Annotated in this window: 51 protein-coding genes (2 of these 51 running past the window's edge); 41 read left to right on the top strand and 10 right to left on the bottom strand. The window is 70.7% G+C overall.

Annotation, left to right across the window (positions count from 1 at the left end; translation table 11 throughout):
• Both purB and BM342_RS00785 read right to left on the bottom strand, forming a co-directional pair.
• On the bottom strand, positions 1-488 hold the 5' portion of the coding sequence (gene purB, locus BM342_RS00790; RefSeq protein ID WP_092963618.1) for an adenylosuccinate lyase. 892 nt of this gene lie to the left of the window's left edge; 488 of the gene's 1,380 nt are visible here — the first part of the coding sequence; the start codon lies at positions 486-488; its stop codon lies off the left edge, out of view.
• Entirely contained in the window at positions 485-1,012 is a 528-nt protein-coding gene (locus BM342_RS00785) for a low molecular weight protein-tyrosine-phosphatase (protein WP_092963616.1), read from the bottom strand. The genes purB and BM342_RS00785 overlap by 4 nt, the downstream gene beginning before the upstream one ends.
• A 91-nt stretch (positions 1,013-1,103) precedes the next feature.
• Here BM342_RS00785 and BM342_RS00780 point away from each other — a divergent pair, with 91 nt between their 5' ends.
• The 3 genes from BM342_RS00780 to BM342_RS00770 all read left to right on the top strand — a co-directional run bounded on the left by BM342_RS00780 (position 1,104) and on the right by BM342_RS00770 (position 3,962).
• Positions 1,104-2,024: an aminoglycoside phosphotransferase family protein gene (locus tag BM342_RS00780; protein WP_092963614.1), complete on the top strand. Its 921-nt coding sequence runs from the start codon at positions 1,104-1,106 to the stop codon at positions 2,022-2,024.
• 91 nt (positions 2,025-2,115) lie between these two features.
• A complete protein-coding gene (locus BM342_RS00775; protein WP_092963611.1) occupies positions 2,116-2,460 on the top strand; it encodes a hypothetical protein in 345 nt (114 codons plus the stop codon).
• Positions 2,457-3,962 carry a hypothetical protein gene (locus BM342_RS00770; protein ID WP_092963609.1) on the top strand — a complete coding sequence of 502 codons (1,506 nt, stop codon included), beginning with the start codon at positions 2,457-2,459 and terminating at the stop codon, positions 3,960-3,962. The genes BM342_RS00775 and BM342_RS00770 overlap by 4 nt, the downstream gene beginning before the upstream one ends.
• A 45-nt stretch (positions 3,963-4,007) precedes the next feature.
• Here the strand turns inward: BM342_RS00770 and BM342_RS00765 are convergent, their stop codons facing one another.
• Entirely contained in the window at positions 4,008-4,391 is a 384-nt protein-coding gene (locus tag BM342_RS00765; protein WP_092963608.1) for a phage holin family protein, read from the bottom strand.
• Positions 4,392-4,451: 60 nt separating this feature from the next.
• Here BM342_RS00765 and BM342_RS00760 point away from each other — a divergent pair, with 60 nt between their 5' ends.
• The 4 genes from BM342_RS00760 (at position 4,452) to BM342_RS00745 (ending at position 9,326) form a co-directional block, all read left to right on the top strand.
• Positions 4,452-5,555 carry a histidinol-phosphate transaminase gene (locus tag BM342_RS00760; RefSeq protein ID WP_369823145.1) on the top strand — a complete coding sequence of 368 codons (1,104 nt, stop codon included), beginning with the start codon at positions 4,452-4,454 and terminating at the stop codon, positions 5,553-5,555.
• A gap of 17 nt (positions 5,556-5,572) precedes the next feature.
• A complete protein-coding gene (locus BM342_RS00755) occupies positions 5,573-6,706 on the top strand; it encodes a thiamine pyrophosphate-dependent dehydrogenase E1 component subunit alpha (protein WP_092966327.1) in 1,134 nt (377 codons plus the stop codon).
• Between the two features lie 146 nt (positions 6,707-6,852).
• Positions 6,853-7,812, top strand: coding sequence for an alpha-ketoacid dehydrogenase subunit beta (locus BM342_RS00750; RefSeq protein ID WP_255368738.1), 960 nt, complete (start codon positions 6,853-6,855; stop codon positions 7,810-7,812).
• 59 nt (positions 7,813-7,871) lie between these two features.
• The gene (locus BM342_RS00745) at positions 7,872-9,326 is read left to right on the top strand and encodes a dihydrolipoamide acetyltransferase family protein (protein WP_092963604.1); all 1,455 of its coding nucleotides are present in this window, start codon (positions 7,872-7,874) and stop codon (positions 9,324-9,326) included.
• Between the two features lie 90 nt (positions 9,327-9,416).
• Here the strand turns inward: BM342_RS00745 and BM342_RS00740 are convergent, their stop codons facing one another.
• Entirely contained in the window at positions 9,417-9,911 is a 495-nt protein-coding gene (locus BM342_RS00740) for a GNAT family N-acetyltransferase (protein ID WP_177232002.1), read from the bottom strand.
• A gap of 118 nt (positions 9,912-10,029) precedes the next feature.
• Between BM342_RS00740 and BM342_RS00735 the strand changes: the two genes are divergently transcribed.
• The 10 genes from BM342_RS00735 (at position 10,030) to BM342_RS00690 (ending at position 20,132) form a co-directional block, all read left to right on the top strand.
• Positions 10,030-11,100 carry a metal ABC transporter substrate-binding protein gene (locus BM342_RS00735; protein WP_177232001.1) on the top strand — a complete coding sequence of 357 codons (1,071 nt, stop codon included), beginning with the start codon at positions 10,030-10,032 and terminating at the stop codon, positions 11,098-11,100.
• Between the two features lie 4 nt (positions 11,101-11,104).
• The gene (locus BM342_RS00730) at positions 11,105-11,932 is read left to right on the top strand and encodes a metal ABC transporter ATP-binding protein (protein ID WP_092963598.1); all 828 of its coding nucleotides are present in this window, start codon (positions 11,105-11,107) and stop codon (positions 11,930-11,932) included.
• A gap of 46 nt (positions 11,933-11,978) precedes the next feature.
• Positions 11,979-12,932, top strand: a complete 954-nt coding sequence (locus BM342_RS00725) for a metal ABC transporter permease (protein WP_092963596.1) — start codon at positions 11,979-11,981, stop codon at positions 12,930-12,932.
• A complete protein-coding gene (locus BM342_RS00720) occupies positions 12,929-13,771 on the top strand; it encodes a metal ABC transporter permease (protein WP_092963594.1) in 843 nt (280 codons plus the stop codon). Before BM342_RS00725 ends, BM342_RS00720 begins: the two co-directional genes overlap by 4 nt.
• Positions 13,768-14,172, top strand: coding sequence for a Fur family transcriptional regulator (locus tag BM342_RS00715; protein WP_092963592.1), 405 nt, complete (start codon positions 13,768-13,770; stop codon positions 14,170-14,172). Before BM342_RS00720 ends, BM342_RS00715 begins: the two co-directional genes overlap by 4 nt.
• A gap of 205 nt (positions 14,173-14,377) precedes the next feature.
• On the top strand, positions 14,378-15,748 hold the full coding sequence (locus BM342_RS00710) for a glutamate decarboxylase (RefSeq protein WP_092963590.1): 1,371 nt from the start codon (positions 14,378-14,380) through the stop codon (positions 15,746-15,748).
• A gap of 22 nt (positions 15,749-15,770) precedes the next feature.
• Positions 15,771-16,418, top strand: coding sequence for a hypothetical protein (locus BM342_RS00705; RefSeq protein WP_255368442.1), 648 nt, complete (start codon positions 15,771-15,773; stop codon positions 16,416-16,418).
• Between the two features lie 337 nt (positions 16,419-16,755).
• Positions 16,756-18,210: a quaternary amine ABC transporter ATP-binding protein gene (locus tag BM342_RS00700; RefSeq protein ID WP_092963588.1), complete on the top strand. Its 1,455-nt coding sequence runs from the start codon at positions 16,756-16,758 to the stop codon at positions 18,208-18,210.
• Positions 18,207-19,130 carry an ABC transporter permease gene (locus tag BM342_RS00695; protein WP_092963586.1) on the top strand — a complete coding sequence of 308 codons (924 nt, stop codon included), beginning with the start codon at positions 18,207-18,209 and terminating at the stop codon, positions 19,128-19,130. The genes BM342_RS00700 and BM342_RS00695 overlap by 4 nt, the downstream gene beginning before the upstream one ends.
• Positions 19,131-19,235: 105 nt before the next feature.
• The gene (locus tag BM342_RS00690) at positions 19,236-20,132 is read left to right on the top strand and encodes a glycine betaine ABC transporter substrate-binding protein (RefSeq protein ID WP_092963584.1); all 897 of its coding nucleotides are present in this window, start codon (positions 19,236-19,238) and stop codon (positions 20,130-20,132) included.
• 52 nt (positions 20,133-20,184) lie between these two features.
• On the opposite strand, the gene BM342_RS00685 is transcribed toward BM342_RS00690, so the two are convergent.
• Complete coding sequence (locus BM342_RS00685) at positions 20,185-21,156, bottom strand: FAD-dependent oxidoreductase (protein ID WP_218154874.1); 972 nt, start codon at positions 21,154-21,156, stop codon at positions 20,185-20,187.
• 280 nt (positions 21,157-21,436) lie between these two features.
• Between BM342_RS00685 and rpmB the strand changes: the two genes are divergently transcribed.
• From rpmB to BM342_RS00660, 5 genes are all read left to right on the top strand, one after another.
• Positions 21,437-21,673, top strand: coding sequence for a 50S ribosomal protein L28 (gene rpmB, locus BM342_RS00680; RefSeq protein WP_092963580.1), 237 nt, complete (start codon positions 21,437-21,439; stop codon positions 21,671-21,673).
• Entirely contained in the window at positions 21,673-21,840 is a 168-nt protein-coding gene (rpmG, locus tag BM342_RS00675; RefSeq protein ID WP_067880809.1) for a 50S ribosomal protein L33, read from the top strand. The genes rpmB and rpmG overlap by 1 nt, the downstream gene beginning before the upstream one ends.
• Positions 21,841-21,842: 2 nt before the next feature.
• A complete protein-coding gene (gene rpsN / locus BM342_RS00670; RefSeq protein ID WP_055853966.1) occupies positions 21,843-22,148 on the top strand; it encodes a 30S ribosomal protein S14 in 306 nt (101 codons plus the stop codon).
• A 314-nt stretch (positions 22,149-22,462) separates the two neighbouring features.
• Positions 22,463-22,750 carry an HU family DNA-binding protein gene (locus BM342_RS00665; protein ID WP_056007305.1) on the top strand — a complete coding sequence of 96 codons (288 nt, stop codon included), beginning with the start codon at positions 22,463-22,465 and terminating at the stop codon, positions 22,748-22,750.
• Between the two features lie 157 nt (positions 22,751-22,907).
• Entirely contained in the window at positions 22,908-24,902 is a 1,995-nt protein-coding gene (locus BM342_RS00660) for a bifunctional copper resistance protein CopD/cytochrome c oxidase assembly protein (protein ID WP_218154873.1), read from the top strand.
• Positions 24,903-24,923: 21 nt separating this feature from the next.
• On the opposite strand, the gene BM342_RS00655 is transcribed toward BM342_RS00660, so the two are convergent.
• Positions 24,924-25,979: a hypothetical protein gene (locus BM342_RS00655; protein ID WP_143109713.1), complete on the bottom strand. Its 1,056-nt coding sequence runs from the start codon at positions 25,977-25,979 to the stop codon at positions 24,924-24,926.
• Positions 25,980-26,225: 246 nt separating this feature from the next.
• Here BM342_RS00655 and BM342_RS00650 point away from each other — a divergent pair, with 246 nt between their 5' ends.
• The 5 genes from BM342_RS00650 to arfB all read left to right on the top strand — a co-directional run bounded on the left by BM342_RS00650 (position 26,226) and on the right by arfB (position 32,047).
• Positions 26,226-27,527 (top strand): ATP-dependent DNA helicase, encoded by a 1,302-nt coding sequence (locus tag BM342_RS00650; protein WP_092963574.1) that lies wholly within the window; start codon positions 26,226-26,228, stop codon positions 27,525-27,527.
• A gap of 107 nt (positions 27,528-27,634) precedes the next feature.
• Positions 27,635-28,870 carry a serine hydrolase domain-containing protein gene (locus BM342_RS00645; RefSeq protein ID WP_177232000.1) on the top strand — a complete coding sequence of 412 codons (1,236 nt, stop codon included), beginning with the start codon at positions 27,635-27,637 and terminating at the stop codon, positions 28,868-28,870.
• A 133-nt stretch (positions 28,871-29,003) separates the two neighbouring features.
• The gene (locus BM342_RS00640) at positions 29,004-29,249 is read left to right on the top strand and encodes a heavy-metal-associated domain-containing protein (protein ID WP_092963570.1); all 246 of its coding nucleotides are present in this window, start codon (positions 29,004-29,006) and stop codon (positions 29,247-29,249) included.
• Positions 29,246-31,507 carry a heavy metal translocating P-type ATPase gene (locus BM342_RS00635; protein ID WP_092963568.1) on the top strand — a complete coding sequence of 754 codons (2,262 nt, stop codon included), beginning with the start codon at positions 29,246-29,248 and terminating at the stop codon, positions 31,505-31,507. Before BM342_RS00640 ends, BM342_RS00635 begins: the two co-directional genes overlap by 4 nt.
• A gap of 102 nt (positions 31,508-31,609) precedes the next feature.
• Positions 31,610-32,047 carry an alternative ribosome rescue aminoacyl-tRNA hydrolase ArfB gene (arfB, locus tag BM342_RS00630; RefSeq protein WP_092963566.1) on the top strand — a complete coding sequence of 146 codons (438 nt, stop codon included), beginning with the start codon at positions 31,610-31,612 and terminating at the stop codon, positions 32,045-32,047.
• A 99-nt stretch (positions 32,048-32,146) separates the two neighbouring features.
• On the opposite strand, the gene BM342_RS00625 is transcribed toward arfB, so the two are convergent.
• Positions 32,147-33,151, bottom strand: a complete 1,005-nt coding sequence (locus BM342_RS00625) for a LacI family DNA-binding transcriptional regulator (protein WP_092963564.1) — start codon at positions 33,149-33,151, stop codon at positions 32,147-32,149.
• Positions 33,152-33,387: 236 nt separating this feature from the next.
• On the opposite strand from BM342_RS00625, the gene BM342_RS00620 reads away from it, so the two are divergent.
• The 5 genes from BM342_RS00620 to BM342_RS00600 all read left to right on the top strand — a co-directional run bounded on the left by BM342_RS00620 (position 33,388) and on the right by BM342_RS00600 (position 40,457).
• Positions 33,388-34,704 (top strand): ABC transporter substrate-binding protein, encoded by a 1,317-nt coding sequence (locus BM342_RS00620; RefSeq protein ID WP_255368441.1) that lies wholly within the window; start codon positions 33,388-33,390, stop codon positions 34,702-34,704.
• Positions 34,705-34,804: 100 nt separating this feature from the next.
• On the top strand, positions 34,805-35,689 hold the full coding sequence (locus tag BM342_RS00615) for a carbohydrate ABC transporter permease (RefSeq protein ID WP_092963560.1): 885 nt from the start codon (positions 34,805-34,807) through the stop codon (positions 35,687-35,689).
• Positions 35,690-35,692: 3 nt separating this feature from the next.
• Complete coding sequence (locus BM342_RS00610; RefSeq protein ID WP_255368440.1) at positions 35,693-36,607, top strand: carbohydrate ABC transporter permease; 915 nt, start codon at positions 35,693-35,695, stop codon at positions 36,605-36,607.
• Positions 36,604-39,366 carry an alpha-L-rhamnosidase gene (locus tag BM342_RS00605; RefSeq protein ID WP_255368439.1) on the top strand — a complete coding sequence of 921 codons (2,763 nt, stop codon included), beginning with the start codon at positions 36,604-36,606 and terminating at the stop codon, positions 39,364-39,366. Before BM342_RS00610 ends, BM342_RS00605 begins: the two co-directional genes overlap by 4 nt.
• A gap of 29 nt (positions 39,367-39,395) precedes the next feature.
• Entirely contained in the window at positions 39,396-40,457 is a 1,062-nt protein-coding gene (locus BM342_RS00600; RefSeq protein ID WP_255368438.1) for a family 43 glycosylhydrolase, read from the top strand.
• A 73-nt stretch (positions 40,458-40,530) separates the two neighbouring features.
• Here the strand turns inward: BM342_RS00600 and BM342_RS00595 are convergent, their stop codons facing one another.
• Positions 40,531-42,696: a heavy metal translocating P-type ATPase gene (locus BM342_RS00595; protein ID WP_092963556.1), complete on the bottom strand. Its 2,166-nt coding sequence runs from the start codon at positions 42,694-42,696 to the stop codon at positions 40,531-40,533.
• A 106-nt stretch (positions 42,697-42,802) separates the two neighbouring features.
• On the opposite strand from BM342_RS00595, the gene BM342_RS00590 reads away from it, so the two are divergent.
• The 8 genes from BM342_RS00590 to BM342_RS00555 all read left to right on the top strand — a co-directional run bounded on the left by BM342_RS00590 (position 42,803) and on the right by BM342_RS00555 (position 55,698).
• Positions 42,803-43,228 (top strand): Fur family transcriptional regulator, encoded by a 426-nt coding sequence (locus BM342_RS00590; protein WP_092963554.1) that lies wholly within the window; start codon positions 42,803-42,805, stop codon positions 43,226-43,228.
• Positions 43,229-43,349: 121 nt separating this feature from the next.
• Entirely contained in the window at positions 43,350-44,846 is a 1,497-nt protein-coding gene (locus tag BM342_RS00585) for a catalase (protein WP_092963552.1), read from the top strand.
• A 118-nt stretch (positions 44,847-44,964) separates the two neighbouring features.
• On the top strand, positions 44,965-45,972 hold the full coding sequence (locus BM342_RS00580; protein ID WP_092963550.1) for a LacI family DNA-binding transcriptional regulator: 1,008 nt from the start codon (positions 44,965-44,967) through the stop codon (positions 45,970-45,972).
• 234 nt (positions 45,973-46,206) lie between these two features.
• Positions 46,207-47,424, top strand: a complete 1,218-nt coding sequence (locus tag BM342_RS00575; protein ID WP_092966319.1) for a sugar ABC transporter substrate-binding protein — start codon at positions 46,207-46,209, stop codon at positions 47,422-47,424.
• 133 nt (positions 47,425-47,557) lie between these two features.
• Positions 47,558-49,183 (top strand): ABC transporter permease subunit, encoded by a 1,626-nt coding sequence (locus tag BM342_RS00570; RefSeq protein ID WP_092963548.1) that lies wholly within the window; start codon positions 47,558-47,560, stop codon positions 49,181-49,183.
• A gap of 1 nt (position 49,184) precedes the next feature.
• Positions 49,185-50,135 carry a sugar ABC transporter permease gene (locus BM342_RS00565; protein ID WP_092963546.1) on the top strand — a complete coding sequence of 317 codons (951 nt, stop codon included), beginning with the start codon at positions 49,185-49,187 and terminating at the stop codon, positions 50,133-50,135.
• 128 nt (positions 50,136-50,263) lie between these two features.
• The gene (locus BM342_RS00560) at positions 50,264-52,690 is read left to right on the top strand and encodes a glycoside hydrolase family 31 protein (RefSeq protein WP_092963544.1); all 2,427 of its coding nucleotides are present in this window, start codon (positions 50,264-50,266) and stop codon (positions 52,688-52,690) included.
• An 89-nt stretch (positions 52,691-52,779) separates the two neighbouring features.
• The gene (locus BM342_RS00555) at positions 52,780-55,698 is read left to right on the top strand and encodes a glycosyl hydrolase family 28-related protein (RefSeq protein WP_092963542.1); all 2,919 of its coding nucleotides are present in this window, start codon (positions 52,780-52,782) and stop codon (positions 55,696-55,698) included.
• A 79-nt stretch (positions 55,699-55,777) separates the two neighbouring features.
• Here BM342_RS00555 and BM342_RS00550 read toward each other — a convergent pair whose 3' ends face one another.
• Both BM342_RS00550 and BM342_RS00545 read right to left on the bottom strand, forming a co-directional pair.
• A complete protein-coding gene (locus BM342_RS00550; RefSeq protein WP_255368437.1) occupies positions 55,778-56,149 on the bottom strand; it encodes a DUF2200 domain-containing protein in 372 nt (123 codons plus the stop codon).
• Positions 56,150-56,158: 9 nt separating this feature from the next.
• The gene (locus tag BM342_RS00545; protein WP_092963540.1) at positions 56,159-57,079 is read right to left on the bottom strand and encodes a LysR family transcriptional regulator; all 921 of its coding nucleotides are present in this window, start codon (positions 57,077-57,079) and stop codon (positions 56,159-56,161) included.
• Between the two features lie 148 nt (positions 57,080-57,227).
• On the opposite strand from BM342_RS00545, the gene BM342_RS00540 reads away from it, so the two are divergent.
• A protein-coding gene (locus tag BM342_RS00540; protein ID WP_177231999.1) for a tyramine oxidase subunit B crosses the window boundary here: on the top strand, positions 57,228-57,671 show its 5' end (the start). The gene runs 711 nt beyond the window's last position; the window shows 444 of its 1,155 coding nt (coding positions 1-444); it begins with the start codon at positions 57,228-57,230; its stop codon lies off the right edge, out of view.

The following is a 57,671-nucleotide window of genomic DNA, read 5'->3' as shown; positions in this document are numbered from 1 at the left end:
GCGTCGTCGCGGTGCGCGACGGCGAGCTCGGCGATCGCCGCGATGACGGCACGGTACTTCGGCAGCCAGACCTGCTGCACCGCGTCGCGCACGGTCACCGCGTACGACAGGTTGTTGATGTCCTCGCTCGTGCACGCGAAGTGCGTGAGCTCGGCGAGGCGATCGAGGCCGAGGTCGCTGAGCCGACGGCGCACGTAGTACTCGACGGCCTTGACGTCGTGGCGCGTGGTGGCCTCGAGCGAGGCGAGCTCGTCGATGTCGGGCTGGCCGAACTCGGTCACGACACGGCGCAGGGCGGCCTGCTGGTCGGCGGAAAGGGGCGAGGTTCCGAAGAAGCCGCGGTCGGTCTGCGCGATGAGCCATTCGACCTCGACGTGCACGCGAGCGCGGTTCAGGCCGGCTTCGGAGAGGTGCTCGCCGAGGGTTCCGACGGCGGCGCGGTACCGTCCGTCGAGCGGGCTGAGCGGCTGGGGAGGCAGCGAAGTCATCGGATTCCTTGTCTGAGAGCGGGAGCGAGTTGGCGGAAGAGCGCCTGCGTCGCCTGCTCTATCATCCCAAGAACTCGATCGAAGGCCGCTGAGTCCGAGTAGTAGGGGTCCGGGACGTCCTGCAGCACGGCGAGTTCCGCGTCGAACTCGAGCAGCAGCCGAACCTTCTGCTGGTCGGCCGAGCCGTGCGCCCAGTTGCGCAGGATGCGCGCCTGGCCGCGGTCGAACGCGACGACGAGGTCGAGGTTCGGGAAGTCGGTCGGGTCGAACTGGCGGGCGCGATGGCGCGACCCGTCGTAGCCCGCGCGCTCGAGGGCCTCGATCGTGCGCCGGTCGGCCTGCTCGCCGACGTGCCAGTCTCCGGTCGCCGCCGATTCGATCTGGATGCGCGAGGAGACTCCCTCGCGTTCGGCGAGCGAGCGCAGCACGGCCTCTGCCATCGGCGACCGGCAGATGTTGCCCGTGCAGACGAATGACACTCGGAACGGCTGCGCGGATCCCCCAGCGGCGTCCGCACGCGTCATGCCCTCAATCATGGCGGCGATGCGCGCCGGGCGCAGCAGAATCTTGGGGCGTACGCTGACCAGCGTCCGCGTACGGAGGAGGAGTGCGACGATGGCCGATGCGCCGGAGCCCGACCTGCACCCCGACGAGGCGCTCGTGGTCCGACTCGTCGCGGCGCAGCATCCCGACCTCGCGGGGCCGGTGCGCCGCGAGACCAACGGGTGGGACAACGTGATGTTCCGGCTCGGCGACGACCTCGCGGTGCGGATGCCGCGGCGCGAGCTCGCGGTTCCCCTCGTGCTGCACGAACAGCGGTGGCTCCCCGGGCTCGCCGCCGGGCTTCCGGTGCCGGTTCCCGCGCCGATCCGGGCGGGCGCGCCCGCCCCCGAGTTCGGGTACGACGCCCCCTGGAGCATCGTGCCGTGGCTTCCGGGATCCGCGGCCCTCGGGTTCTCGGAGCCCGCGAGGGATGCCGCGGCCGACGCCCTCGCGGAGTTCGTGTTCGCGCTCGGGGCGCCCGCGCCCGCCGACGCGCCTCGCAACGCGTTCCGCGGCGTGCCGCTGGCCGCGCGCGACGCCTCGGTGCGCGCGCGGCTCGCCGGCGGTCGTGTGGCCGACCCCGAGGGCGTGGGGCGTGCGTGGGATCGGGCGCTCTCGGCATCCGTCTGGCAGGGACCGCCGTGCTGGCTGCACGGCGACCTGCACCCCGGCAACCTGCTGCTGCACGACGACGGATCGCTCGCCGCGGTCGTCGACTTCGGCGACCTCACGTCCGGGGACCCTGCGACCGATCTCGCGACGGCCTGGCTGACGTTCGGCCGGCACGGGCGCGAGCGGTTCGAGCGGCGCGTCGAGGCCCTCATGGGGGCGGGAACCGGGCGAGGCGCCCGCATCGATGCCGCGAAGTGGGAGCGTGCGCAGGGCTGGGCCCTCGTGCTGGCCACGGCGATGGTCGACGCGACCGATGCGCGCAGTCCGCTCGGTCGCCTCGGCGCGCGCGTGCTGGCGGAGATCGTGAACGAGCACGTCTGACCGCCCCTCCACAGTCGTGGCCCACGAGGCCGGTTCGGATGACGGATGCCGCGGGCCGCAGCCCGAAGCGCGCCATCGCGAGACTGGCGCGATGACGACGAACGACGCCTACGACCGCGCGATGCTGGCGATCTGGAGCGGCACCGCGGCGACGCCCGAACAGGTCTCCGCCGTGCGGAGCCTCCGCGACGACGTTCGCGAGCTCGCCGAGGACCTCGCCGTCGGTGCTCGAACCGAGCTGCCCGAGGCGCCTGTCGAGTGGTGCTCGCCCGCGGGCACCGCGTATGCGGAGGTGCTCGTCGGGCTTCGCGAGACGCTCGGCTCGATCGCCGCCGAACTCGTGAGGGCCGAGGGCGGGTTGTCGTCGTGCGCACACGCCCTGCAGACGAGGGTCGACGACCTCGACGCGGCACTCGCCATGCGGCCGGCCTCGTGAGCGACACCCTGACGATCGGGGGCGCCGGGTCGACGTCGGTCGCCGTCGACACGCTCTTCGCCGATGCGAGCCGCCTCGCACGGGCCGAGGCGGTCGTGCAGCGCTGGATCGAGCGCCTCGACCGGATCCGCACGAGGTCGCTGCACCTCGCCGACGAAGCGTCGGCGAGCGGGTCGCTCCCCTGGCCCGAGGCGGAGGTGCGCTCGGCGGGCGAACGTCTCGTCGAGGTCGCCGCGCGGGTATCCGAGGCGCGGCGCGCGCTGGAGCAGAGCGCCGAACGGTACGGCTGGACCGAGCGGCTCGTCAGTGCGCTGTGGGACCTCGGCGGCGAGCTCGGGGCCCGCGCGCTCGGGTTCGTGGGGCCGCAGGCGCTCGCCGGCTCGCTGATCGCGATGCTGCCGCTCGTGCTGCCGGCCGCCGTGGTGTTCGGTCTGGCGCACGCGTTCGGTGCGGAGCCCGAGACCGCGATCACGGGCTCGACGCGACGGTGGCTCGAGCAGCATCGCGGCATCCTCGGCGATCCGGCGTTCGTGCGACTCGTGCGAACGTCCGCCGACCATGCCGACGACGTGCTGCTCGCCGCGATGCACGTGCCGGGTGCCGCAGGCGTCGGGCGCATGATCGGTGCGCCCGAGAGCGCGTCGCTGCTGCTCGGAGCGGCCGGCGTGCTGGGGCTGACGACCGGGCGGACCCTCGTCGACGGCCCGGTCGGTGTCGCACGCGTCAGCGGCGCACGCGTCGGCGTCGCCCCGTCGCATCAGTCGGCCGTCGCACCGCCGCCGACGCCGGGTGTCGCGATCCCGCCGAGCGGCTACGAAGACGTGGCGGAGCGCATCCCGCGCAGTGACGGAACCGCCCAGGTGGCCGTCGAGCGCTACTCCGTCGACGGCGAGAATCGCTGGATGGTCTACATCGGCGGCACGGTCGACTTCGGCATCGTGGCCGGCGCGCAGCCGTTCGACATGACCTCGAACGTGCACGGCATCGCCGACGACTCGCCGATCGACGGCATTCGCCCCGTCGGAGCCGATTCGGGCGCGGCCGAACGCGCCGTCCGCGAGGCCCTCGTTGCGGCCGGAGCCGAGCCCGACGACCCGATCCTCGCGGTCGGGCACTCGGGCGGCGGCGTGATCGCGGCCGGCCTCGCCGCGGACCCCGAGCTCAACGTGGTCGGCGGCATGAACCTGGGCGGGCCGGTGGCCTCGGCGCAGATCCCCGACGGGCGAGCGTTCATCTCGGTCGAGCACGAGGACGACCTCGTTCCCGCCACCGGCGGCTCAGGACACGCGTCGAGCGTGCAGGTCGTCTCGCGTCGGGCGGTGGAGCCCGGCTACGACGGCGCCGTCGTGCTGCCCGCCCACCAACTCGTCGAGTACGGCCGCACGATGGCCCTGATGGACGAATCCGACGATCCGCGGCTCACCGCGTTCCGCGCCCGCATCGTCGCGTTCACGGGCGGCACCGTCGGCGAACGCACCGAGTGGCGAGCCGAACGGGAGTAGCAGGTCGGCATCCGGGGAGAGCCCGATCAGGGGCCGGCGCCGCGGTCAGTCCCGGCTCGGCCGCACCACGAGGCCGATGAGCCAGCTGAAGAGGCCGAGCACGAGGGCCCCGAGCACGCCCCACCAGAAGCTCTCGACCACGAGGCCGAAGCCCATGAGGTCGCTGAGCCAGTCGACGATCAGCAGCAGCAGGCCGTTCACGATGAAGGAGATGAGTCCGAGGGTCAGGACGTACAGCGGGAAGGCGATCACCCGGATGAACGTGCCGATGATCGCGTTCACGAGGCCGAAGATCGCCGCGACGAGCAGGTACGTGAGCACCGTTCCGATCGTGGTGTCCTCGTACGGCACGACATTGACGCCGTCGACGAGCAGGGTCGTGAGCCAGAGGGCGAATGCGACGACGAGGACCTTGATGAGGAAGCGCATGAGGCCACTCTCGCAGACGCGACGCGGCATGGGCGAGAAGGTAGCGTGGAAACCGTGACCATTCCCGAGTCGACGGCGCCGGGCATCCGCCTCCGCCCTGAGATCGCCGCGCTTCCCCCGTACCGACAGGGGCGCCCTGCGCCCGCCGAGGGCTACAAGCTCTCCAGCAACGAGAATCCGTTCGATCCGCTCCCCGGCGTGGTCGAGGCGGTCGCGGCGACGGCGTCGCAGATCAACCGGTACCCCGACGCGACCGCGCTCGCCCTGCGCGAGCGGCTCGGCGAGCGATTCGGCGTCACGTCCGACGAGGTGCTCATCGGCGACGGCTCGGTCGCGCTGCTCGCGCAGTTCATCCTCGCGGCCGCCGCGCCGGGCGACGAGGTGCTCTACTCCTGGCGTTCGTTCGAGGCCTATCCGGGCCTCGTGACCGTCGCAGGCGCGAAGAGCGTGCAGATCCCGAACCGAGCCGACCACGGGCACGACCTCGACGCCATGGCGGCCGCGATCACCGACCGCACGCGCGTGGTCATCGTCTGCTCCCCCAACAACCCGACCGGGGTCGCGGTGACCGCGGCCGAGTTCGAGGCGTTCATGGCACGCGTGCCCGGCGACCTGCTCGTGCTGCTCGACGAGGCCTACATCGAGTTCGTGCGCGACAAGGCATCCGTCGACGGCCGCACGCTCATCGGCCGGTACCCGAACCTCGTCGTGCTGCGCACGTTCTCGAAGGCCTACGGCCTCGCCGGACTCCGAGTCGGCTACGCGATCGGCCCCGTGCCGATCCTCGATGCGGCGCGTTCGACGGCGATCCCGCTCGGGGTCACGGCAGCCGCCGGAGCCGCGGGCATCGCCTCGCTCGAGCCTGCGGCCGAGGCCGAACTGCTGGCCAGGGTCGACGAGCTGGTCGAGCGCCGGGGGCGTCTCCACGCCGGCCTGCTCGCGCAGGGCTGGGCCGTTCCGGACGCCCAGGGCAACTTCGTCTGGCTGCCGACGGGCGACGCCACGACCGCCGTGGCCGAGCGCCTGTTCGATGCAGGAGTCGTCGTGCGCGCCTTCCCGCCCGAGGGCATCCGCGTGTCGATCGGCGAGCACGAGTCTGTCGATATCCTCCTCGGGATTCTCGAAGAGCTTGTACCGCGTTCACAAGAAGGGCGCCCCGAGTAGCGGGTAGCGTGAAACTCGTGGTCGCCCAGGAACGAGAATTCACCGCGCCGACGGTGCAACTGCTGACCCCTGAGGGAGCGCTCCGGCCCTCCCCCGAGGCCGAGGCCTACCTTCCGCTGATCGAGGCGCTCGGCGACGCCGAGCTCGAGCAGTTCCACCGGGACATGGTCATCTCGCGTCGCCTCGACGTCACGGGCGCCAACCTGCAGCGCCAGGGCCAGCTCGCCCTCTGGGTGCCGAGCCACGGCCAAGAGGCGGCGCAGGTCGGTTCCGCGCGAGCCTCGCGTCCGCAGGACCACATCTTCCCGTCGTACCGCGAGCACATCGTGGGCATGATCCGCGGGCTCGACCCGGTGCGCATCCTCGGGCTGCTGCGTGGGGCGACCCTCGGCGGGTGGAACCCCGCCGAGAACGGCAACTTCCACCTCTACACGCTCGTCCTGGCCTCGCAGACGCTGCACGCGACGGGCTACGCCATGGGCATCAAGTTCGACGGCGCGTCGGGCACGGGCGACCCCGAGACGGATGCCGCGGTGCTGGTGTACTACGGCGACGGCTCGACCTCGCAGGGCGACGCCAGCGAGGCGCTCGTGTTCGCCGCGAGCTACCAGGCGCCCGAGGTCTTCTTCGTGCAGAACAACCAGTGGGCGATCTCGGTGCCGGTCTCCCGGCAGTCGCGCACCCCGCTCTCGCTCCGCGGCGCGGGCTTCGGCATGCCGAGCCTGCGCATCGACGGAAACGACGTGCTCGTGAGCTACGCGGCCACCCGCGTCGCGCTCGAAGAGGCCCGCGCGGGCCAGGGGCCGAGCTTCATCGAGGCGCTCACGTACCGCATGGGCGCGCACACCACGGCCGACGACCCCACCAAGTACCGCACCGACGACGAGGTCGCCTACTGGGCCGAACGCGACCCGATCATCCGCTACCGCGCGTGGCTCGAGTCCCGCGGCGCCTCGGCGGCGTTCTTCGACTCCGTCGACGAAGAGGCGGCGGATGTCGCGAGCGACGTCCGCAAGCGGGCCCTCGAGCTCACGGCGCCGACGCGCGAGACGATCTTCGAGCACGTGTACAGCGAGGCGCACCCGCTCATGGTCGAGCAGGCGGCCTGGCTCCAGGCCTACGAGACCGGATTCGAAGGAGGCGCGGCATGAGCACCGACATCGAGGAGCAGCTGCAGGCCGGAGCGATCGAGCCGGCCACGGCGACCGAGTCGAACGTGCCCGCGCCCGCGGGCGACGACGCCGGGGCATCCGCAGTCCGGGCCGAACCGGGCGTGAAGGGCGTGCAGACCCTGTCGATGGCCAAGGCCATCACCGCCGGCCTCCGCGAGGCGCTGCGCGCCGACGAAAAGGTGCTGCTCATGGGCGAGGACATCGGTCCGCTCGGCGGCGTGTTCCGCGTCACCGAGGGACTGCAGGCCGAGTTCGGCGACCACCGCGTGCTCGACACCCCGCTCGCCGAGTCGGGCATCGTCGGCACGGCCATCGGCCTCGCGATGCGCGGCTACCGGCCCGTGCTCGAGATCCAGTTCGACGGGTTCATCTTCCCGGCGTTCGACCAGATCACGACGCAGCTGTCGCGCATGAACCTGAGGCACGACGGCCGCATGCCGATGCCGATCGTGATCCGCGTGCCGTACGGCGGGCACATCGGCTCGATCGAGCACCACCAGGAGAGTCCCGAGGCGTACTTCGCGCACACGCCCGGACTGCGCGTCGTCAGCCCGTCGAGCCCGCACGATGCGTACTGGATGATCCAGGAGGCCATCGCCTCGAACGACCCGGTGCTGTTCTTCGAGCCCAAGAGCCGGTACTGGCCGAAGGGCCCGGTCGACCTCGATCGCTCAGGTGTCGCGCTGCACGCGAGCCGCGTCATCCGCTCGGGCACCGATGTCACGGTCGTCGGGCACGGCGCGATGATCTCGACCCTGCTGCAGGCCGCCGACATCGCCGCGGGCGAAGGCACGAGCCTCGAGGTCGTCGACCTGCGCTCGCTCTCCCCCATCGACTACGGGCCGCTGCTCGAGTCGGTGAACCGCACCGGCCGGCTCGTCGTCGCGCAAGAGGCGTACGGCTCGGTCAGCGTCGGCTCCGAGATCGCGGCGACCGTCGCAGAGCGCGCCTTCTATTCGCTCGAGGCGCCCGTGCTGCGGGTGTCGAGCTTCGACACGCCGTTCCCGCCGGCCGCACTCGAGACCGAGTACTTGCCGAGCCCCGACCGGGTGCTCGAAGCCGTCGACCGCGCGCTCGCGTACTGACGACGACACACGAATTCAATATGACCTTGACGGCATAGATCGACTGCGAGGGTGGACATATGACTGAGATCCGGTTCCCGTTGCCCGACGTCGGTGAAGGACTCACCGAGGCCGAGATCGTCCAGTGGCGCGTCGCGCCCGGGGATTCGATCGTGCTCGACCAGGTCTTCGTCGAGATCGAGACCGCGAAGTCCCTGGTCGAGCTGCCGAGCGCATTCGAGGGCGTCGTGACCGAGCTGCTCGTCGCCGAAGGCGCGACGGTCGACGTCGGCACGCCCATCCTCGTGGTGCAGACGGCGGATGCCGCGGGCGCGCCCGCCGCGCCGGCACCCGCGCCTGCGGAGTCCGCCGTCGCGGCGGCTCCCGGTGCACCGGCCGCACCGCCGGCTGCCGCCGGCGCTCCCGCTGCTGCTCCTGGTGCGCCCGCTCCGGCGTCCACGGTCGCCTCGCACGCGCCCACCCCGTCCGAGGGCGGCGGTGCCGTACTGGTCGGCCACGGGTCGTCGGGCCCCGCCGGCACGCGCCGACGCCAGCGGCATCCGTCGCCGGGTGGCGCGCACGAGCACCTTGCCCCTACTCCGCCCGCTCCCCCGGCACCGGCGCCGGCACCTGCCGACGGCGCGGCGTCCGCGCCCGCGCGCCCCGACTCCGGCGTGCCCGTGATCGCGAAGCCGCCGATCCGCAAGCTCGCCAAGGACCTCGGCGTCGACCTCTCGCGCGTCGCGCCGACCGGGCCGATCGGCGACATCACCCGCGACGACGTGATCCGCGAGGCGAGCCAGGCGAGCGTGTTCCGCAACATCCAGACGCCCGAGGTGCCGTCGGATCGCGAGACGCGTATCCCGGTCAAGGGCGTGCGCAAGGCGATCGCGAGCGCCATGGTGCAGAGTGCATACTCCGCACCGCATGTGTCGGTGTTCGTCGATGTCGACGCCTCGCGCACCATGGAGTACCTGAAGCGGCTGAAGGCCTCGCCCGACTACGCCGGCATCCGGATCTCGCCGCTGCTGATCATGGCCAAGGCCATGCTCTGGGCCGTGCGCCGCAACCCGACCGTGAACGCGCAGTGGACCGACGACGAGATCATCGTGAAGCACTACGTGAACCTCGGCATCGCCGCGGCGACCCCGCGCGGACTGATCGTGCCGAACGTGAAGAACGCGCAGGACATGTCGATGGTCGAGCTGGCGACCGCGCTCGAGAAGCTGACGCTCACCGCCCGCGAGGGCAAGACGCAGCCGGCCGAGATGCAGGGCGGCACGATCACGATCACGAACATCGGCGTCTTCGGCATGGACACCGGCACCCCGATCCTGAACCCAGGCGAGGTCGGCATCGTCGCCCTCGGCACGATCAAGCAGAAGCCGTGGGTCGTCGACGGCGAGGTGCGCCCGCGCTTCGTCACGACGATCGGCGGATCGTTCGACCACCGGGTCGTCGACGGCGACGTGGTGTCGCGGTTCGTCGCAGACGTGGCGTCGATCATCGAGGAGCCGGCGCTGCTGCTCGAGTAGTCGAGGCGCCCCGGGCGTTCCGCGGGTCCGGTGCTAAGCGAGCCTGGTGCTCCGCGGGGCTGGAGACGATTCGCTCGTCTCTGCGGCGGCCTAGAAGCGGATCGCGTAGGTGATCGAGTCGTCGGTGCGCGCGTGCTCGGCCATGCCGGCCTGCTCGAGCACCCGACGGGCGGGCAGGTTCGAGATCTCGGCATCGGCACGCACGGTGCGCGCCCCGTTGGCGCGGGCCAGTGCGAGCGCCTCGCGCACGACCTGCGCCGCGAGGCCGCGGCCTCGCGCCGCCGGAACGAGGGCGAAGGCGAACTCGATGATCCCGTCGTCGGACAGCGGCCCGAACAGGTTCACCCCGCCCACGGCGGCGCCTGCGACGTCGCCGTCGGCCAGGTGCACGAGGTAGGGGCCGAACGGCGCCGGGTCGCCGGATGCCCGGACGGCATCGACGAACTCGCGCAGGAGCTCGGGCTCTTCGGTGAACGAATAGCCGCCCTCCCAGCCGTCGCGCGGGTCGACCTCGCCGGAGAGGAGCCGTTCGGCGTCTTCGACGGTGAACGGATGCAACGTGAGTGCGGGGGTCGTCGTATCCACGTGCTTCATGCTCGCACGGGCGACCGACAACCGCGAGCGCCGCACGCGCACATTTCACGAACGCGCAACGTTCGTGATGGTTTTGACAATCATTATCAATAAGCGTAGGTTCGAACGCATGACGCACTCCCGCCATCGTTCCTCGCGCACACTTCCCGTCCTCGCCGCCTTCGCGACGGTCGGCGCCGGAACGCTGCTGCTGGCCGGGTGCGCGACCCCGGCGACCTCCGCCGCATCCGGCGGTACCGCGGGGTTGCGGATCGTGGCGACCACGACACAGGTCGGCGACTTCGTGCACGAGCTCGTCGGCGAGCAGGCCGACGTGACCCAGCTCCTCTCCCCCGGGCAGAGTGCGCACAGCTTCGATCCGTCGGCAGCGCAGTTGCTCGCCCTCGCCGACGCGGACGCGGTCGTCATGAACGGCGCGGGCCTCGAATCGTGGCTCGACGACGCATTGCAGGCGGCGGGCTTCGACGGCGTGCTCATCGACTCGAGCACGGGCATCGAGCTCTTCGCGACCGACGACCACGACCACGATCACGACGCCGACGACACGGACCACGACGACACGGCGTCCGAAGCCGCGGACGACGACCACGACCACGACCACGGCGCCGGTAACCCCCATATCTGGACCGACCCCGAGCTCGCGGAGCACATGGTCGAGAACATCGCCGACGGCCTCGCCGGACTCGCGGGTGTCGACACCGCATCGCTCGGCGCCGCGGAGTCGGCGTACCTGGCCCAGCTCGACGACCTCGACGACTGGATCGAGGAGAGCGTCGGCCAGGTGCCGGAGGGGCAGCGCCTGCTCGTCACGAACCACGACGCCTTCACCTACTACGTCGACGCCTACGACATCGACTTCGTCGGCAGCGTCATCCCGAGCTTCGACGACAATGCCGAGCCGAGCGCGGCCGAGATCGACGACCTCGTCGCCGCGATCACCGCGACGGGAACGAAGGCGGTCTTCTCAGAGGCGTCGTTGTCGCCGAAGGCGGCCGAGGCGATCGCCCGCGAGGCGGGAGTGACCGTCTACTCGGGCCCCGATGCGCTCTACGGCGACTCGCTCGGCGCCGAGGGCACCGAGGGGGCGACGTACGTCGGCTCGCAGATCCACAACACCCGGCTGATCGTCGAGTCGTGGGGCGTGGAGCCTTCCGCGCTCCCGGCGACGCTGCAAGGATGACCCCATGAGTTCGAGCGCGGTGCTGACCTTCGAAGACGCCGCGTTCACCCATCCGGGCGGCGACGGCGTGAGCGAACTCGACTTCTCGATCGCCGCGGGCGAGGCCGTCGCCCTCATAGGCCCGAACGGCGCAGGCAAGTCGACCCTGCTGCGCGGCGTGCTCGGGCTCGTGCCCCTGACGCACGGCAGCATGGCGCTGGGCCCTCGAGTGGATGCTTCCGGCCCGGGATCCACGGGCCGCGACGACGTGGTGGGCCGCGGTGGCGCAGCGACGCATGCCGAGCGCGGCATGGTCGGGTTCCTCCCCCAGACCATGGAGTTCGACGTGGACTTCCCGATCAGCCTCGAGCAGGTCGTGATGCAGGGCCGCTACCGCCAGCTCGGGCTGCTGCGCTGGCCGGGGCGAGCCGATCGAGCAGCCGTGCGCCGAGCGCTCGAGACGGTCGGGCTCGCAGACTCCGCGTCCAAGCGGTTCGGCTCCCTCTCGGGCGGCCAACGGCAGCGCGGCCTGCTCGCACGGGCGTTGGCCGCCGATCCGAGCCTGCTGCTGCTCGACGAGCCGTTCAACGGCCTCGACCAGCCGAACCGCGACGCACTCGTCGAGACCCTCCGTCGACTGAAGGCCGACGGGGTGGCCGTGCTCGTCTCGACGCACGACCTCGAGCTGGCCCAGCAGGTGTGCGACCTCGTGGTGCTCGTGAACAAGCGCCAGACGGCCTTCGGACCGGTCTCCGACGCGCTCACGCTGACGAACGTGCAGCGCTGCTTCGAGGGCGTCGAGGTCGAGATCGACGAGCACACGCTCGTCGTGCCCGATCACGAGGGCCACTGATGCCCGTGCGGGCATATACGCGCCGCGGAGTGCGGGAGAGCGGCGCATGAGCCTCGCTGACGCGCTCTTCGGCGCCTTCGCCCTGCCGTTTATGGGCCGGGCGCTCGTGGTGATGCTCGTGCTCTCGGTCGTCGCAGGGGTCGTGGGCGTGCTGGTGAACCTGCGGGGCCTCGAGTTCGTGACCGACGGGCTCACGCACGCCGTCTTCCCCGGCCTGGCCGTCGGGCTCGCCGTCGGCGGCGCGAACGGTGTGCTGCCCGGAGCGGCGGTTGCCGCGCTCATCGGCGCCGTGCTGCTGACCTGGTTGATGCGCTCGGGCGTCGCCTCCGACGCCGGCATCGCGGTCGTGCTGACGGCGGCGTTCAGCGTCGGCGTGATCGTGGTCTCGAAGAGCGACGACTACGCCGGGGCGCTCGAGGAGCTGCTCTTCGGCCGCGTGCTCACGATCCCGCCCGACGACGTCGTGCCGCTCGTCGTCGTCTCCGTGCTTGCGCTGGCGCTCGTGGTGCTCACCGCGAAGCAGCAGGTGTTCCGGGCGTTCGACCCCGCCGGCAGCCGCGCGGCCGGCGATTCCGCGTTCGGGCTCGACCTGGCGCTCAACGTCGCGGTCGCGCTCGTCGTCGTGGCGGGTGCGAGCACAGTCGGCTCCCTGCTCGTGCTCGCGCTGCTCGTCGTTCCCGGCGCGGTCGCGCGCCTCGTGACGGGTCGGCTCTGGCTGCTCTTCCCCGTGGCCGGCGTGTTCGCCGCGATCGCATCGTGGCTCGGCCTCTCCGCCGGCTTCGCCGCGAGCGTCGGCGCCGGGGTCGACCTTCCGGCCGGCAGCACCATCGTCGCCGTGTTCGTGCTCGCCTACGGAGTGGTGCTCCTCGTGCGCCTGGCGCTCGACGCGGGCGCACGGCGCCGCATCGCAGGAGCTGGGTCGGCCTCGTCCGCGCCGATACCTGCCAAGCAGGTTACATCGGGTTCGTCCGATGTCGAGCCGGGGGAGCGGGTCGCATGAGCTACTTCGAGCGCGCGATGCTGGCGGCGATCGTCATCGGCGCCGTCGGCGGATTCGTCGGATGCCTCGTGGTGCTGCGCAAGCGCACCTTCTTCGCGCAGGCGCTCACGCACGGCACCTACCCGGGCGCCGTCGCGGCGGCCGCGCTCGGCCTGAGCGTGCCGCTCGGGGCCGCCGCGGCATCCGTGGTGCTCGTGCTCGTCATGACGGGCATCGCGCGCGTGCGCAACCAGGGCGCGCAGGTGGCCGCGGGCATCGTGCTCACCGGCGGGTTCGCGGCCGGTGCGATCCTCGCGGCCGTCGTGCCGAGCCTTCCCGTGCAGCCCGAGTCGCTGCTCGTCGGGTCGATCCTCACGGTGACCGACGCCGACGTTTTGCTCGCGGCATCCGTCGGCATCGTGGCGCTCGTGCTCGTCGTGCTCTTCGGTCGGAGCATCGTGTTCTCGACCTTCGATCCCGCCGGATTCCGGGCGGCCGGGTACCGCGAATGGCCGATCGAACTGCTCGTGCTCGGGCTCACGGCCGCGACCGTCGTGAGCGCGTTGCCAGCGGTCGGGGCGATCCTCGCGATCGCCCTCATCGCGGCACCCGCCGCAGCCGCCCGCATCGTGACGTCGACCTATCGCGGCATGCTCGTGGCCGCACCCGTGATCGGCGCGGCGTCCGGCGTGCTCGGCGTGCTCGCCTCGCGCGCCTTCGCGATCGCCGCGGGCCCGGCGATCGTGCTCACGGCCACGGCGTTCCTGGTCGTCGCGCTGGGCGGCTCCAAGCTGCGCGCGCTACCGTGGAGACCGTCCGCGATACCCGTGGAGACCGCAGAGGACGCCCGCACCGCATGAAGCGCAACACCTGGCAACGCGAAGCCGTTCGCGAAGCCCTCGACGGCACCGAGGGATTCATCAGCGCGCAGGCGCTGCACTCCTCGCTGCACGCGAGCGGCTCGCCCATCGGCCTCGCGACCGTCTACCGGGCGCTCGGCGACCTCGCCAGCTCGGGCGAGGCCGATTCGCTGCAGTCGCCCGAGGGCGAGGCGCTCTATCGCGCGTGCAGCACGACCGGTCACCACCACCACCTCATCTGCCGCAACTGCGGGCGCACGGTCGAGATCGCGGCCGACGAGGTCGAGGCCTGGGCCCAGCGCACCGCCGCCGAGCACGGGTTCACGCAGGCGGCCCACGTCGTCGACATCTTCGGCCTCTGCGCCGACTGCACGGTGCTGTTCGCGGCCGAGAACCGCTGAGCCCGGCACGCTCCACGGTGCCGATGCCGATGCCGGCTCCGGTGCCACCGCCGTCGCCCGATCGAGGGGTGTCGGGCGCTGCACGAGCGGCGTATCGTTCGCCGGGTAGACGGTGACCGGCCCGGGGGAGCAGGCGCCTGCTCGGGCGGCCGGCTCCCTCGTGCGATCACGGGCCGGAGCCGACCGACCGCTCGAAGGAGAGACCATGGCGACACCCGACGAAGCGCTCCTGCCCACATTCAGCCGCATCGGCGAGTCGACCACGGCGCGCTACACCGAGATCCCCGAGGGATCGATGCTGCCAGAGACCGCCTACCGCATCGTGAGCGACGAGATGATGCTCGACGGCAACGCCAGGCTCAACCTCGCGACCTTCGTCGGCACGTGGATGGACGAGCATGCCGACCGCCTCTACGCCGAGGCGTTCGACAAGAACATGATCGACAAGGACGAGTACCCCGCGACCGCCGCGATCGAGGAGTACTGCTGGAGGATCCTGGCGGACCTCTGGCATGCGCCCGACCGTCGCGACGTGATCGGCACCTCGACGATCGGGTCGTCCGAGGCGTGCATGCTGGGCGGGCTCGCATTGAAGCGACGCTGGCAGCATGCGCGGCGCGCCGCCGGAAAGTCGACCGAGAAGCCCAACCTCATCATGAGCTCGGCGGTGCAGGTGTGCTGGGAGAAGTTCTGCAACTACTTCGACGTCGAGATGCGCCTCATCCCGACGACCGACGCGCATCCGCTCATGGACGGAACCGGCCTCGAGGACGTCGTCGACGAGAACACCATCGGCGTGATCGTGCTCATGGGCGTGACGTACACGGGCGCTTACGAGCCGGTCACGACGGTCGCCGCGAAGCTCGACGAGATCCAGGCGAAGACCGGCCTCGACATCCCGATGCACATCGACGGCGCGTCAGGAGCCATGGTCGCGCCCTTCCTGCAGCCCGAGCTCGAGTGGGACTTCCGGGTCGAGCGCGTGCAGTCGATCAACACGTCAGGCCACAAGTACGGGCTCGTCTACCCGGGCGTCGGCTGGGTCGTCTGGCGCAACGCCGCGGCACTGCCGGACGACCTCGTGTTCCGCGTCAGCTACCTGGGCGGTGAGATGCCGACGTTCGCACTCAACTTCTCACGGCCGGGCGCCCAGGTGCTGCTGCAGTACTACCGGTTCCTCAGGCTCGGCCGCGAAGGGTATCGGCAGATCCAGCAGACGACGCAGGATGTCGCACGCTACCTGTCGGGCGCGATCGGCCGCATGGACGCCTACGAGCTGCTGACCGACGGCAGCGACATCCCCGTCTTCGCCTGGCGGCTGAAGGCCGGGCACACCGACAAGTGGACGCTGTACCACCTGTCGGAGCGGTTGCGGATCCGCGGATGGCTCGTGCCGGCGTATCCGCTGTCGGGCGAGCAGTCCGGTCAGACCGTGATGCGCATCGTGAGCCGCAACGGGCTCAGCCACGACCTCGCCGAGGATCTCCTGCGCGACATCCGCATCGAGACGGAGTTCCTCGACTCGCTCGAGGCGCCGATGCCGCACCCCGGGCTCGGCCCGACCTTCCACCACTGATCGCCGACGAAGGGTCGCAGACGTGGGGGAGACCACCCGGCCGCGCGTCACGACGGTGCGTCGACTGCGCCGCGAAGCGTGGGGCTTCGCGGTGGGGTCGGCCTGCTTCTTCGCGGGCGCGCTGCCCTGGTACGCCGACCGGCTGGGCGCGGTGGGCACCAACGCCACGTTCCTCACCGGATCGATCTTCTTCACGCTGGCGGCGTTCATCCAACTGAGCCTCAGCGGCCGGGTCGCACCGCACGCGAAGATGAATCAGGCCGACCGGGCCGACTGGTGGGCGGCCGCCGTGCAGTTCGCGGGAACGCTGCTCTTCAACATCTCGACGGGCGCGGCGTTCGCGGCCGCCATCGCCCGCCCCGACGCCGTCGGCGCAGGATGGCGTCCTGACGCGTGGGGGTCCCTCGCCTTCCTCGTGTCGAGCACGCTCGCCGTCATCGCCACGAAGGATCGCGGCCGGCTGTGGGACACGGATGCGCGCACGTGGCACGGAACCTGGCTGAACGCGGCGGGGTCGATCGCGTTCGCCGCCTCCGCGATCGGCGCCTACGTGGTGCCCGACTCCGGAGACCTCGTGAGCCAACTCTGGGCCAATCTCGGCACGGCGATCGGCGCGCTCTGCTTCTTCACGGCCGCGCTGCTCTCGCGGCGGACGATCTCGAAGGAGTGAGGAACAGAGAACCCCAGATCAGCGAGAATTCCTCGAACATGATTTGGTGACCCTCCTTCGAGGGCCATACGGTTGAAGACGGCCCTGACGGGCCGACCCACCCAGTCCGCGCCCTCTCGTGAGACCGCCTCGGCGGCCTCGACGACAGAGGTCGTATGGTTCCGCGCGTGGTGCGTCGCCCCGATGGCGACGCGCGCTGGAGCCGGGATTCGCACGACCTCCGTCGCTGCTTGAGTCCCGGATCCCGGATCGCCGCAACCCGGCCGTGACGCGTGCGCCTCCGCCTGCCTCCCTGCACCGGGCGGCGGTCTCCGCACGTGCCATTGGAGCACCTTCGATGCCCGAACATCACAGCACCGCCGCGGTCTCCGACCGCGTCACCGAACCGCACCGCACCACCGAACCGCACCGCAACACCGAACAGCCCCGCACCGCGGATCCGCACCGCATTCCCGAACCACGGCTCGTCAACGCACTCGAAGTGCGGGGACTCACCAAGTTCTTCGGCCGCCGCCCGGCCGAAGCCCTCGAACGCCTGCACGACGGGGCCACCCGTGCCGAGCTCGCCGCGCTCGGCACGGCCGCGGTCGTCGACGTGGAGTTCGACGTCCGGCAGGGCGAGATCTTCGTCGTCATGGGCCTCTCGGGCTCGGGCAAGTCGACGCTGATCCGCATGCTCAACGGGCTCGTCGAGCCGACCGGGGGCACCGTCACGGTGATGGGGGAGACCCTCACCGGCGTCGCACCGCGCCGCCTCCGAGGCATCCGTCGTCGCCATGTCGCCATGGTGTTCCAGCACTTCGCCCTGCTGCCGCACCTGACCGTGCTCGACAACACGGCCTACGGGCTCGAGATCCAGGGCGTCTCCGCATCCGAGCGTCGAGCGCGGGCCGAGCGGGTGCTCGAGCGCGTCGGGCTCGCCGCGTGGGCCGACAAGTTCCCGTCGGAGCTCTCGGGCGGCATGCAGCAGCGCGTGGGTCTCGCCCGCGCCCTCGCGGCCGATGCCGACATCCTCCTCATGGACGAGGCGTTCAGCGCGCTCGACCCGCTCATCCGCCGCGAGATGCAGGAGCAGCTCATCGAACTCCAGCAGGAGCTCGGCAAGACCATCGTCTTCATCACGCACGACCTCAACGAGGCGATGTTCCTCGGCGACCGGATCGCCGTCATGCGCGACGGCCGCGTCGTGCAGATCGGCACGGCAGAGGAGATCCTCACCGACCCGGCAGACGACTACGTCGCCCAGTTCGTGCAGGACGTCGACCGCGCCCGCGTGCTGACCGCGGGCAACGTGATGGAGACGCCGCGGTCGATCGCCTCGGCCTCGGCCGGGCCCCGCGCGGCGTTGCGGGCGATGCGCGACCTGCAGACGTCGATGGTGTTCGTCGTGGCATCCGGTCGTCGACTGCTCGGCGTCGCGCACGACCGCGACGTGCTGCGCCTCGTGCGGCGGGGCGAACGCTCGCTCGACGGTGCGATCTCGACCGACTTCGCTGCCGTCGGCCCGGACGTGCACCTCTCAGAGCTCTTCGAGAGCTCGGTCGAGCAGGATCTGCCGCTCGCCGTCGTGGACGACGAGCGACGACTGCTCGGCGTCGTGCCGCGCGTGACGCTGCTCGCCGCCCTCGGGAACGTGCCCACCGACACCGCCGAGCTGCAGGCGCTCCAGACCCCGTCGACCGTGTCGGCCGAGGTGATGACGGCGACGCTCCGCGAGACCGCAGCCGCGGCCCCGCCGGACATCCCGTTGCCGGCCGATGAACTCGCGATGCTCAAGGGGGCCGGCGCATGAACGACTTCCGGCTGCCGCTCGGCGACCTCGCCGAGGGATTCATCGACGTGCTCACCGAGACGCTCGGATGGTTCTTCGCCATCGTCCGGGCCGTCTTCCTCGCGTTCTACGACGCCGTCGAGTTCGTGCTCGTCACGCCGCCCTTCTGGGTCGTCGTGCTCGCGCTCGCCGCACTGGCCTGGGTGCTCAAGGGCTGGAAGCTCTCGCTCGGTACGGCCGTCGGACTGCTCGTCATCGTCGGCGTCGACCAGTGGGACCACGCCATGGAGTCGCTCGCGCTCGTGCTCGTCGCGAGCACCATCGCGATCGCGCTGGCCGTTCCGGTCGGCATCTGGACGGCGCGCTCCGACCTCGCGTCGAGGATCGTGCGCCCGGTGCTCGACTTCATGCAGACCATGCCGGCGTTCGTCTACCTGATCCCGGCCCTGATCCTGTTCCGCGTGGGCGTCGTGCCCGGCATCGTCGCGACCATCGTGTTCGCGATGGCGCCCGGCGTGCGCCTGACCGAGCTCGGCATCCGAGGGGTCGACCGGGAGGTCGTCGAGGCGGGGCACGCGTTCGGCGCCTCGTCCGGCCGCATCCTGCGCCAGATCCAGCTGCCCCTCGCGATGCCGAGCATCATGGCCGGCGTCAACCAGGTCATCATGCTCTCGCTCTCGATGGTCGTCATCGCGGGCATGGTCGGCGCGGGCGGTCTCGGCGGCGACGTCGTCGCCTCGCTCAACCGCATCGACGTGGCCCTCGGCTTCGAGGCCGGCCTGTCGGTCGTGATCCTCGCGATCATCCTCGATCGCATCACGGGTGCGCTCGGCGGCGGTCGTCGCCGTCGCCGAGGCGGCACGACCTCGCGAGCGACGGATGTCGCGACGCAGGCGGATGCCGACCGCGAACCCGTGCCCGCGGCATCCGTCACCGCCTGACGCCTCGCGAAGCACCGCCGCACGCGCGCACCTGCGCGCCCCGGCGCATCGGACCCGAACCCCCAACACCCGCAACCCACAGCCTGCGGGATGAAAGGAAGCACCATGAAGCTGTCCACCCTCACCGGAGCCCTCGCCCTGAGCGCCGCCTCGGCCCTCGTGCTCGCCGGCTGCTCGGCAGGCGGAGCCGAGGCCGAGACCCTCGCGAACGGCGACCGCAAGGACGTCACGATCGCCGTCTTCAACGGATGGGACGAGGGCGTCGCCGCGAGCGAGCTCTGGAAGGCGATCCTGACGGAACAGGGCTACGACGTGACCCTCGAGTACGCCGACCCGGCGCCCGTCTACAGCGGGCTCGCGAGCGACGACTACGACGTGACCCTCGACACCTGGCTGCCGACGACGCACGCCGACTACGTCGAGGAGTACGGAGACGACATCGTCGACCTGGGTGCCTGGAACCGCGACGCGAAGCTCACGATCGCGGTGAACGCCGACGCGCCGATCGACTCCCTCGACGAGCTGGCCGACAACGCCGACGTGTTCGACGACCGCCTCGTGGGCATCGAGCCGGGCTCGGGGCTGAACCGGGTCACGACCGAGCAGGTCATCCCGGCCTACGGCCTCGACGACCTCGAATACCTCACGAGCTCGACGCCCGCGATGCTCTCGGAGCTGACCGCGGCCACGAAGGCCGGCGAGAACATCGCCGTCACCCTCTGGAGCCCGCACTGGGCGTACGACGCGTTCCCGCTGAAGGACCTCGAGGACCCCGAGGGCGCGCTCGGCGGTTCGGAGGGCATCCACTCGTTCGGCTCGGCGTCGTTCGAGGAGACCCATCCGACGCTCGCGGGCTGGCTGAAGGCGTTCTCGATGGACTCGCAGCTGCTCTACTCGCTCGAGAACGCGATGTTCAACGAGAACGACTCCGACGACTACGCCCCGGTCGTCGAGCAGTGGATCGCCGACAACGGCGAGTACGTCGACTCGCTCACCGAGTAGGCGCGACGGCCTTCTGAAGGGGCGACGGATGCCGCGGCATCCGTCGCCCCTTTCACGTCGCGTCGTCGCGGAGCAGCGCCAGAACCCGTTCGGCCGTGCCCCACGAGAGCGTGACCCCGGCGCCGCCGTGTCCGTATGCGGCGATCACCGGGAGCTCGTGCCCGGTCACGCGCTCGAGCCGGATCGTCGGGCGCGCGGGCCGAAGCCCGACCGCGCGGCCCAGCACCGGCTGGCCGGCGATCGCCGGCACCAGCGCCGCCGCGCGTTCGAGGATCGCCCGCTCGGTGTCGACGTCGATCGCGCGATCCCATGAGCCGTCGATCGAGGTTCCGCCGACCACTATGTCGTCGCGACGGGGGAACACGTACGTGAGGCGATCGGGTTCGTCGGTGTCGGTGACCCAGTCCGTGAGTCCGGGGTTCGCGAGGCGGACGACCTGCCCCCGCACGGGCACGACGTCGGGGTCCCCGCCGAGCAGCTCCCCACCGCGGATGCCGCCGGCGATAACCACGGTGTCGGCGCGACCCGCGAGCTCGGCCAGGTGCTGCACGGATCGACGCTCGAACACGACCCCCAGCGCGCTCGCCCGCGCGCGCAGCCACGGCAGGTAGGCCGGGATCACGATGAACGGCAGGGTGGCCCGGACGCCCGAGCTCGCGCCAGGAGGCAGCAGGCGAGGGTCGGCCTCGACGGCGTCCGGCACGAACGCGGTCCAGGACCTGTCGGGGGTCGCCGACCGCTCCACGACGGTGCCTGCGCGCATCTCGACGCCCGAGTCGGAGACCTCCGACAGTGCGGCGAACCTCGCGAACGAGCTGCGGAGCAGCTCGACGACGGCCGGCGATCGCTCGGCGCGGTAGGGGAACCACAGGGCAGCGGAGACCGCGGACACCGTGTCCATCGTGTCGACGTCTGCGACGACGGTGACCTCGTGCCCGTCGCGCGCGAGTTCGACAGCGGTCGAGAGGCCGATCACCCCGGCGCCGATGACCGTCACGCGCTGCGCATCCGAGCGTGGTCCCACGTCGCCTCATTCCCTCGATCCGATGACGTCTCACGTCAGGGATACCACCGCGCGGAGGATCACGGGCCGCCGTGCGCGCGTGGCCGGCCCGCGGCATCCGCTCGATTCGGCCGTGATCGGCCTCTCTGGTAGGCTGTTCCTTTGGCTGGGCACATCCACTGCCCAGACCGCGACCATCCCCCTTCGAACACCGCGAGAAATCGCGGGTTTCGGCGTGGGAAGTCAGCAGACAAGAGACCTTGGGAGGGGCATCCGCCCCTCGGTATTGGAGGAAAGACCAATGGCAGCAGTGTGCCAGGTGACTGGAGCCGTTCCCGGCTTCGGTCACAACATCTCGCACTCGCACCGCCGGACGAAGCGCCGCTTCGACCCGAACGTGCAGAAGAAGACCTACTTCGTTCCGTCGCTCCGTCGTAGCGTCACCCTGAACGTGTCCGCCAAGGGCATCAAGGTGATCGACGCCCGCGGCATCGAGGCAGTCGTCAAGGACATCCAGGCTCGTGGGGTGAAGCTCTAATGGCGAAGCAGCAGGACATCCGTCCCATCATCAAGCTCCGTTCGACGGCCGGCACCGGGTTCACCTACGTGACCCGCAAGAACCGTCGCAACAACCCCGACCGTCTCGTGCTCAAGAAGTACGACCCGGTGATCCGCAAGCACGTCGATTTCCGAGAGGAGCGCTAAACATGGCGAAGAAGAGCAAGATCGCGCGCAACGAGCAGCGCAAGGTGATCGTCGACCGCTACGCGGCGAAGCGCCTCGAGCTGAAGAAGGCCCTCGTCGACCCGAACGGCACCGACGAGTCCCGCGAGGCCGCACGCGTCGGCCTGCAGAAGCTGCCCCGCAACGCATCGCCCATCCGCGTGCGTTCGCGTGACGCCATCGACGGCCGCCCCCGCGGTGTCCTCACGAAGTTCGGCGTCTCGCGCGTCCGCTTCCGTGACATGGCGCACCGTGGCGAGCTGCCCGGCATCACGAAGTCCAGCTGGTAATCACGAGCTGAACCGCTTCCGAGAGGGGCGTCCCGGTCTTCCGGGGCGCCCCTCTCGTCGTCTCCGGGCATCGATGACGGATGTCGCGGGCGGGCGCTGCGCGTGCCGGCCGGCGTCGATCGACGCGCCCTCGCGGTCGTCACAGTGCGACACGCCGGGGCTTCCCTGCCCGAAAAGGCCGGAAATCCGCGAGTTTCCGGGGTTCTCTGCTACATTCGAGGCGGCCCGAACGGCCACGGGGGCGGTTGAACGATCGTTCCCGAATATTCATAAAACTGCTGTACAGAACAGCGAACGTCCGAGGAGGACATTCAATGGCTGACAAGTCGCTCAACAAGACCGAGCTCGTCGCGAAGGTCGCTGCGTCGACCGGGCAGAGCCAGGCAACCGTCGACGCCGTTCTCGGCGGTCTCTTCGAGGCCCTCGCCGAGTCCGTGGGCTCGGGCACCAAGGTCTCCATCCCGGGCTGGCTCGCCGTCGAGCGCACCCACCGCGCTGCCCGCACGGGCCGCAACCCGCAGACCGGCGCCGAGATCCAGATCCCGGCCGGCTACTCGGTCAAGGTCTCGGCCGGCTCCAAGCTGAAGGCCGCCGCGAAGTAGTCTTCGCGACCCTCGGGGGGCGTCCGGCTGCGGCCGGGCGCCCTTCGTCGTCTGCGGCCGCGGCCGCGTGCCGTTGCCCTCCGCAGGCGTGCCGCGGCCGACTGCCGCGTAACCGTCTGTGGCCGGGCGGGCGCCGCGCGCCGCGTAGGCTTGTCCGGTGCCCCGCTCAGTCCGTGTGTTCGGCCCTGCCGTCCTCATCGCCGTCGCGCTCGCGGCGACGGTCGCGGCACTCGCCTACGGCGGGGGAGCGGCGCCGCAGCTGATCCAGGATCCGGGCCCGTTCTCCCGGTGGGGCCTGCCGATCGCGAAGCTGTTCGTGAACCTGGGTGCGGCCGGCATGCTGGGCTCCCTCGTGCTCGCCGTGTGGGCGCTGAGCCCGAAGCGACGCGAGTTCGACGTCGCGCTCGACACGGCCGCGGCATCCGCCGCCGTGTTCACCGTGGCCAGTGCGCTGACGGGCCTGCTCACCTTCCTCGTGGTGACGGGCGTGCCGCTGAGCCTCAGCGACACCTTCGGCGCGCAACTCGGGCAGTTCCTCACGACGATCCCGCTCGGCCAGTCCTGGCTCACGACGACGCTCATCGGTGCCGCGGTGACCGTGCTCTGCTTCGCGGTGCGCAACCACACCGCCCTCGTCTTCGTCGCGGTGCTCGCGGTCGTCGCGCTCGTGCCCATGGCGCAGCAGGGCCACTCGGCCGGAACGGCCGGACACAGCGCGGCGATCACGTCGCTCGGGCTGCACCTCGTGTTCGCGGCCGTCTGGCTCGGCGGGCTGCTCACCATCGTGCTGCTGCGCCGCGAACTCGACGGCGCCCGACTGCCGGTCGTGCTCGCGCGCTACTCGACGGTCGCTCTGATCTGCTTCATCGTCGTGGCCGTCTCCGGATACGCCAACGCCGCGCTCCGCATCGGCACCTGGGAGCAGCTGACGACGCCGTACGGCGTGCTCGTGCTCGTGAAGCTGCTCGCGCTGCTCGCGCTCGGCGGGTTCGGGGCGATCCAGCGCCGGTACCTGATCGGGCGGATGTCGCGCGCAGCCCAAGAGGGCAAGGCCGGCCGACCGGCATCCCGCATCTCCGAGTTCTGGGTGCTCGTCGTCGCCGAGCTCGCCTTCATGGGAATCGCCTCTGGCGTGGCGGCCGCACTGGCGCGCACCGCGACGCCCGTCGTCGAGGAGCCCGGAGTCATCGCACGGACCCCCGCCGAGATCCTCACGGGCGAGCCGCTGCCGCCCTGGCCCGACCTGTACCGCTACTTCACCGAGTGGAACCTCGACCTGCTGTGGATCCTCGCCTGCGGGTTCGGCATCTTCTTCTACCTCGCGGGCGTCTGGCGCCTGCGTCGCCGTGGCGACAAGTGGCCCGTGTACCGGTCGGTGCTCTGGGTCTTGGGCATGCTGCTGCTCGCGTACATCACGAACGGCGGCGTGAACGCCTACGAGCAGTATCTGTTCTCGGCCCACATGGCCGCGCACATGGTGCTGACCATGGCCGTTCCGGTGCTGCTCGTGCCGGGGGCGCCGGTCACGCTCGCGGCACGCGCGATCAAGGCCCGCAAGGACGGGTCGCGCGGCGGCCGCGAGTGGATCCTGCTCGCCGTGCACTCGAAGTTCGCGGGCATCATCGCGAACCCGATCGTCGCGGCCGTGCTGTTCGCCGGGTCGCTCTGGGTCTTCTACTACTCGCCGCTGTTCAGGTGGACCATGGTCGACCACATCGGCCACGAGTGGATGATCGTGCACTTCCTCATCACGGGGTACCTGTTCGTGCAGTCGCTCATCGGCATCGATCCGGTGCCCTACCGCCTGCCGTATGCGTTCCGACTCGTGCTGCTGCTCGGCACGATGGCGCTGCACGCGTTCTTCGGCCTCGCGATCATGTCGAGCGCGGGCCTGCTGCTCGCCGACTGGTACGGCGCGATGGGCTGGGGAACCGACGCGCTCGTCGACCAGCAGATGGGCGGCGGCCTGGCCTGGTCGATCGGCGAGATCCCGACCGTGGCGCTCGCGATCACGGTCGCGGTGCAGTGGTCGCGCAGCGACCAGAAGGAGTCCAAGCGGCGCGATCGGCACGCCGACCGTACGGGCGACGCAGAGCTCGAGGCCTACAACGCACGTCTCGCCGCGATCGCCGAGCACGACCGGCTGGGCTGAGCTCAGGCGATTCGGCCGGCGTCAGTCGGTCTGCTGCAGCTGGATCGCGATGCTGCCGTCGGGCCGGATCGACGCGCTCAGGGCGACCTTGAAGGGGCGGTCCTCCTCGAGTTGGCTGATCTCGCCGTCGAAGAGCGACTGCACCTCCACCGAGATGTGCGCGGTGCCGGCCGTGGGGGGCATCTCGAACGCGGACTCGCCGGCGGTGAGCACCACCTCGGGATACTCCACGATCGACCACGCCGGTTCGCCGAGCACGCGGTCGTCGATCTCGATGCCGAACGGGCAGCCGGCCGGCTGCAGCACGGCCTGGGTCGCGCAGTCGTCGAGGTAGGCATCGACCTGGGTCTGCACGCGCGCGTTGAAGTCGGCGGTCGGCTGCGCGTCGACGGTCACGGCGACGCTCGCACCGGGCTCGGCCGTGATCGGAACGGGTGCCGCGACGACGAGCGTGTCGGAGGCGCCGAACTCGTATGCGGCGGGCGCGATCGCGAGGTAGGGCGCGGCCTGGGAGAAGGCGCTCAGCTCGTCGCCGGTCTTCGACGCCCGGGTGTCGAGCGTGAGGTCGCCGACCGTGAAGATCGGGTAGTGCGCGGCGGTCACGTCGACCACGGCGATCGGGCTCTCGACGAACGCCCAGCGGTTGAGCACGCCGTAGAGCGGGTCGATCGCGCGCACGTCGAACGAGGTCTGCAGGATCGCCGTATCGAGCCGGTAACTGGCTGTGACGGTGTGCGTGCCGTCGTCGTTCACGACGTCGTCGACGACGCGCACGTCTTCGGGCCCGGCCTCGATCACGTCGGACCTCAGCATCGCCGTGGAGATGTCGGCCGGCAGCCCCTTCGCCTCGAGCTCCTCGGCGTCGAGTGCGACGCCCGGGGTCGTGATCGCGGTCGCGAGGTCGTCGTCGGCGACCGCGGCGAGGTAGCGCTCGACGAAGTTCGCGGCGCCGTACGTGGTCTGGTTGAGGCCGCCGAGCGCGGCGAGGAAGGCGCCGACGAGCAGCATGGCGAGTCCGGCCCACGCGACGATCGATAGCGGTGAGAGCCGGCCGCTTCGCACCCCCGAGCCAGTCACCCCGTCAGTCTAGGCGGCGACGGATGCCGCAGGCCCGAGCGCCGGGCCGGCAGGCGCTCGAGCGGGCGGTCGCGGCCGCGACGCGGCATCCGCCCCTCCACATGGGGAACCGGTCTGCACGGGGTCTGCACATCTCGCCCGGCCGACGCCGCCGAACCCGCGTCGCCCGGTTACAGTGGGATCGCGCCAGGCAGGCGCGCCTCAGAGCAGCCCTCGTCGAGCGGCGTCCGATCAGCCGGAGAACCCTTGGCCCCCACCCTCACGCGCGAGCAGACCGCGGTCTTCGAGGCGATCGAGGGCACGCGCGACCACGTGTTCGTCACGGGTCGGGCGGGCACCGGCAAGTCCACGCTGCTCAACCACCTGAACTGGAACACGCAGAAGCAGATCGTGATCTGCGCGCCCACGGGCGTCGCCGCGCTGAACGTCGGCGGGCAGACGATCCACTCGCTCTTCCGCCTGCCGATCGGGGTCATCGCCGACCACGAGATCGAGCAGAACGACGCCGTGCGCAAGATCCTGAACGCCATGGACACCCTCGTCATCGACGAGATCTCGATGGTGAACGCCGACCTGATGGACGCCATGGATCGCGCGCTCCGGCAGGCGAGGCAGCGCAGGCACGAGCCGTTCGGCGGCGTGCAGGTCGTGCTGTTCGGCGACCCGTACCAGCTCGCGCCCGTGCCCGGCGACGGCGACGAGCGGGCCTACTTCGCCGACACCTACGACTCGATGTGGTTCTTCGACGCCAAGGTCTGGCGCGAGACCGACCTGCGCATCTTCGAGCTCGGCGAGGTGCACCGCCAGCACGATGCCGAGTTCAAGCACATGCTGAACGCCGTGCGCCACGGCATGGTCACTGCCGAGATCGCGGGCGTGCTCAACGGCATCGGGGCGCGCCGCCCCCTGCCCGAGCACGGTGCGATCACCCTCGCGACCACGAACGGCACGGTCAACCGCATCAATGCGACGCAACTGCATCGGCTTCCCGGCACGTCGAAGGCGAACGAGGCCGAGGTCGCCGGCGACTTCGGGGGCCGGGCGTACCCCGCCGACGAGCGCCTCGAGCTCAAGGTCGGGGCGCAGGTCATGTTCCTGCGCAACGACACGGCGATCGGGCCCGACGGCCAGCGCTGGGTCAACGGCACCATCGGCACCGTCACCCGACTCGACCGCGAGCTGCGCGTCGAGGTCGACGGCGAGGAGCACGAGGTCGAGCCCGCGACGTGGGAGAAGTACAAGTACTCCTGGGACCCGGGCCGCAAGAAGCTCGAGCGGCAGATCGTGGCGGAGTTCACGCAGTTCCCGCTGCGGCTGGCCTGGGCGGTCACGATCCACAAGTCTCAGGGCGCGAGCTACGACACGGCCATCGTCGATCTCGGACAGCGCGTGTTCAGCCCCGGGCAGACCTATGTCGCGCTCAGCCGGCTCACCTCGCTCGACGGCCTCTACCTCTCCAGACCGCTCCGACCGAGCGACATCATCGTCGACTCCGCGGTCGAGCGCTTCATGTCCGGAGCCCACCGCGAGATCGGTCCGGCGTCCTGATCGCTTGCACAGGAACGCCGGGTTAGACTCTCGTCGAGACACAGCGAGGGGGGCTCGTGGCTGCTCGGCGGGGAAGTCGGCGGCGGAGATGGGGTATCGCCGCCGGAGTGCTCGTCGTGCTCTCGATCGGGCTGCAGGGCTGCTCGTTCGGGCCAGCGAATCCGGCCGCGCAGTTCGACCCGGTCGACGCCGAACTCGCCTCCGCGAGCACCGACGCCCTGCAGGGCGTGCTCGAGCAGGCGATCGCGCTGAGCGGCTCGAGCGGTGGCATCGCCGGCGTCTGGGCTCCGTGGTCGGGGGAGTGGACCGCGGCATCCGGCACCGTGTCGTTCGACGAGAAAGCCGTTCCGACGGCGGTCGACACGCCGTTCCGCATGGGCACGCTCACGTCGGAGGTGACGTGCTCGATCATGCTGAAGCTCGTCGACGACGGTCGGCTCGACCTCGCTGACGAGATCGCCGACGACGTCGACTGGATCCCCTCGCTCGGCGGCATCACCTACGAGCAGCTGTGCCGGCATTCGTCGGGCGTCGCTGACTACTACCCGGGCCTCGAGCGCGTGATCGCAGCGAACCCGCAGCGGCCGTGGTCTGACAACGAACTCGTCGCGACGGGGATGGGCCTCGCCCGCACGGGTCCTCCGGGCAGCGCGGTGACCGAGTCGCGCACGGGAGTGCTGCTCGCGGCGATGGGCATGCAGCGGCACACGGGGCAGTCCTGGGCGTCGCTGGCCGACCAGTACGTCTTCGCCCCGCTCGGCATGGAGGACACGGGCATCCCGGCGGCCGACGCCGGCGGGCACGGCCTGCTCGGCGCCTACTCCGCGGCGATCAAGGGCGACGGCAAGCCGGACTGCGCGACGCGGCTCGACCAGTCCGACCAGTCGAGTTCGATCGGCGCCGAGGCGGCAGGCGCCACCACCACGCTGCACGACCTGCAGGTCTTCAGCGAGGCGTTCGCCACGGGCTCGCTGTGGTCCGAGAGCACGACGGCCGACCAGTGGACGACCCAGGCGTTGAGCGGTTCCGTGCCGACGTGGTACCAGGGCGGCATCGGCGGCTCGACGTTCGGGCCCTTGCGCGGCGACGTCAGCGAGTCTCCCGGCACGCTGACCGCGGCCCTCACCGACCCGTCGTCGGGGCTCACGGTCGTGCTGGTGCTCAACAACTCGAGCGCGGGCGACGCGTTCGCCAGAGAAGCCGCGTTCGCGCTCGCCTCGATCGGATCGAAGGCCGACGCCGTCGACGGCCGCGAGGCGCCGTTGGTCGAGTTGCCGTGGTCGCTCGAGCAGGCCACCGCGAACATGGGCAAGCTCGCGACCTGCGCGACGCCGGCCGCCTGACGCACGCCGCTCGTCACCGACACCGGCTCCCGGGCTTCGTTCGCACCTCGTGCGGAATACCCCCGGGTGGTGTACCGTTGTGTTCGAACGAATACCCCATGGGGGTACCAGTCCCGAACTTCAGGAGGATCACATGAGCGCGACCGACGCATCCGGCACCATCTCGACCTTCGGCGTCGCCGGCATGACCTGCGCGCACTGCGTCGGCTCGGTCACCGGCGAGCTCGGGCGCATCGACGGCGTCTCGTCGGTCCAGGTCGAGCTCGTCACCGGCGGCGTGTCGCGGGTGACCGTGCAGAGCACCGCCGAGCTCGACGCCGCCGACGTCGCATCCGCCATCGACGAGGCCGGCTACGAGGTGGCCGACCTGGCATCATGACCGCACAGCAGGTCGACCTCATCGTCGGCGGCATGACCTGCGCGTCGTGCGCGGCGCGCGTCGAGAAGAAGCTCAACCGCATGCCCGGCGTCGAGGCCACGGTCAACTACGCGACCGAGAAGGCGAACGTGCGCCTGCCCGCGGGCGTCAGCGTCGCCGATGCGATCGCCACGGTGGAGGCCACCGGCTACACGGCCACGCTGCCCGCGCCGAAGGTCGAGGCCCCGGTCGGGGCCGTGGGTTCCGGCGGCCACGGTGCGCCCGACCGAGCGCACGATGACGGCGACGTGGCATCTCTGCGCCGACGGCTGATCGTCTCGACCGTGCTCGCGGTGCCGGTCGTGCTCCTGTCGATGATCCCGGCGCTGCAGTTCACCAACTGGCAGTGGCTGGCGTTCGCACTCGCCGCACCGGTCGCGCTGTGGGGCGCCTGGCCGTTCCACCGTGCGGCGTGGATCAACCTGCGTCACGGAGCGGCGACCATGGACACGCTCATCAGCGTGGGCGTGCTGGCGGCCTTCGCCTGGTCGACGTACGCGCTGTTCTTCGGCCACGCGGGCATGCCCGGCATGACCATGACCTTCGAGCTGTTCACCGCTCCCGGAGCAGGTGCCGACGAGATCTACCTCGAGGTCGCCGCCGCGGTCACGGTGTTCGTGCTCGCAGGCCGATACGCCGAGGCGCGCGCCAAGCGCAGCTCGACCGCGGCCATCTCGGCCCTGCTCGAGATGGGTGCCAGCGAGGTGTCCGTGCTGCGCGACGGCGTCGAGGTGCGGATGCCGGCGGCCGACCTGTCGGTGGACGACCGGTTCGTGGTGCGCCCCGGCGAGAAGATCGCCACCGACGGCGTCGTGGTCGACGGTGCCTCGGCGGTCGACGCGAGCATGCTGACCGGCGAGTCCGTGCCGGTCGAGGTCGCGACGGGCGACGCAGTCGTCGGCGCGACGATCAACGTCGACGGCCGCCTGGTCGTGCGTGCGACGCGCGTCGGCGCCGACACCGAGCTCGCCACCATGGCGAGGCTGGTCGAGCAGGCGCAGACCGGCAAGGCCGACGTGCAGCGGCTCGCCGACCGCGTCTCAGCGGTGTTCGTGCCGATCGTGATCGGGCTCGCGCTCGCCGCCCTCGCGGGCTGGCTGCTCGCCGGTGCAGGAGCCGAGGTCGCGTTCACGGCCGCCGTGGCGACGCTCATCGTCGCGTGTCCGTGCGCGCTCGGCCTCGCGACGCCCATGGCGCTGCTGGTCGGCACCGCGCGCGGCGCGCAGCTCGGCATCCTCATCAAGGGCCCACAGATCCTCGAGTCGACCAAGCGCGTCGACACGATCCTGCTCGACAAGACCGGCACGGTCACGAGCGGGCGGATGTCGCTCGCCGGCGTCGTGCCGGCGCCCGGCGAGAGCGGGGCCGAAGTGCTGCGCTTCGCGGGCGCAGCCGAGTCCGGATCGGAGCACCCGATCGCGGCGGCCGTGTCGACCGCGGCGCGGGCTGCAGGCGAACTCCCGCCCGTCGAGTCGTTCACCTCGACCCAGGGCCTGGGCGTGCAGGCGATCGTCGACGGACGCCTCGTGCTCGTCGGTCGCTCCGCGTGGCTCGCCGAGCAGTGGGCCATCGAGCTGCCGACCGCGCTGGGCGCTCGGCAGGCCGACCTCGAGGCGGCGGGCGGCACGGTCGTCGCCGTCGCGTGGGACGGCGCGGCCCGAGGCATCCTGAGCGTCACCGACACGGTGAAGCAGAACAGCGCCGCCGCAGTCGCGCAGTTGAGGGAACTCGGCCTGCGGCCGATGCTGCTCACGGGCGACAACGAGCGTGCGGCGCGCGCCGTCGCGGCAGAGGTCGGCATCGACGAGGTGCGGGCCGGCGTGCTGCCCGCCGGCAAGGCCGAGGTCGTGCGCGCGCTGCAGGCCGAGGGCCGGGTCGTCGCGATGGTCGGCGACGGCGTGAACGACGCCGTCGCGCTGGCGACCGCCGACCTCGGCATCGCGATGGGCACCGGTACCGACGCCGCGATCGAGGCGAGCGACCTGACGCTCGTGCGCAGCGACCTCGTCGCCGTCGTCGACGCGATCCGCCTGTCACGGCGCACGCTCGCCACGATCAAGGGCAACCTGTTCTGGGCCTTCGCCTACAACGTCGCGGCGATCCCGGTGGCGATGCTCGGCATGCTGAACCCGCTCGTCGCAGGCGCCGCCATGGCGTTCTCATCGGTGTTCGTCGTCGGCAACAGCCTGCTGCTCAGGCGGTTCCGCGGGGTGCGCTGAGTCGCCCGCCGAATCGCGCCGATGCCGCGCGACGGACGCCGCTGTCGAGTCCGACTCGGCGGCAGCGTCCGTCGTCGCGTCGCGAGCGAGGATGATGGACCCATGCCTGCCGTCCACCGCCCCGGTCTCCGGGTGAACGCCGGACTCACGATCCCCGAGTCCGAGCTGTCGTGGCGGTTCTCCCGGTCGTCGGGGCCGGGCGGGCAGGGCGTGAACACCGCCGACTCCCGGGCGGAACTCGTCTGGGATGTCGCGGGCTCGACGGCGCTCACGGCGATCCAGCGAGAGCGGCTCCTCGAAGGGCTGGGCAGCCGCCTCGTCGACGGAGTGCTGACGATCGCGGCATCCGAGCACCGCGCGCAGCTGCGCAATCGGGACTCCGCGCGCGATCGACTCGCCGCGCTCGTGGCCGACCTGCTCAGGCCGCCGCCGGCGTCGCGACGGGCGACCAAGCCGAGTCGCGGGTCGAAGGAGCGGCGACTGCAGGCGAAGAAGCGACGCACCGACGTCAAGCGACTGCGTCGGCCGCCGGGCGACTGACGACGAGATCTCGCGGTGCGGGACTCCGTCGCACCGGACTTCCCGGCGCTCGGCTCGGCAGCGCTGGACTGAGCGCTCGACGTCGTCTTGCTTCGGGCGTCAGTCGCGGCGCCAGGCCTCGCCGAGCGTCGAGCGTCGGGCGATGAGGCTCGGCGCGAGGGCGACGGTGCGCGGGTGCACGGTGCCGGGCTCGACGATCTGGTTGATGAGCATCTGCGCCGCGACGCGCCCCATCTCCTCGCCGGGCTGGGCGATCGTGCTGACGGGGGTCGCGCTCTCGGAGACGAAGTGGTTGTTGTCGTATCCGGTGATGGCGAGGTCGGCGGGCACGTCGAAGCCGGGCTCCTGATCGAGGACCTGGAGGCAGCCGATCGCGAGCAGGTCGGATGCGGCGACGATGCCGTCGAACCGGCCGGCGCCTGCGTCGATGATGTCGCGGGCGGCGTGGCGTCCGTGCGAGATGTCGACGCCGCGCGTCTCGATGGTCTCGAGCGTGACGCCGTCGCTCTCGTCGACCGCTCGGCGGGCCCCCTCGTAGCGCCCGGCGACGGCGCTCAGCAGGAACGGCCCGCCGACGAACGCGAGGCGGGTGCGGCCGAGGTCGATGAGGTGGCGCGCCGCGAGGTAGCCGCCATGGCGCTCGTCGACGACGACGCCCGAGTGCAGGGCGTCGAAGGGTTCGGCGTTGACGTACACGAGCGGCGTGCTGCGCACGGTCGGCATGCGCGGGGCGACCCAGGGCGTCGGGGCGAGCAGGATGCCCGCGACCCGTGACTCCTCGAACAGCTCGAGGTTGCGCTGCTCGCGGGCGGGGTCGACGTCGGTGTTCGCGATGAGCAGGTTCATGCCGTGCTGTCGGAGCAGGGACTCCGCGCCGCGGGCGATGTCGACGAAGAACGAGTTGTCGAGGTCGGCGAGCACGAGCCCGACGGTCGTGCTGCTGCCCGCGGCGAGCGAGCGGGCGGCGTCGTTGCGCACGAACCCGAGTTCGGCGATCGACGCGAGCACGCGCCGTCGGGTGGATTCCGACACCTTGTCGGGGTTGTTGAGCGTGTTCGAGACGGTGCCGATCGCCACGCCGGCGTGGCGCGCGACATCCGCCATGCTGGGCTGGGCCCTGGCGGCTCGACGTCGTTCAGCGGGGATGGTGCACCTCCGTGTGCGTGGCTGCGGCGACCTCGGGCCGCCGCCTCTTCGATATGCTCCCACGCTAGCCGTCGGTGGCGGCCGAATGGAATGAAGCGTTTCAAGAATGTGATCGAACTTGCGTGACAATTCCTGAATCGATGGCTATCTTATCGGTGAAGCGCTTCAATCAGCGCCACATTCAAGGAGGAATCGTGACCACAGCATTCATGCGGCGGCGACTGCTGCCCCTCGGTGCACTGCTGGGCGCCGGTGCACTCGCGCTCACCGCGTGCGGCCCCGCGGACGGCGGCAGCAGTGCCGGAGGCGACGACAAGACGTTCACCTACCTCGGCCAGACCGAGAACACCACGATCGTGAAGACCCTCGAGACGCTCGGCGGCGACCAGTGCGCGGCCGAGGAGAAGGCCGCACCGCTGACCACCGACAATGTCGCCGGCACGCAGTGGGACCAGAAGCTCCAGCTGCTCGCCGGCCAGGGCGCCCTCTCGGACATGTCGATGGCTGCCGGCACGCCGTCGCTCATGCAGCAGTTCATCGACGCCGGCCAGGTGCAGGATCTCTCGAAGGCCCTCGACGACCTCGGCGTCGCCGACAAGATCCTCCCGGCCGCCGAGTCCACGATCAAGGCGCTCTACGGCGGCGACGCGCTCTACGCGCTGCCGACCGAGCTGAACATCGAGGGATTCTGGTACAACAAGCAGCTCCTCTCCGACAACGGCATCGACGCGCCCAAGACGTGGGACGACCTCGTCGACGCGGCCGCGACGCTGAAGACGGCCGGCGTGCAGCCGTTCGCGGCGGCAGGCAAGGACGGCTGGCCCGTCACGCGCCTCGTCGGCGACTACATCGTGCGCGACCTCGGACCCGATGCGCTGAAGAAGGTCGCCGACGGCGACGCGAAGCTCACCGACCCCGAGTACGTCGCCGCCGCCGACGCGGTCGCCGAGCTCGGCAAGGCCGGGTACTTCGGCGACGCGGTCGGCTCGGTCGACTACAACGCCGCGATGAACCAGTTCCTCACCGGCGGAGCCGCGTTCTTCTACATGGGCAGCTGGGCGCTCGCGAACTTCAACGACCCCGAGCAGAACCAGATCGGCGCGGACAACATCGGCTTCGCACAGTTCCCGGATGTCGAGGGCGGCGCGGGAAGCATCGACCAGGTGCCCGCGAACGTCGGCATCCCGGTGATGCTGTCGTCGGCCGGCTACACCGACACCACCGGCGCCTGGCTCAAGTGCATCGCCGAGAACTACGGCGACACCGTGCTCGCCGACAGCGGCGTCGTCTCGGGCTTCGCGCTCGAGAACCCGCCCGCCGACCTGCCCGAGACCACGCAGACCGTGCAGGACGTCATCGCGAATGCGCCCTCGAGCGTGCTCTGGTTCGAGGCGCTCTTCACGTCGAAGGGCACGACCGTCAGCCAGACCAACGGAGGCGGTCTCGGCAACGGCACCCTCACCGGCGCGGAGTTCATGGACCTCGTGCAGTCGGCGAACGACCAGGGCTGACGCCCGCTCCACCCCGCATGGCCGGGCCGCGGCATCCGTCGCGGCCCGGCGATGCCGCACCAGACCCGCCGCCTCGGCGGCCGAACCAGATTGTCATCCCATGGACAAAGCACTCGGCGACAAGCGCACCATCCTGATCCTGCTCGGGCCGGCGCTGCTCGTCTACAGCATCATCATGCTCGTGCCCATCGTGTGGTCGCTCGGCTACACGGTGATGGACGGCAACCCGATCGTCGGGTTCCAGTTCACCGGCTTCGACAACTTCGCGACCTTCTTCAGCGACCCCGCGGCCTGGGAGGCGATCGGCTTCACGCTGAAGTACGCCCTCGTGCTCACCGTGCTGCAGGTCGCCGTCGGCTACGGCCTCGCGCTGCTCTACGTGTTCTGGCTCCGCAAGGCGTCGAGCCTGATCCGCACGATCGTGTTCTTCCCGGTCGTGCTGCCGACGGTCGCCGTGGCGCTGCTGTTCCAGCGGCTCTTCGAGGCGGCGCCGACCACGGGCCCCGTGAACGCCCTGCTGAACTCGTTCGGCATCGCATCCGTCGACTGGTTCGGCACGCCCGACGCCTCGTTCTGGATCGTGATCCTGATGGACCTGTGGCGGTCGATGGGCTTCTACGCCGTGCTGCTCTACGCGGGCCTCGTCGACATCCCCGACGAGCTGCTCGAGTCGGCCCGTCTCGACGGCGCGCACGGCTGGAAGCTCGTGCGCAGCATCGTGCTGCCGCTCTCGCTGCCGGTGCTGCTCTCGTCGCTCATCTTCAGCATCAACGGCACGCTCAAGGTCTTCGACACCGTCGTCGCCCTGACCAACGGCGGCCCGGGCAATGCGACCACGCCGCTGACGCTCTACATGTTCCAGACCTCGTTCACCTACGGCGACTACGGCTACGGGTCGACGATCGCGCTCATGCTGACGATCCTCTGCCTGCTGTTCACCGTCTTCATCTTCCGGTCCACGCGCCGGGACCTCACGAAGGGCTGACCCGTGTCCGCCACCATCGACTCCCGCCCCGACGCCCTGCACACCGTCGCGATCTCGTCGCCAAGGGCGCCGCGAAGCAGGCGAGGCGCCCGCGACTTCTTCGCCCGCCTGCCGTTGCGCGCGATCATCGCCGTGCTGCTGGTCATCGAGATCTACCCGATGCTCTGGATGCTCCTCGGGTCGTTCAAGACCCAGTCCGAGTTCCTCAACGAGCCGTTCTGGGCACTGCCGTCGTCGTGGTCGTTCGACAACTACGTCGAGGTCTTCACGACCGGCAACTTCGGCCAGTACATCGTCAACAGCGTGCTCGCGGTGTTCCCGTCGCTGTTCTTCATCCTGCTGTTCGGCGTCGCGGCCGGCTTCGCGCTCGAGGTCCTGGTCTGGAAGGGCCGAGGGCCGGTGCTGCTGCTCTTCCTCGCGGGCATCATGGTGCCGGCTCAGATGATCCTGCTGCCGCTGTTCACGATCTACTTCCGCACCGGCCTCACGGGCAGCCTCTGGCCGCTGATCCTGACGTACACGGCGATCGGGCTGCCGCTCACCGTGTTCATGATGGCGACCTTCTTCAGGACGGTCCCCAGGGAGATCTTCGAGGCGGCCACCCTCGACGGCGCGAGCATGCTCCGGGCGTTCTGGAGCGTCGGCCTGCCGCTCGTGCGCAACGCGATCTTCACGGTCGGCCTCGTGCAGTTCTTCTTCCTCTGGAACGACCTGCTGATCGCGCTGACCTTCACGACGAACAGCAACCTGCGCACCATCCAGGTGGGGCTGCTGAACTTCACCGGCCAGTACGGCGCCGTGCAGTACGGCCCGACCTTCGCGGCGATCGCCGTGAGCGTGTTCGGCACGCTGCTGCTCTACCTGTTCTTGAACCAGCAGGTCATGAAGGGCCTCACGGCGGGATCGGTGAAGGGATGACGCGGCAGCACATGCAGGTTCAGGATGCCGGTGGGCAGCGCTCCGTCGTCGACGAACCCGAGATCCGCGAACTGTGGCTCGAGAACCGTCGCGGCCTCGACGGCCTGGGCATCGGCGAGGCGCGCCCGCGCCTGTCGTGGATCGCCACGGCGCCCGCCGCGGCGTGGGAGCTCGAATTGCGGCGCGACGACGGCCGGGTCGAGCACTCGGTCACGAGCACGGGCGGGACCCGTCTCGTCGACTGGCCGTTCGAGGAGCTCCGGTCGCGCGCCGGCGGCGACCTTCGGGTGCGTGCGGCAGACGCGGATGCCGCGTGGAGCCGGACGCTGCGGGTCGAGGCCGGGTTGCTCGACCGAAGCGACTGGGTCGTGCCGTTCGTGTCGCCGTCGCCTGCGGAGCCGGCGGGATCCTCGGGCGAGCTGCGCCCCGGATACCTCCTCCGCGCGACGTGGGATGCGGCCGACCTCGGCCTCGCGCCCGGCAGCATCCGTCGAGCCCGCGTGTACTCGACCGCCCACGGCGTGTACGAGCTCGAGCTGAACGGCACCCCGGTGGCCGACGACCTGCTCTCGCCGGGCTGGACGAGCTACTCGCATCGCCTGCGCACGCAGACCTACGACGTGACCGACGCGCTCGTCGAGGGCCGCAACGCGATCGGCGCCTGGCTGGCCGACGGCTGGTACCGCGGCCGCATCGGCTTCGACGGCGGCCTGTGGAACGTCTACGGAACGGATGTCGCCCTGCTCCTGCAGCTCGAGCTCGTGCTCGACGACGGCCGGCTCGTGCGCGTACCCCTCGAGCACGCCTGGTCGTGGCATCCGTCGCCCATCACCGAGGTCGGGCTCTACGAGGGCGAGCGCTACGACGCCCGCCTGCTGCCCGCCGGCTGGAGCCTGCCCGAGTTCGACGACGCCGACTGGTCGGCGCCCGTGCTGCTGCCGCTCGACGGGTTCGAGGCGCGGCTGGAACCGCCGACCGGTCCACCCGTGCGGGTCATCGAGACGCTGCGGCCGCAGACGATCGAGCGCCTCGACGGGGGTCGGATCCGGCTGGACTTCGGCCAGAACGTCTCGGGCAAGCTGCGCATCCGGCTGCAGGGCCCCGCAGGGCACACGGTGCGGCTGCACCACGCCGAGGTGCTCGAGAACGGCGCCCTCGGCATCCGCCCCCTCCGTGCGGCGGTGTCGATCGACGCGTACACGTGCGCGGGCGACGGCGTCGAGGCCTGGTCGCCGCGGTTCACGATCCACGGATTCCGCTACGCCGAGCTCGAGGACTGGCCGGGCGACCTCGAGACGGTCGACGTCGAAGCCCTCGTCGTGCACACCGACATGGTGCGCACCGGATGGTTCGAGAGCTCGAACCCGTCGTTGGACCGCCTGCACGAGAACGTCGTGTGGAGCATGCGCGACAACTTCGTCGACCTGCCGACCGACTGCCCGCAGCGCGACGAGCGCCTCGGCTGGACCGGCGACATCCAGGTCTTCGCGCCGACCGCGCTGCGCCTCTACGCCGCGCACGGCACGCTCTCGGGCTGGCTGCGCGACGTCGCCGCCGAGCAGGCCGAGCAGGGGCACGTGCCGAACTTCGTGCCGTGGATCGAGTGCGGGTTCCCGAACTTCCCGACCGCTGCATGGGGGGATGCCGCGGTCATCGTGCCGTGGGAGCTCTACCGGCACGACGGCGACACGCGCGTGCTCGTCGACCAGTACGACAGCATGCGGGCGTGGGTCGATCTCGTCGACCGGCTCACGGGAGGTACCGGGCTCTGGAACACCGGGTTCCAGCTGGGCGACTGGCTCGACCCCGCCGCCCCGCCGGACAACCCAGGGCAGTCGCACACCGACAAGCACCTGGTCGCCACGGCGTACCACGTGCGCACCGCGCGGATCATGGCCGAGACGGCGGACCTGCTCGGTCGTCGCGCCGACGAGGCCCGCTACCGCGGCGTCGCCGAGCGCGCGCTCGCCGCGTTCCGCGCCGAGTACCTCTCGCCGGCCGGGCGCATCGTGAGCGACACCCCCACGTCGATCGCGCTCGCGATCATGTTCGACCTGTTCGCGACCGACGAGCAGGAGCAGCGCGCGGGCGAACGGCTCGTCGAGCTCGTCGCGGCCAACGACTTCCGTATCAGCACGGGCTTCGTCGGCACGCCGATCATCTGCGATGCGCTCGCCAAGGCGGGCGCGATGGATGCCGCCTACCACCTGCTGCTCCAGGACCAGCTGCCGTCGTGGCTCTACCAGGTCGGCATGGGCGCGACCACGATCTGGGAGCGGTGGGACAGCATGCTGCCCGACGGCACCGTGAACCCGGGCGACATGACCTCGTTCAACCACTACGCGCTCGGCGCGGTCGCAGGCTTCATGCACCGCGTCATCGCCGGCCTCGACACGGCGTCGCCCGGCGGCGCACAACTGCGCATCGCGCCCCAGCCCGGCGGCGGGCTGCGCTCCGCCTCGGCGAGCCATCTGGGCCCGCTCGGCCTCGCGAGCTCGTCGTGGCGCCGCGAGGGCGAGCTGTTCACGCTCGACGTGGTGATCCCGGTCGGCGCGACCGCGAGGGTGCACCTGCCCGACGGCAGCGAGGTGCGCGGCCTCGGCGCCGGGGCGCACACGTTCACGTGCCCGGTGCGGGACGCGGCATCCGACCCGCCGAGGCCGAAGCTGCGCTGGCGCGGCGGGCCCCACGAGGACGACGCCGTGCCCGCGGCATCCGTCACCGCGTCGCCTGTCGAGACCGGGGCGAGCCCATCATGACGAACGACCCCACACGCGAAAGGACGCACGTGCAGCACTCGATCCGACCCGGGCAACCGTGGCTCGACACCGACGGCAACCGGATCCACACCCACGGCGGCTCGATCATCGCCGTCGGCGACACCTTCTACTGGTACGGCGAGAACAAGGAGAAGACGGCCCCCGGCAACGGCATCTGGCACTGGGGCGTGCGCGCCTACTCGTCGAAGGACCTCTACAACTGGCAGGATCTCGGCACGATCCTGCCGCCGGTGCTCGACGACGAGAGCCACCCGCTGCACCCGGCGCAGCTGGCCGACCGGCCGCACATCATCCACAACGCCGCGACCGGCAAGTTCGTCTGCTGGGTCAAGGTCATGCACCGCAACGGCGAGCAGCGCTCGAGCGTGTTCACCGCCGACGAGATCACCGGCCCGTACGAGCTCGTCACGCGCAGCATCAAGCCGCTCGGCATGAACGCGGGCGACTTCGACCTCGTCGTCGAGCCGTCGGACGGCAAGGCGTACTACATCTTCGAGCGCGTGCACAGCGAGCTCATCGTCGCCGACCTGAACGACGAGTACACGGATGTCTCGGGCTACTATTCGACGCACTTCCCGCGGTTGCAGCCGCCGTTCGTGCGCGAGGCGCCAGCGTACTTCCGCCGCCACGGCCGGCACTACCTCGCGACGTCGGGCACGACGGGGTACTTCCCGAACCCCTCGGAGTTCGCGGTCGCCGGCTCGTACCACGGTCCGTGGACCGAACTCGGCGATGCGCACCCCGACGACGAGTCGCGCACGTCGTACCGCTCGCAGATCTCGTCGATCTTCAAGCACCCGCATCGGCGCGACCTCTACATCGCGATCGCCGACCGCTGGATCGTGTCGCCGCCCGCCGACCTGCCCGACATCCCCGCGCTGTTCGAGCGCGTGTTCGACGTCGACCACGAGGGGCCGCGCGAGTGGGGGGCCATCGACCTCGGCGAGCCCGACACGTCACTCGCCGACTACGTGTGGCTGCCGATCCGGTTCGACGGCGACCGCCCCTACATCTCGTGGCGCGACGAGTGGACGATCGAGGAGTTCGAGGCGGTGGAGCCGCAGGGCTGAGCGGGCGCGCGGGGTGGTGATCAGCGCCGCCCCGCGGCATCCGTCGTCCGTGGTCGCCGCCCGAAGGCGCGGATCAGCGCTCGAGCACCGCGCGGGTGCTGGCCTCGGGCGACAGGTCGAGTCGCCGCAGGAACTGCGCGTTGACGGCGACGACGATCGTCGAGAGCGACATGAGGATCGCCCCGACGGCCATGGGCAGCACGAACCCGATGGGCGCGAGCACGCCCGCGGCGAGCGGCACCGAGATGAGGTTGTAGCCCGCGGCCCACCACAGGTTCTGCTTCATCTTGCGGTAGCTCGCGCGCGAGAGCTCGATCACCGAGAGCACCGAGCGCGGGTCGTCGCTCGCGAGGATGACCCCGGCCGAGGCGATCGCGACATCCGTTCCGGCGCCGATCGCGATGCCGACGTCGGCCTGCGCGAGGGCCGGGGCGTCGTTCACGCCGTCGCCGACCATCGCGACCCTGTGCCCCTCGCCCTGGAGTTCTGCGACCTTGGCGGCCTTGTCTTCGGGGCGCACGCCGGCGAAGACGCGGTCGATGCCGAGGTCCGCGGCGACCGACTGGGCGACCGCCTCGGCGTCGCCCGTGATCATGACGACCTGCACGCCGAGGCGGTGCAACGCGTCGACCGCCTCGCGCGACTCGGGTCGCACCTCGTCGGCCAGGGCGAGCGCGCCGACGACCTCGCCGTCGGCGAGCACGTGCAGGATGATCGCGCCCTGCTCGCGCCATGCGGATGCCGCGTCGAGCTCGGGCTGCGCATGACGGGCGAGCATCGCGGGCCCGCCGACGGCGACCGTCACGCCGTCGACGTCGGCCGTGACACCCTCGGCCGCGGACGCCTGGAACCCGGTCGCGCGCGGCACCCGGAGCTCCCGCGCGACGGCCGCCTGCACGATCGCCCTGGCGAGCGGGTGCTCGCTGTCCTGCTCGGCGGCAGCCGCGAGGGCGAGCACGTCGGCCTCGGTGCGCGGCGCGACCGGCGCGACGTGCGTGACGACCGGCTCGCCCCTGGTGAGCGTGCCCGTCTTGTCGAACAGCACCGCCGAGACCGTGCGCATGCTCTCGAGCGCGAGCCGGTCCTTCACGAGCACGCCGCCCTTCGCCGCGCGTTCGGTCGCGATCGCCACGACGAGGGGGATCGCGAGTCCGAGGGCGTGCGGGCAGGCGATGACGAGCACGGTGATGGTGCGCACGACCGCGTCGTCGGGCTGCCCCACGAGCGTCCATGCGATCGCCGTCAGCACGGCGGCGCCGAGCGCGAACCAGAACAGCCAGCCCGCGGCCGTGTCGGCCAGGCGCTGCGCACGCGAGGTCGAGTTCTGCGCCTCGGCGACGAGGCGGCGGATGCCGGCCAGCGCGGTGTCGTCGCCCACTGCCGAGATGCGCACGCGGATCGCGGTGTCGGTGGCGACCGTTCCCGCGACCACGTGGTCGCCCGGGCCTCGGCTGACGGCCCGGGACTCGCCCGTGATCATCGACTCGTCGACGTCGGCCGTGCCCTCGGTGACGACGCCGTCGGCGGGAACCCGGCCGCCGGGCCGCACGATCACGAGGTCGCCGACGACGAGGTTGCCCGGCGCGACCGTGACCACGGCGTCGCCTTCGAGGCGCTCGGCCTCGTCGGGCAGCAGCGCCGCGAGCGACTCGAGCGCCGACGAGGTCTGCGCGAGCGAGCGCATCTCGATCCAGTGCCCGAGCAGCATGATCACGATGAGCAGCGCGAGCTCCCACCAGAAGTCGAGCTCGTGGTGCAGCAGGCCGAGGCTCGCCCCCCACGACGCGAGGAACGCGACCGTGATGGCGAGCGCGATGAGCAGCATCATGCCCGGCTTGCGCGCCCGAAGCTCGGAGACGGCTCCGGTGAGGAACGGGCGGCCGCCCCAGACGTACATGACGGTGCCGAGCACGGGCGAGATCCACGTGACGAAGGCGGCATCCGGCAGCTCGTAGCCGAGCAGCATCGCGAACATACCGCTGAAGGCGATGACCGGCACCGAGATGACGAGCATGATCCAGAACAGTCGGCGGAACTGGCCGACGTGGTCGCCGTGGCCCGCGTGGCCGGCATGGGCGTCGTGCCCTGCGTGCATGTCGTGGCCGGCAGGGGCGTCGTGGCCGGCGTGCATGTCGTGCCCAGCCTGAGGGTCGTGGCTCGCCGGGGCGGTCGTCGCCGCTCCTGCGCCGCCGTGCTCGTGGTGGTGGTGCTCGTGATCGTGACGCGCGTGCTCGTCCATGCGGACAGGCTATACCCCTAGGGGGTATCAACGCAACCGATCGGGAGGACACGCGGGCTCGGCCAGTTGTTTTGAGTTATTCAAAACACCGGGTAGGGTCGAAGACATGGAGACCACGCTCGACTCGGCATTGCGCAGTGCCGGGCTGAAGGCGACCGCAGGCCGGGTCGCCGTCCTCGAGGCGCTGGACTCCATGGCGCACTCCGACGCCGAGCAGGTGCTGCGGGCGATATCCCGCGACCTGCCCAAGACGTCGATCCAGTCGGTGCACAACATCCTCGCCGACCTGACCGCGGCGGGCCTGATCCGCCGCATCGAGCCGGCGGGCTCCGCTGCGCTCTACGAGCGGCGCATCGACGACAACCACCACCACGTCGTCTGCTCCCGCTGCGGGGCCGTCGCCGACGTGGACTGCGTCGTCGGCCATGCGCCGTGCCTGACGCCCTCGACCACGTCCGGATTCGCGATCCAGACGGCCGAGGTCACCTTCTGGGGCGTGTGCCCCGACTGCCAGGCGACGCCCGTCGAGTGAGCGCACCGCATCGCACCGCCCACCACGGGCGGTCCGTTCGTCGCGCCCGAGAACGGATGCCGCGGCATCCGCTCTGCGCGATCCCTACCGAACAGTTCTCCCCACCGAACGAAGGAGCACCATGCACGAGCACTACACGACCACCCAGACCGGCACCCCGGTGGGCAGCGACGCGCACTCGCTGACGGCCGGGGCCGACGGCGCCACGGCGCTGCACGACCGCTATCTCGTCGAGAAGCTCGCCCAGTTCAACCGCGAGCGCATCCCCGAGCGCATCGTGCACGCCAAGGGCGGCGGCGCGTTCGGCGAGCTCGTCGTGACCGAGGACGTCTCGGCGTACACCCGCGCGGCGGTGTTCCAGCCCGGCGCGACGAGCGAGACGCTGCTGCGCTTCTCGTCGGTCGCCGGCGAGATGGGCTCGCCCGACACCTGGCGCGACGTGCGCGGCTTCGCGCTGAAGTTCTACACGACCGAGGGCAACCTCGACATCGTCGGCAACAACACCCCGGTGTTCTTCATCCGCGATGCGATCAAGTTCCCCGACTTCATCCACTCGCAGAAGCGGCTGCCGGGCTCGGGCCTGCGCGACGCCGACATGCAGTGGGACTTCTGGACCCTCTCGCCCGAGTCGGCGCACCAGGTCACCTACCTCATGGGCGACCGCGGCCTGCCCAAGTCGTGGCGCCACGTCAACGGCTACGGCTCGCACACCTACCAGTGGATCAACGCCGAGGGCGAGCGCTTCTGGGTGAAGTACCACTTCGTCGCACGCCAGGGCGTCGAGAACATCGACGGCATCGAGGCGGAGGCGATCGCGGGTGCCGACGCCGACTTCTACCGCCGCGACCTCCACGAGGCGATCGAGCGCGGCGACTTCCCGACGTGGGACGTCAAGGTGCAGGTCATGCCCTACGCCGAGGCTGCCGGGTACCGCTTCAACCCGTTCGACCTCACCAAGGTGTGGCCGCACGCGGACTACCCGCTGATCCCGGTCGGGCACTTCACGCTGAACCGCAACCCGCAGAACCACTTCGCCGAGATCGAGCAGGCCGCGTTCTCGCCCGCGAACCAGGTTCCCGGCACCGACATCAGCCCCGACAAGATGCTGATGGCGCGCGTGTTCAGCTACCCCGACGCGCAGCGCTACCGCGTCGGCACCAACTACAACCAGATCCCCGTGAACGCGCCGCACGCCGCGCCGGTGCACAACTACTCGCAGGACGGCGCGCAGCGTCACGGCTTCAACGCGCCCACCGCCCCGGTGTACGCGCCGAACAGCTTCGGCGGCCCCGTCGCCGACCCCGCTCGCGCGGGCGAGGGTTCGTGGGAGTCCGACGGCGAGCTCGTGCGCGCCGCCGCGACCCTGCACGCTGAAGACGACGACTTCGGCCAGGCCGGCGCGCTCTACCGCGAGGTCTTCGACGACGCGGCGCGCGAGCGGTTCCTCGACACCATCACGGGTGCCGTCGGCGGCGTGCAGCGCGACGACATCCGCGAGCGGGCCATCGGCTACTGGACGAACGTCGACGCGAACCTCGGCGCGGCCCTGCGTGCACGCCTGACGGCGGGTGCCGAGGCACCCGAAGCCGCGGTCGAGCCGGTCGGCACGCCGAGCTAGCCGACCGATCACTGCAGGGTGCGGATGTCGCGCATCCGCACCCTGCGATCGATCGCCTTCCCGGCCGGGCGACGAGGTCGTGACCCTCCCACCGCCACCGCCGCCGTAAACTGCGACGGTGGCGAGCAGACTGAGCGATGTGGCGCGGAAGGCGGGCACGAGCCCCGCGACCGTGAGCCGCGTGTTGAACGATCGGCCCGGCGTGTCCGAGGCGAAGCGGCAGGCCGTGCTCACCGCGCTCGACGTGCTCGGATACGAGCGCCCCTCGAGCCTCCGGGGCGACCGGCCCCGGTTCGTGGGGCTGGTGATGCCCGAGCTGCAGAATCCGATCTTCCCGGCGCTCGCCGAGCTCATCGGCGGCACGCTGACGCAGAACGGGTTCAGTCCGCTGCTGAACACGCAGAACACGGGCGGCATGACCGACTCGGACTTCGTCGAGCTGCTGCTCGAGCAGCAGGTCAGCGGCGTCATCTACCTCGCCGGCGTGAATCCCGACGGTGCGGCGGCGCGCCCGCACTTCATCCGCCTCCAGGAGTCCGGCCTTCCGACGGTCGTGATCAACGGCACGGTCGACGCGCTCCCGTTCCCCACGGTCTCCACCGACGACGTCGCGGCGGCCGAGCAGGCCGTCACGCACCTGCACCAGCTGGGCCACCGACGCATCGGCCTGCTCATGGGCGGACGCGGGCACCTGCCGTCGCAGCGCAAGGTGTTCGGTGCGCAGCGCAAGCTCGCCGAACTCGGGTGCGAGGTCGACGACGCGCTCGTCGTGCAGGGCATGTACTCGATCGAGGCGGGGCAGGCCGGTGCGGCGAAGCTGCTCGGCGAGGGCGCGACGGCGATCGTCTGCGCGTCGGACATGCTCGCGCTCGGGGCGATCTGGGCGGCGCGGCGCGCCGGACTCCGGGTGCCCGACGACGTCTCGGTCGTGGGGTACGACGACTCGCAGCTCATGAGCTTCATCGATCCCCCGTTGACGACCGTGCGGCAGCCGATCGATGCGATGGGCCGTGCGGCCTTCGACCTGCTCATGGCGCAGATCGAGGGCTCCGACGAGCCGGTCGGCGAATTGCTGTTCGAGCCGGAGTTCGTGCTGCGCAGCTCGACGGGGCCCGTGCGCGCCTGATCCCGCGGGCCGTTCCGCCGCGACATCCGTGATCCGACCGTGTGCCGGGCGTCTCTTCGGCGTGCCGTTCTTCGCGCCGTTCCGCGCGCCGCGAACTGGAACAAGCCAACCTCTCATCTGGAATCTTGTGCAGATTGAGTGAAATTCCTTTCCAAACGTCGGGAACGTCGCTATCTTGAGATCACTCAGTCCCGCTGACCCCCGGCGGGTGACGAACTCGAAGAGGAGTGGATGATGCGAAGGAGCATCACGATCATCGGCGCGGTCGGCGTCGTGCTGGCGCTCGCCGGCTGTGCTGCCGGCTCTGGCGACACCGCGAGCACGCCCGACGCCGACCAGACCCTGACCCTGTGGGTCGACCCCAACCGTGCAGTGGAGATGAAGCCGCTCGTCGCCGACTTCAAGGAGAAGACCGGCGTCACGGTCGAGCTCGTCGAGAAGGCGGTCGACAAGATCGGGCCCGACTTCGTCGCCCAGGTGCCGACCGGCGAGGGCCCCGACCTGATCATCTCGGCGCACGACGGCCTCGGCGAGTGGATCAAGAACGGCGTCGTCGCCCCGATCGAGCTCGGCGACGTCGTCGACGACTTCGTGCCGGTCGCCGCCGCCGCCATGGCCTACGACGGCCAGTACTACGGCGTGCCGCTCGCGATCGAGAACGTCGCGCTCGTGCGCAACAACGCACTCCTCAAGGAGACCAAGGCGACGACCTTCGACGAGCTGATCGCCGAGGGCCGCACGGCCGGCACCGAGTTCCCGGTGCTCATCCAGCAGGGCGAGTCGTCGGATCCGTACCACATGTACCCCCTCCAGACCTCGTTCGGAGCCCCGGTCTTCGAGCAGAACGCCGACGGCTCGTACACGAGCGAGCTCGCGATGGGCGGCGACGAGGGGCACGCCTTCGCGAACTACCTCGCGAAGCTCGGCCAGGAGGGCGTGCTCGACATCGCCGTCGACGGCGCGATCGCCGGTCAGGCCTTCGGCGACGGCAAGTCGCCCTACATCATCACCGGGCCCTGGGGCATCCCGGGCATGCAGGAGGCGGGCATCGACTTCACGGTGCTCCCCGTGCCGAGCGCGGGCGGCGAGCCGGCCCAGCCGTTCGTCGGCGTGTCCGGCATCTTCATCTCGTCGAAGTCGAAGAACCCGGTGCTCGCGAACGAGTTCGTCGTGAACTACATGGCGACCGAGGAGGCGCAGGATCTGCTCTACGACTCGAGCAAGCGCAGCCCCGCCCTCATCGCCTCCGCCGACAAGGTCACCGACCCGGTGATCGCCGGATTCAACGCAGCGGGCGCCGAGGGCGCGCCGATGCCCGCGATCCCCGAGATGAGCGCCGTGTGGGGCTTCTGGGGCACCGCCGAGGCGCAGATCATCGACGGCCAGGTCGACCCGATCACCGGCTGGGACACGATGATCGCCAACATCCAGGACGCCAGCGACAAGGGCTGATCGCGTGGTGCCGCCTCCGTGCCGTCACGCGCACGGGGGCGGCGTCACCGCCGGAGCCGGATCCCGCGCCGATCGCGCACCGCCGCCGGACGCCATCCCGACATCACCCCGCTCGCATCGCACCGAGGATCGCATGACCATCTCACCCCCCTCCGCGCCCAGGGCCGAGACGCCGGCGCCCGACGAGCCGGGCGCTCGCACGCCCGCGCCGCGTCGTCGTCTCGACTTCGGCGGGCGCAGGCCCTCGCTCAGCTTCTGGGTCAAGCTCGTGCTGGTCGGCATCGCGAACGCGCTCGGGCTGTACGGCATCCTCTCGGCGTGGGCCGTCGGCCAGTGGGCGATCCTGATCTTCCTCGTCGTGACGCTGGTGCTCGTCGACTGGGCCTACACATCGCGTCGGGCGGTCGCGGCGAAGTACCTCGTGCCGGGCCTGATCTTCCTGTTCGCCTACCAGATCTTTGCGATGGCCTACACGGGCTACGTCGCGTTCACCAACTACGGCGACGGACACAATTCGACCAAGCAGGATGCCATCGAGCAGATCTCGATGCAGAACGAGATCCGGCTCGACGGGTCGCCGACGTTCCCGCTCACGGTGCTCTCGCAGGGCGACGAGCTGGGCTTCGCGGTCGTCGACGACGGCGTGGTCGAGGCCGGATCCGCCGATCAGCCGCTGGCTCCGGTCGACGGGGCGACGGTCGAAGACGGTCGCGTCACGGCGGTGCCCGGGTGGGACGCGCTCACGTTCCTCGACGTCGCGAACCGGCAGGCCGACGTCGTCGCCCTCCGGGTGCCGATGTCCGAGGATCCGGCTGACGGCTCGGTGCGCACGCAGGACGGCTCGACGGGTTTCGTCGCCGTGCCCGTGCTGCAGTACGACGCCGAGACCGACACGTTCGTGAACACCGACGACGGCACGGTCTACCACCCCAGCGAGACCGGCAACTTCGTGTCGGACGACGGCGCCGAACTCACTCCGGGCTGGCGCGTGGGCGTCGGCTTCGCGAACTTCACGTCGATGGTCACCGACCCGCGCATGGTCGGCCCGTTCGCCGAGATCTTCACCTGGACGTTCGTGTTCGCGCTGGTGTCGGTCGTGCTGACCTTCGGCCTCGGCATCTTCCTCGCGGTCGCGTTCAACGACCCGAGGCTGCGGGGACGCAAGGTGATCCGATCGCTGCTGATCCTCCCGTACGCGTTCCCGGGCTTCCTCTCGGCGCTGGTCTGGGCCGGCATGCTGAACGACCGGTTCGGTTACATCAACGTGGTGCTCTTCGGGGGTGCCGACATCCCATGGCTGACCGATGCGCTCCTGGCGAAGGTCTCGGTGATCCTGGTCAACCTGTGGCTCGGGTTCCCCTACATGTTCCTCATCTGCACGGGAGCGCTCCAGGCGATCGACGCCGACACGCTCGACGCCGCGCGCATCGACGGCGCCGGCCGGTTCCAGATCTTCCGATACCTCACGCTGCCGTTCGTGATGGTCTCGGTCGCTCCGCTGCTGATCTCGTCGTTCGCGTTCAACTTCAACAACTTCGCCCTGATCTACATGCTCACGGGCGGCGGGCCGAACTTCGTGGGCACTCCGTACGTCGTCGGGCACACCGACATCCTGATCTCGATGGTCTACTCGGTGGCCTTCGAGAGCGGCAGCAAGCAGTACGGCGTCGCGAGTGCGCTGTCGCTGCTGATCTTCATCCTGGTCGGCCTGATCTCGTGGCTCGGCTTCCGTCGCACGCGTCGCCTCGAGGAGATCTGACATGGCCTTCACGACACCGGATGTCGCAGCCGCCGCAGCTTCGGACACCACCGAGGCGCGCTCCTCCGCCCGCCCGACGTCGATCGGCCCCGGCGGGAGCCGCCTGCGCGGCGCACGGTGGTGGTCGGAGATCGGATGGCGGTACCTCGTCGCGGCAGCGATGATCGTCGTCTGCGTCTTCCCGCTGCTGTACGCGCTGTCGGCCGCGCTCAACCCGGCCGGCACACTCACGGGGTCGTACGAACTGTTCCGCGTGGTGTCGCCCGAGAACTTCGCCGCCCTGTGGGACACGCCGTTCTGGCTGTGGATGAAGAACTCGATCGTCGTCGCCTCGCTCACCGCGGTGGGCACGGTGCTGATGGGCGCGGCTGCGGCGTATGCGTTCTCGCGCTTCCGCTTCGCGGGGCGACGGGCGGGGCTCACGACGCTGCTGCTCCTGCAGATGTTCCCGCAGATGCTGGCGTTCGTCGCGATCTTCCTGGTGCTGCTCGCGGTCGGCGACGTCTTCCCGGCGCTCGGACTGAACTCGCATCTCGGTCTCGTCTGCGTCTACCTCGGCGGCGCCCTCGGCGTGAACACCTTCCTGATGTACGGCTTCTTCAACACGGTGCCCTGTGAGCTCGATGAGGCGGCGAAGATCGACGGGGCGAGCCACGCCCAGATCTTCTGGCGCATCATCATGCGACTGGTGACGCCGATCCTCACGGTCGTCGGGCTGCTCTCGTTCATCGGCACCTACAGCGACTTCATCATCGCCAGGGTCGTGCTGCAGAGATCGGAGCAGTTCACGCTCGCGATCGGGCTCTACAACTGGGGATCCGACGAACGCAACGCCCCGTGGGGGCTGTTCGCCGCGGGTGCGGTGCTCGCCGCCATCCCGGTGGTGCTGCTGTTCCTCGCGCTGCAGCGCTACATCGTCTCCGGGCTCACCGCCGGCTCGACGAAGGGCTGAGTCCGGCCCGCTCCGAACGACCTCCTCCAGACCCCGACCCGCTCCGTCGCCGACGCATCGCCGCTCGGCATCCGAACCACGGACGCTCGCTTCGGCGACCGCGAAAACTTCCCGAGAAAGGCCCCGTCTTGACCATCACCACCGCAACCGCGCTGCGAACCGCCAGACCCGAGTCCGTCATCGAGTCCGAGCACGCCCGATTCACCGTGCTCACCGAACGGCTCATCCGCATCGAGTGGAGCGACACGGGCGACTTCGTCGACCTTCCGACGGCCGTGGTCGTGAACCGCGACTTCCCGCCCGCCGACTTCACCGTGACCCGCACCGACGACGGGGGCCTCGGCATCCGCACGCGGTACCTCGAACTGCAGTACGACGGTCGCGAGTTCTCGTCGTCGGGGCTGTCGATCTCGCTGCACGCGGCTCCCGACATCCACTACTCCACGTGGCGGTACGGCGAGCAGATCCCCCGGATGTACGAGACGAGGGGCAACCTCGGCGGCACGGCGCGCACCCTCGACGAGGTCGACGGCGACTGCCCGTTGGAGCCCGGCATCCTCTCGACCTACGGGTTCGAGGCGCTCGACGACTCGGGCTCGGTGCTGATCGGCGACGACGGATGGCCGCGCGCACGCCCGGCGAACGGCTGCGACCTCTACGTGTTCGCCCACGGCCGCGACTACCAGGGTGCGCTCGACGACTACTTCCGCCTCACCGGGGCGCCGGCACTCGTGCCCCGTTATGCGCTCGGCAACTGGTGGAGCCGGTACTGGCCGTACTCCTCGGGCGAGTTCCTCGAGCTCATGGACGGCTTCGCCGCGCAACGCCAGCCGTTCTCGGTGGCCGTGCTCGACATGGACTGGCACCTCGTCGACGTCGATCCCGCGATCGGCACCGGATGGACGGGGTACACCTGGAACCCCGAGCTGTTCCCCGACCCGGCCGCGTTCCTCGCCGAACTGCACCGCCGTGGGCTCGCGGTCACCTTGAACGTGCACCCGGCCGACGGAATCCGCCGCCACGAGGCGAGCTATCCGGCCGTGGCGCGGGCCATCGGCGTCGACCCCGAATCGGGCGACGGCATCGTGTTCGACATCGGCTCGCGCGAGTTCGTCGAGGCGTACCTCACCGAGGTGCATCATCCGATCGAGGAGCAGGGCGTCGACTTCTGGTGGCTCGACTGGCAGTCGGGCGGCATCTCGCGCATCGACGGGCTCGACCCGCTGTGGATGCTCAACCACGTGCACGTCACCGACCTGCAGGACTCCGGCAAGCGCGCCGTGACCCTGTCGCGGTACGCCGGACCCGGGAGCCACCGCTACCCGGTCGGGTTCTCGGGCGACACGCACGCGACCTGGGCGTCGCTCGACTTCCAGCCCTACTTCACGAGCACCGCCGCCAACATCGGCTACTTCTGGTGGAGCCACGACATCGGCGGCCACATGCGGGGCCGCACCGACCCCGAGCTGACGCTGCGGTGGATGCAGTTCGGCGTGCTGTCGCCCGTGAACCGCCTGCACTCCTCGGCGAGCCCGTTCGGATCGAAGGAACCGAACCTGCTCGGTACCGAGCTCGCCGGCATCGCCGCCCGGTACCTCCGCCTGCGCCACGCGCTCGTGCCCTACCTCTACACGGCGGCGCACCGCGCGCACGCCGACGGCGTTCCCGTCGTCCGGCCGATGTACCACGCGCATCCGTACACCGACGAGGCCTACCTGCACCGGAACGTCTACCTGCTCGGCCCAGACCTGCTCGTCGCACCGATCACCACGCCCGTCGACGGCGAGGCGCAGGTCGCGGCCACCGCCGTGTGGCTGCCCGACGGGGAATGGACCGACCTGTTCAGCGGGCGACGCTACCGCGGCGGGCGCACGACGACCGTGCACCGCGCCCTCGACGCGTACCCGGTGCTGGTGCGAGCGGGTGCCGTGCTGCCGCTCGCCATGGACGCGATGGCCCCGGTCGACGAGAACCCGGCACGTCTCGCGCTGCGGGTGTTCGAGGGAACGTCGTCCTCCACGATCGTCGAGGACGACGGAACCGCGCGCCCCGAGCCGTGGACCACCGAGGCCACGCAGACGTCGACCCGTCGCGAGGACGGGCGCAGCGACATCCGGCTCGTGCTGACGAGCGGAGCAGGCCTGCCCGCGCGCACGCTCGAGACCCTCGCGTTCGACCTCGCCGGCATCGCGTCGATCGAGGGCGCCGTGCTGCTCGTCGACGGCGTCGAGCGGCCGATCGCCCAGGTGCAGGATCCGACGGATGACGCGGCCGACCTCGCGGACGCGCTGCGACTCGAGGCGCACGACGTCGACCTGCACGCGGCCGTCGAGCTGCGGATCACCGGCGCCCGGCGTCGGGTGCGATCGGCGAGGCACGATGCGTTCGTCCTCCTGCAGCGCGCCCGGATCGATCTCGACCTGAAGGATCGCGCACTGGCGACCATCGAGCGGGCGCAGGGCATCGCGCTCGCCGACGAGCTGGCGGGCATCGGCCTGCCGCCGGTGCTGCTCGGCGCGCTCCTCGAGGTCTTCGCCACGGCCGAGGCCGCCTGACCGTCGGGCGGCCGCGAACCCGCCCGGCACGACCCCGCACCACCCACTCACCGGCACCACGAACGCACCATCGATCGAAGGAGATCCTGATGTCGCACCGAACCCGAATCGCCGTGATCGGGGTGACCGTCGGCGGCGTGCTCGCCGCGGGCCTCGCCCTCGCACCGCCGGCGGTCGCCGCCGACCTGCCGCACGAGTACGAGGCCGAGACGGCCGTGCTCTCGGGCGGGGCGGGCATCAACGCCAACCACCTCGGCTACTCGGGAACCGGGTTCGTCGACGGGTTCGTGCTGGACAATCGGGGCGCGGCGACGGTGACGTTCAGCGTCGATGTACCCGCCACGGGCGAGTACGGGCTCAACCTCCGGTACGCCAACGGCCTCGGCACGGACATGACGCTCTCGCAGGTCATCGGCGACGAGGACCGGCAGATCGTGTTGCCGTCGGCCGCGGGCGCCTCGTGGAGCCGGTGGTTCGTGCACCAGGAGACCGTCGAGCTCGAGGCGGGCGTGCAGGACGTGACGTTCCGCTTCGACGACGATGACACCGGCAACGTGAACCTCGACGCGATCTCGCTCACGACGGTCGGCGATCTCTCGACCCCCGGCGGCGGGGCGACGGATCCGGGCGAGATCCCCGGATCCGGGCCCGACACCCGCTGGGACGGCGTCGCGAACGCGCTCGCCGCGGTGCCGGCGCCGAAGCGTGCGCAGGCGTACGGAGCCGGGGACGCCTTCTTCGCGAACGGTGCGACGACCGTCGAGCGCGACGGACGGACGGGCATCGACCTGAGAGCGCCCCGTGCGCGCATGGCGGTCTCGACGTTCGCCACGACGGACCGTGCGCAGAAGGTGTCGATCCGCTACGTCAACGAGGGCGCCGAATCCGTTCAGGTCGTCGTCGGAGTCGACGGGCTGCCGGTCGGCACCGTCGCCCTCCCGCCCGCGCAGGCCTGGCGCGAGGTCGCCGTCGCGCTGCCGCTGCGCACCGGCCTCGGCACGGTCGAGCTGCGGCGCACCGCCGCAGAACACGACGGTCTCGTCGTCGTCGACGCGATCCGGGTCGAGCAGGCGAGCCCGGCGACGGAGCGCGGTGCCACGACCGGCACGGTCGTCTACGAGGCCGAGCACGGTCGCACCACTGGGGAGATCCTCGCCCCGAGCCGCGCGTTCCACGACCTCTCGGCCGAGGCATCCGGTCGACAGGCGGTCACCCTGACCGAGGCGAAGGACTCGGTCGAGTGGGTGCTGACCGAACCCGCCGATGCGCTCGTGCTGCGCGCCTCGATCCCCGACAGCGCCGACGGCACCGGGCAGTCGGGCACGCTCGCGCTGTACGCGGGCAAGCGGAAGATCGCCGACGTGCCCGTCTCGAGCACCTACTCGTGGGTGTACGGCGGCTACCCGTACGGCAACGACCCGTCGCAGGGCGGCGCCCAGCGGTTCTTCGACGACTCGCGGGCGACGTTCGCGAAGCTGCCGGCGGGCACCGTGCTGCGGCTGCAGAAGGACGCGACATCCGGAGCCCTTCCCTACACGGTCGACCTCGTCGAGACCGAGGTGCGCGCGAAGCCCCTCGCGGCTCCGGCCGGCTCGCTCGACGTGACCGCGTTCGGTGCGACGCCCGACGACGGCACCGACGACACCGCGGCGATCCAGGCAGCAGTGGAGGCCGCGAGCGAGGCGGACGCGAGCGTCTGGGTGCCTCGCGGGCGCTTCACCGTCACCGAGGCGGTCCGGCTCGTGGATGTCTCGATCCGAGGCGCCGGACCGTGGTACTCGGTCCTCGCGGGCCGCGACGGCAAGGGCGGCCTCTACGCGATGGGCACGGGCGTCACGATCGCCGACCTCATGATCGACGGCGACGTGCGATACCGCGACGACCGGCTCTTCGACACCGGCATCGAGGGCAACTTCGGCCAGGGATCGCTCATCCAGGACGTCTGGATCGCGCACACCAAGACCGGGTTCTGGGCCACCGCGGGCACCGACGGGCTGTACGCCGTCGGGCTGCGCGTCAGCGACACCTTCGCAGACGGCGTGCACCTCGACGGCGGCGTGGTCGACACCCGCGTCGAGCACGCGAGCGTTCGCAACACGGGCGACGACGGCATGGCGATGTGGTCGTCGGGCGGTGCGGTCGTGCGCGGCACGTTCGCGCACAGCACCGTGCAGAGCCCGCTGCTGGGCAACGGCGCGGCCGTCTACGGCGGCGACTCGAACCGCATCGTCGACTCGGTCATCGCCGACACGCTCACCGCGCCCGCAGGCATCGCCATCAGCACGCGCTTCAACCCGGTGCCGTTCTCGGGCACGACGATCGTGTCGGGCAACGACATCTTCCGCAGCGGCGGCTGGGAGCCGAACTGGAACACCTCGTTCGGCGGCATCTGGGTGTTCGCCGACACGAGCCACATCACGACGCCCGTGGTCATCGATCGCACGCGCATCATCGACTCGACCTACGAGGGCCTGCTCGTCAGCGGCAGCCACTGGGTCAACGACCTGCGCGTCAGCGACGTCACGATCGAGGGCACGGGGTCGTACGCCGTCGCGGCGCGAGTCGGAGGCGACCACCGCTTCCGCGACGTGCGCGTCTCGGGAGTCACCGAGCCCGCCGACGGCCGCAACCACCTCTGGGGCACGTTCATCGACGAGGGCGGCAACACGGGCCTGCTCGCCGCCGTGACCGCGTCGTGCGCGGTGACCCAGCGCACGACCCCCGTGGTGCTCGGCGGGTACGCCTCGACCGTCACGCTGAAGAACACGGGCACAGCGGACCTCGCGGTCGGCTCGCTCGCCTGGCGGGTCGGGAGCGGCGAGGCCGTGCTGCTCGCCCCCGGAGGGGCCCTTTCGCAGAACGGCTCCCGCGTCGAGGTCGACCTGGGTGACGCCACGCTGAAGCCCGGCAAGAGCCGCACGGTCGTGGTCGCCGGCACGGCGAACGCGAAGTCCGTCGTGAAGCCCGACGCCTTCACGCTCGACGGGATGCGCTGCGCGACGCCGTAGTCGCCCTCGCGTGCAAGCCGCCCGCCCGGGGAACGGGCGGGCGGCTTCGTGCGCTCAGCCCCCGTGTCGGCTCGCGGGCCTAGGCGGATCGCAGGATCGACGTCATCTTCTTGCCGCGAGCGACCTCGTCGACGAGCTTGTCCATGTACCGGATGCGCTGCATGAGGGGGTCTTCGATCTCCTCGACGCGCATGCCGCAGATGACGCCCGTGATGAGCGCCGTGTTCGGGTTCATGGCCGGGGCCTCGGCGAAGAAGGTGCGCAGGTCGGTGCGGTCGGCGATGACGCGATCGAGTCCGCCCTTGTCGTAGCCGGTGAGCCAGGTGAGCACCTCGTCGACCTCGTCGCTGCTGTGGCCCTTGCGCTCGACCTTCTGCACGTAGAGCGGGTAGAGGCTCGCGAACGTCATGCCGAAGATGCGGTGTTCCTTGTGCTGGGCGCTCTCGACCATGGGTGCAGGCTAACCCACGCTCAGTTCGCGCGCGGCGTCGTGCAGGCAGCCGACGAACGCGGCGCAGACGGCACCGTTCGCCGGACGGGCCGATCGTGCCGCGAGCAGCCGCGTCGTCGGGGATCCGGCGAGCGGCACCACGGCGATCGACGGTGGAACCAGCTGCCTCACCGACTCGGGCAGGATGCTGGCACCCACCCCTGCGGCGACGAACCCGAGGGCCGTCTCCTGGTGCACGACCTCCTCGACCACGTTCGCGGCGCCGCCGGCGTGCGCCAGCACCTCGGAGACCCGGTCGACGTAGCCGCGCATCAACGACCTCGGATACGAGATCAACGGCACCTCGAGGATCTGCTCGGCGGTCACCTCCCCGAGCCCCGCGAGCGGGTGGTCGATCGGGAGGCAGGCGACGAGCCGCTCCTCGAACACGACCTCGGTGGCCAGGGCCGTGGCCGAGGCATCCGTCGACTCCGCATCGGGCACCTCGTCGCGCACGATGCCCACGTCGAGCGAGCCGTCGCGCAGTCGGTCGAGCTGCTCGCCCGAGGTGAGCGGAACCAGTGAGAGCGAGACCTCGGCCCGGCGCGCCCGGAACAGCTGGACGACACCGGGCAGCACCGTGTAGTTCGCGGAGCTGACGAATCCGGCGGTGAGCTCGCCAGCCAGGCCGTCGGCGAAGTCGCGCATCTCGGTGCGGACCGACTCGACCTCGTCGAGGATCCGTCGCGCCCTCGCCTGCAGGTGGCGGCCGGCCGCCGTGAGCGTCACGCGCCGGGTGCTGCGTTCGAACAGCGGCACCCCGACCTCCTGCTCGAGGCGCGCGACCTGCACGCTCAGCGGGGGTTGCGACATGTGCAGCCGGCGTGCGGCGCGCCCGAAGTGGAGCTCGTCGGCGACGGCCACGAAGTAGCGCAGTTGACGCAGTTCCATGGCGGCACGGTACGTGTCTCGTATTACCGTGCCGTTACAGGCGGATTGCGAGCGAATCGCTCTCAATCCGCGTCGAAAAGGGTATTTGACCGGGGGTTGTCCGGGTGGGTTTCCTGATCACATGCTTCCCGAGTTGAAGGACCGACGAATGAACGCCGACATCGCATCGAGCACCCGCATCGACATGCTCTACCTCAGCGAACCCGAGGTGATCGCGGCCGGGGTGAAGGACATGGCCCGGTGCATGGACGTGATGGAGGAGGTGCTCGTGCTCGTCGCCAAGGGCGACTACCGGATGGCCGGCAACTCGGCGAACTCGCACGGCGCCCAGATCAGCTTCCCGCAGAGCTCGCCGTTCCCGGCGATGCCGCTCGACGCGGCCGACCGCCGGTTCATGGCGATGGCCGCCTACCTCGGCGGACGCTTCGACACGGCCGGCGTCAAGTGGTACGGCTCCAACATCGACAACCGCGAGCAGGGCCTGCCGCGTTCCATCCACCTCATCGTGCTGAACGACAAGCAGACGGGTGCGCCGTTCGCGATCATGTCGGGCAACCTCGAGAGCGCGTACCGCACCGCCGCGGTCCCGGGT

This window comes from Agromyces sp. CF514 (assembly GCF_900113185.1).
Classification (GTDB): Bacteria; Actinomycetota; Actinomycetes; order Actinomycetales; family Microbacteriaceae; genus Agromyces.
The sequence above is the reverse complement of the archived record's forward strand: the minus strand, read 5'-3'. Positions and strand labels throughout refer to the sequence as shown.

Coding starts and splice junctions, on each gene's coding strand:
- BM342_RS00595 (WP_092963556.1), bottom strand. CDS start 42,696: ATGGACGAGCACGCGCGTCACGATCACGAGCACCACCACCACGAGCAC.
- BM342_RS00780 (WP_092963614.1), top strand. CDS start 1,104: ATGGCCGATGCGCCGGAGCCCGACCTGCACCCCGACGAGGCGCTCGTG.
- BM342_RS00690 (WP_092963584.1), top strand. CDS start 19,236: ATGAAGCTGTCCACCCTCACCGGAGCCCTCGCCCTGAGCGCCGCCTCG.
- BM342_RS00590 (WP_092963554.1), top strand. CDS start 42,803: ATGGAGACCACGCTCGACTCGGCATTGCGCAGTGCCGGGCTGAAGGCG.
- BM342_RS00615 (WP_092963560.1), top strand. CDS start 34,805: ATGGACAAAGCACTCGGCGACAAGCGCACCATCCTGATCCTGCTCGGG.
- BM342_RS00735 (WP_177232001.1), top strand. CDS start 10,030: ATGACGCACTCCCGCCATCGTTCCTCGCGCACACTTCCCGTCCTCGCC.
- BM342_RS00700 (WP_092963588.1), top strand. CDS start 16,756: ATGCCCGAACATCACAGCACCGCCGCGGTCTCCGACCGCGTCACCGAA.
- rpmB (WP_092963580.1), top strand. CDS start 21,437: ATGGCAGCAGTGTGCCAGGTGACTGGAGCCGTTCCCGGCTTCGGTCAC.
- BM342_RS00750 (WP_255368738.1), top strand. CDS start 6,853: ATGGCCAAGGCCATCACCGCCGGCCTCCGCGAGGCGCTGCGCGCCGAC.
- BM342_RS00710 (WP_092963590.1), top strand. CDS start 14,378: ATGGCGACACCCGACGAAGCGCTCCTGCCCACATTCAGCCGCATCGGC.
- BM342_RS00570 (WP_092963548.1), top strand. CDS start 47,558: ATGACCATCTCACCCCCCTCCGCGCCCAGGGCCGAGACGCCGGCGCCC.
- BM342_RS00605 (WP_255368439.1), top strand. CDS start 36,604: ATGACGCGGCAGCACATGCAGGTTCAGGATGCCGGTGGGCAGCGCTCC.
- BM342_RS00635 (WP_092963568.1), top strand. CDS start 29,246: ATGACCGCACAGCAGGTCGACCTCATCGTCGGCGGCATGACCTGCGCG.
- BM342_RS00695 (WP_092963586.1), top strand. CDS start 18,207: ATGAACGACTTCCGGCTGCCGCTCGGCGACCTCGCCGAGGGATTCATC.
- BM342_RS00765 (WP_092963608.1), bottom strand. CDS start 4,391: ATGCGCTTCCTCATCAAGGTCCTCGTCGTCGCATTCGCCCTCTGGCTC.
- BM342_RS00785 (WP_092963616.1), bottom strand. CDS start 1,012: ATGACGCGTGCGGACGCCGCTGGGGGATCCGCGCAGCCGTTCCGAGTG.
- BM342_RS00720 (WP_092963594.1), top strand. CDS start 12,929: ATGAGCTACTTCGAGCGCGCGATGCTGGCGGCGATCGTCATCGGCGCC.
- BM342_RS00640 (WP_092963570.1), top strand. CDS start 29,004: ATGAGCGCGACCGACGCATCCGGCACCATCTCGACCTTCGGCGTCGCC.
- rpmG (WP_067880809.1), top strand. CDS start 21,673: ATGGCGAAGCAGCAGGACATCCGTCCCATCATCAAGCTCCGTTCGACG.
- BM342_RS00725 (WP_092963596.1), top strand. CDS start 11,979: ATGAGCCTCGCTGACGCGCTCTTCGGCGCCTTCGCCCTGCCGTTTATG.
- BM342_RS00775 (WP_092963611.1), top strand. CDS start 2,116: ATGACGACGAACGACGCCTACGACCGCGCGATGCTGGCGATCTGGAGC.
- BM342_RS00545 (WP_092963540.1), bottom strand. CDS start 57,079: ATGGAACTGCGTCAACTGCGCTACTTCGTGGCCGTCGCCGACGAGCTC.
- BM342_RS00715 (WP_092963592.1), top strand. CDS start 13,768: ATGAAGCGCAACACCTGGCAACGCGAAGCCGTTCGCGAAGCCCTCGAC.
- BM342_RS00585 (WP_092963552.1), top strand. CDS start 43,350: ATGCACGAGCACTACACGACCACCCAGACCGGCACCCCGGTGGGCAGC.
- BM342_RS00665 (WP_056007305.1), top strand. CDS start 22,463: ATGGCTGACAAGTCGCTCAACAAGACCGAGCTCGTCGCGAAGGTCGCT.
- BM342_RS00550 (WP_255368437.1), bottom strand. CDS start 56,149: ATGGTCGAGAGCGCCCAGCACAAGGAACACCGCATCTTCGGCATGACG.
- rpsN (WP_055853966.1), top strand. CDS start 21,843: ATGGCGAAGAAGAGCAAGATCGCGCGCAACGAGCAGCGCAAGGTGATC.
- BM342_RS00625 (WP_092963564.1), bottom strand. CDS start 33,151: ATGGCGGATGTCGCGCGCCACGCCGGCGTGGCGATCGGCACCGTCTCG.
- BM342_RS00575 (WP_092966319.1), top strand. CDS start 46,207: ATGCGAAGGAGCATCACGATCATCGGCGCGGTCGGCGTCGTGCTGGCG.
- BM342_RS00730 (WP_092963598.1), top strand. CDS start 11,105: ATGAGTTCGAGCGCGGTGCTGACCTTCGAAGACGCCGCGTTCACCCAT.
- BM342_RS00555 (WP_092963542.1), top strand. CDS start 52,780: ATGTCGCACCGAACCCGAATCGCCGTGATCGGGGTGACCGTCGGCGGC.
- BM342_RS00745 (WP_092963604.1), top strand. CDS start 7,872: ATGACTGAGATCCGGTTCCCGTTGCCCGACGTCGGTGAAGGACTCACC.
- BM342_RS00565 (WP_092963546.1), top strand. CDS start 49,185: ATGGCCTTCACGACACCGGATGTCGCAGCCGCCGCAGCTTCGGACACC.
- arfB (WP_092963566.1), top strand. CDS start 31,610: ATGCCTGCCGTCCACCGCCCCGGTCTCCGGGTGAACGCCGGACTCACG.